Here is a 54,195-nt window from a genome sequence, read left to right as displayed (position 1 = left end):
TGAATTGTAATCCATTAAAATATAAGTTTGGGCGTTAATCTGTGGGGGTGTCATACCAAAATCGACATCTGCGACACTGGCAAATGATAATGACAATAAACCCGCCGTTAAGGCAATTTTGGTGTTTCTAAATGAATGTTGCAACATTTCAATAATCCTTTAAATGCTTAATTATGAACAAGATGGAGTTTTTCGACTTTCACATCGGCAATGCCTGCAGTGATGATCCCCAATTTTGAGGCGGCCGAGGTCGATAAATCAATAATTTTGGTTTTACTAAATGGCCCACGATCATTGATTTTGACGATCACCTGACGGTTATTGCGTAAATTGGTCACTAACACATGGGTGCCAAACGGCAAAGTGCGGTGGGCGGCCGTCAATTTTGCCCCACTATAAATTTCACCACTTGCCGTGTGACGGCCATTAAATTTTTTATGGTAATAACTGGCTTTTCCCCTTTGTACAGCAGCTTTTTCGACCACGGCATATTGCTTACCATTATGCGTGTAAACTGGCGTTTTATTCGTTGTCGTTGGTTGTGCCTTAGGCGCAGATGTTGCCGCCACCGTATGTTGACTTTTGCTTGCTTGCGCCGAGGAGGTACAGGCGGTTAAAAAAGCCGCTAAGAAAATGGCTAATAAGAGTTTTAATTTCATCATAACGTTCCCAAATGGATTATTCCCAATTTATATAGAGTATTAACATGGTCATTTAGTTCCCTTGCCCATACAGACTTTTTGTTTTATGGGTGTGAATGGACATCACCAAACCAAACCCCGCCATTAATGTCACAAAGGAGGTGCCGCCGTAACTCACGAGCGGTAATGGCACACCAACCACCGGCAAAATACCACTCACCATACCGATATTGACAAAAATATACACAAAGAAAATTAAAAACGTGGCGCCCGTTAAAATCCGCCCAAAGGCATTTTTCGCTTGCGCCCCAATGATTAATCCACGGCTAATAATAAAAAAATAAATCGCCAATAAAATTAACACGCCAATTAAACCATGTTCTTCGCTTAATACCGCAAAAATAAAGTCGGTATGAGGTTCGGGTAAAAATTCGAGCTGAGATTGAGTACCCTCCATCCAACCTTTACCCCACATACCGCCAGAACCAATGGCAATTTTTGATTGCAAAATATGGTAGCCCGCCCCTAAAGGATCTTTTTCAGGGTCGAGCAAGGTCAATACCCTTGTGCGTTGATAATCGTGCATTAAATACAGCCACATAATCGGAATAAAAGCGGCTAATCCTAACACGGCGGCCAGAATGATCCACCAACTCATGCCCGCTAAGAATACCACAAAAATGCCCGACGCACTGACTAAAATCGAGGTGCCTAAATCAGGCTGAATGGCCACCAATAAGGTCGGGAAAATAATCATCACAAAGGCAATCAGGGTTTCTTTCCAATTAATCGGTTGTTGTCGATTGCCTAAATACACCGCCACCATTAATGGCACCGCTAATTTCACGATCTCCGAGGGTTGAAAACGGACAATGCCCAAATCGAGCCAACGTTGTGCGCCTTTACTGGTGGTGCCGATTAAATCCACCAATACCAATAAAATCACCCCCGCAATATACAAAATAGGCGCAATTTGTTGGTAAAACCTTGGCGGTAATTGTGCCATAATGAACATCACCGCAAAGCCTAAAATCACTTGAATCGCCCGACTACGGAACATGGTTTCACTGCCACCCGAGGCACTATAAAGCACAAGCAAACCATAACCTGAAATCACAATCAAGCCAATGAGTAGCCAAAAATCGAGGTGTAGTTTGCCCCATAAATTGGGGATCAACGCCGGTTTTTCATTCATTCTGTTATCTCTGTTTCTTCACTTTTTTGCACCGCACTTTCAGGGGCAAGCGCATTATCAACGTTGTCAGTTGGAGCAATATTACGTTTTGGTAATCGTTGCAATAAATAATAATCCATAATTTGGCGTACAATCGGCGCAGAATTACTGGATCCCCCACCGGCATTTTCAAGAATCATGGCCACCACCACTTTGGGCTCGTTATAAGGCGCATAGGCCATAAACCAAGCGTGGTCGTGCAAGAATTTTTTCAAATTATGAGCATCATATTTTTGCCCCTCTTTCAAGCTAAACACCTGTGCGGTACCGGATTTTCCTGCGGCGTCATAAGCAGCGCCCGCAAAGGCTTTGCGCCCCGTGCCAGAGGCACTATGAATAACCCCATACATGCCTCGTTTGGCGGCCGCCCAAGCGCCCTCCGTGGGTTCGCTAATGTCTTCATACAACAATGGATCTTTATAGGGTTCCACCAAAGAGCCATGAATTTCTTGCATTAAGTGCGGGGTATTCACACGCCCATTATTGATTAACACCGCCAAGGCTTTGGCTAATTGTAACGGCGTGGCCGTCCAATAACCTTGACCAATGCCCACGGGAATGGTATCGCCCATCACCCAAGGTTTTTTATAGCGTTTTTGTTTCCATTCCCGATCGGGCATAATGGCAGCGGTTTCTTCTTTAATATCCACGCCTGTTGGCATGCCAAAACCGAACTTTTTCATCCATTCCGATAAGCGATCAATGCCTAATTTATAAGCCACTTGATAGAAATAGGTATCAGAAGATTCAGTAATCGCTTTTTGTAAATCGGTGTTGCCGTGACCCGATTTTTTCCAGTCACGAAAGCGCTTGGTGGTATTCGGCAACACCCAATAACCGGGGTCAGACACGGTGGTACTGGTGGTGATCACATTCTCCGTTAATGCCGCCACGGCCACAAAGGGTTTCACGGTGGAAGCGGGCGGATAAGCGCCCTGTGTCGCACGACTATACAACGGACGATCTTCATCCTCTAATAAACGTTTATAATCCGCCCCTGAAATGCCGCCAACAAATAAATTATTGTCGTAACTCGGGCTGGATACCATGGCTAAAATACTGCTGTCTTTCGGATCCAACACCACCACGGAGCCTTTTTGTTTGCCTAAACGTTCCATAATAAATTGCTGTAACGGCAAATCAATGGTGAGATGAATACTTTTCCCCGCTACCGGTTGTTGTTCGCTGAGTTTGCGAATCACCTTACCACGGCTATTAATTTCCACCTGTTCATAACCGGGTTTGCCGTGTAATTCATCTTCATAATAACGTTCAATCCCCAATTTTCCAATGTCCGTAGTCCCCGCATACATGGCGTCTTTTTCTTCTTTTTTCAGGCGTTCGGCGTCTTTATCGTTAATTTTTGACACATAGCCTAGAATATGGGTCATGGCCTCGCCGTATAAATAATTGCGTTTAAAATACGGACGAATGTCGGCACTCGGATAGTTATATTGATTGACGGCAAAACGGGCAATTTGTTCTTCGTTTAAATTGGGTTTTAATAAAATCGGCGTGTAACGGGTCGAACGGCGACGTTCTTTTTTAAATTGGGCGATATCGTCGTCGGTCAACCCCACAATCATGCGTAATTCTTCAAAAGTGCGGTCTAAATCTTCCACTTTTTCTGGCACAATATACAACCCAAAAAAGGTTAAATTTTCCGCTAACAAGGTGCCATTACGGTCATAAATCAAGCCTCTTGTGGGGGCGACAGGTAATAATTTAATCCGATTACCATTAGAGCGGGTTTGATATTTATCAAAATCCACCACCTGCAAATGGTATAGATTGGTCAGCAACACCACCGCCAACACCAAAGTACCGATAAATGCCACCAAGGCACGGCGTACAAATAGATTCCGCTCCGCACGATTATCACGGATCGGTTCATGCCGAGGTTTGGCAAATAAGGTGGCAAATAATTGAGTTAACCAACGCATAATCATTTATTCACGGTGATAAGGGTGATTGGTACTCAGCGACCACGCCCGATACAGGCTTTCGGCCACCACCACTCGCACCAACGGATGAGGCAGGGTTAAGGGCGATAAGGACCAACTTTGTTCCGCTGCGGCTTTACATTCTGGCGACAGCCCCTCTGGCCCACCAATTAACAAGCACAGATCACGCCCATCATTTTTCCAACTCTCTAACTGCTGCGCCAATTCTGCCGTGGTCCAAGGTTTGCCCGGAATATCCAAGGTCACAATCTTACCTTTCCCACAAGCATTGAGCATGGCTTTGCCCTCTTGTTCCAAAATGCGTTTAATATCGGCATTCTTACCCCGTTTACCGGCAGCAATTTCCACCAATTCAAAGGGCATATCTTTCGGAAAACGGCGTTGATATTCTTCAAACCCGGTTTTTACCCAGTCAGGCATTTTGGTTCCCACGGCAATGAGCTGTATTTTCATAAAAGTGCGGTCAATTTTCGGTTAATTTTTACGCCCAAAGTTTTTCAAGCTGATAAAGTTCACGGCTATCGGCTTGCATAATATGCACCATGGCTTGGCCAAAATCCACCACCACCCAATCAGCCGTGGCTTTGCCCTCTTCGCCAAAGGTTTCAAAGCCAGCTTGTTTGCTTTCATCAATCAGTTTTTGAGCGAGTGAAGCTACATGGCGACTAGATGTTCCGGTGCAAATAATCATATCATCGGTAATAGATGATTTCTTTCTCACATCAATGGCTTGAATATCCGTGGCTTTCAGGTCATCTAACTTATGAATTAAAAAATCGGTTAAGTTCATATTGTATTTTCTATATGCTATTTAAAAGAGAGCAATTTTAACACAGGATTGAAAGGATAGGAAATGTTTGGTGCCCGCTAATAGGACTTGGATCATTAGGTTAAATTATCGTATGACTTGACGACCATTATTGCCTAGTATAGATTATCTCTATACTCCTTTTCTTCTAATAAGGCATTTTTATATTAACTAACTGGCTTTCTCTCATTTTTACATTTCTTTTTTCATATTTATGCACAGGAAAAAACAACTCAGCAAGTTGAACAATAGAATGCGACATCGGCCAGTAGTAAAATAAGAAAGGGAAGTATCTGAATATATGTATACTAAGGTGGCATGTAATGAGAAATAGGTGGTTGTTCGTTTTCTTGATCTTTTTTAGTGGTTTTATGTTTTGCTGTCTACCTATATTTTGGGTTTATAAGATTATTTTTTATTTCCGAAATGACATTAGCTTTTCCGACATTGATTTCAGGATTCCACTAGACCACTTTATATGGTCTATTAAGATGTCTTTATTTCAGAGTATAAATTTTGTATTCTTTTTCTGGTTTTTTAACAGAGATAAAAATTCTTATACAGAAAAACCTAGGAATTTATTTTCTTATAAGAAGAAAAACAAAGATCGTTATCGTTAGATAAATAGCTTTAGTCGATCTCTACATTGTGAATATAAAACAAGAATTACAAGAAAGAAATTCTCAATGTAAGTATGGCAACGAATGTCTAGATTTCGTAATCTGGTGCCCCCAACAGGACTTGAACCTGTGACCAATCGATTATGAGTCGACTGCTCTAACCGACTGAGCTATGGGGGCGGTTGAGAAGTGCGGTGATTATATGCAAAACTTTGATGTAAGTCTAGTTTTTCAAAAATATTCTGGCGGATTTGCAGAATTTTTTAGCATATTGCCAAATGATTGTAGTATTATTTCACCATGCACTGTTCAAGTGCGGTGAAAAAATGATTATTTTATCTCATTAAGGAGAATTGTTATGTTTACGGGTTGTTTAACCAATGCTGATTATGCTCGTGGTTTACCAAAAGTGATTGTAGATGTCTGCGAACATTTAAAAACCTTGGATTTGGCGAGTTTAGAAAATGGTCGTCACGATTTGACCGCAGACATTTATATGAACGTGATGTCACCTGAAACGGGTGCGTCAGAAAGCAAAAAAGCGGAATTACATCATGACTATATTGATGTGCAACTGTTAATCGAGGGTGCTGAAAATATTGAATATGGTATTGCTAGCCCCGATTTATCCCAATACGAACCCTACAATGCAGAAGATGATTACCAAGTTACCGCCAGCGAATTTGCGGATAAAAATACCATTTTAATGCGCCCGAATATGTTTGTGGTCTTTTTACCTTACGAACCGCATAAACCTTGTGTCAATGTGGACGGCAAAGTGGCAAAATTGAAAAAATTAGTGGTGAAAGTGCCAGTCAAATTGTTATAAGGTTCAGATGAAAGGCCTCTTCCTACGTATTGTTGCGAGCCTTGCATTGTTACTGTGGGCCATTGATATGGTGTTCCCATGGCAACAAATCATGCGCTCAGAATCCAATCATTACGCAGAAATTATTCAGCGCAAAACCCTTGTGGTGGGCACCATCAATAATCCGGTGTCCTATTTTATTGATGCCAATGGTGAAACGGGTTTAGAGTATGAACTGAGCAAAGCCTTTGCGGACTATCTCGGTGTGCAATTAGAAATTCGCACCTTAGAGAACAGCGAGGCGCTGTTTGAGGCCTTAAATCAACATGAAATTGATGTTGCGGCAGCCAATTTGCTGTATCAACCGCAAAAAAACGAACACTTCCAAATTGGCCCTGCCTATCATTCTGCCTCGTGGCAATTAGTTTATCGCCAAGGTCAACCTCGACCAAGCGGGTTAGATAAACTGCAACAGGAAGTAGTGATCGCTGGCGGTAATGAATTAGACAGTTTGTTGCAAAGCAAAAAAGACCGCTTTCCCGCCTTGCGTTGGTCCATTGATCACAAACAAAATCAAGAGGCGTTGTTGTTGCAAGTAGCGGATGGCAAAATTGCTTACACCATTGCCAACTCCCTTGATGTGTCAGCCATACAACAAGTGAAACCACAAATTGCGGTGGCCTTTGATGTGGCGGATGAAGCCACGGTGCATTGGTATTTGCCCAACAGTTCCTATAATGAATTGCAAGCCGCATTGTTGGATTTTATGCACAATGCCATTGAAAACGGCTTAATTGCACACATTGAGGAAAAATATTTCAATCATTTCCGCAAATTTAATTATGTGGATATGCGTTCTTACACCAACGCCATAGAAACAATTTTGCCCAAATACAGCGCACTTTTTGAGAAATATCAAGGGGAACTAGATTGGCGGTTAATCGCTGCGGTGGCTTATCAAGAATCCCATTGGGATAAAGACGCCACTTCACCTACCGGGGTTCGTGGTATGATGATGCTCACCAAAGACACCGCCGCTTACTGGAAAATTACCGACCGCACCGATCCAGAACAAAGTATTAAAGCCGGTTCCGCTTATTTAAACTGGCTGATTAACCAAATGCCAGAAAGCATTCCTCAAAACGACCGCATTTGGTATGCCCTTGCGGGATATAATATGGGATTAGGGCATTTGCTTGATGTACGCCGTTTAACCAAAGATCTTGGTGGCGATCCCGATAACTGGTTTGAGGTGAAAAAAAATCTACCCTTATTAGCCGAAAAACGCTATTATACTCGTCTAAAATACGGTTATGCACGGGGTTATGAAGCGTTTCAATATGTGGAAAATGTCCGGCGTTACATGAATAGCCTGATCAATTATCACCGTGTCAAAGAAAACCAAGCCAACGAACAGGCAATCCAACCGACAACAGAAGGGGAAGAATAATGGCAATCAAACACAAATCACACCTAAAAAGAAGCCGAAAATCCTTTGCCGAGCAAACTCGCCGTACGGAACGAATTAGACGCTTAAAACAAGCGAAACACCGCATTGCAATGCGTCATGCGTTGGTTTTCCATTCACAACAAGAAGAATAAAAAAAGGGGAAAATAACACCGCACTTTAGTACAAAAACGATCTCACGGAATGTAAAAATTTCGCTAGAAAATTGTACAGGCTAACGATATAATTCAGAAAATTTCTCTTGACATCTCACTCATTAGGATACAAAAATGAACAAACAAACAAACAAACAAACAAACAAACAAACAAACAAACAAACAAACAAACAAACAAACAAACAAACAAACAAACAAACATAGCTAACCTTTCGCTAAAATTCTCTCCTTTATTTTTAAGTCTTTTTGCTACGCCTGCTTTTTCTGCTCTGCAAGTTGAATGTAATCCTGCTGACGCTTGTGAAGAAAGTACTTATGTGTATCCACATGTTAAGGATACCGCTCCAACGGGGACAATTGTCACTATTTCGCAAAATTCTCAATCCCCAAGCAAGTTTCCTGAAGTAGAATCATACTCTAATAATGATGTGAATATGCTGATCTCTTCTCATAACAAGTATGATACTTTTGTGATGATTAAAAATCTTGGAAGTGGTACAGTGAATATCACAGGCACCCCAAGTGGAGAGAGTATTAGGGGGGCTGTAAACTTGAGAACTGGACGACTTCATATCCACGATACTAATTTTGGAAATTTTGACACCCCAGGTGACGTAACCTATCCAGCCAGTTTAGATCTTGATGTTCAGTACAAAAACATAGATACCAATATAACAGCAGATAATATTAACATTATTCGTGATGAAAATAATGCGATTGGATTGTCTATTTCATCTGCGAGATCATTTCTTGAGGCTACATTGAATAATCTGACAGTTAATCTTACCGGAGAAAATAGTTGGATCGCACACGATTGGGTAACGGAGCAAGATGAAGGCAAAAACGTTATTATTAAAGATAGCTCCTTATCTGCTGAAAACGGTTTTGCAGTGACGGATTACGATGCAAGAACTTCGAATGCAACAAGAGAAATAACCCTTGAAAATACCACGGTAAAAACCAACGGTTATTTAATTTATGTAGAACCAAGCACGGATCAAAATAAATATACCCTAAATGCCATAGGAAGCACTTTGTCTGGTCGGACACAACTCACTTCAGCAGAAACGGGATATCCACTTGGTTTTGACTATACGCAGCTAGGAAATAACTATCAATCTCGTGATGTGTTACCATTGGGTACTGAAGTTTATCCAATGATCTTCAACTTTGACAATACTACTTGGAATGTGACTGACAACAGCGGTTTAAGCGAATTAAATATGCAAGGCAATTCTAACGTAATTTTTGATGACAGTGATGACGAGTACAACACCTTATGGGTTCAGGATCAGTTATCTGGCTCTGGCACCTTTGAAGTGAGTACTGATTTAATTAATCGTAAGAGCGATAAAATTATTTTAAACGACAAATCGGAAGGACATTTCAATGTGGTGATTAATAACACGGACGCTGTACCAGATGATCCAAATCATCATGTTCCTTTCTTAGTCATCAACGGACCAAGCACAGCCACTTTTGGGCTTAGTCTGAAATACGAGGATTTAGGCGCCTATCGTTACCGTGTCTATCAAAAAGGTAACGAGTGGGTTTTCGGCAACCGCTACGGCGAGTTGAGCGAATATTCCAATGCCTTAGCCTCTATCCGTCAAGCGGAATTATTACACTTTGAACAAAGTTTAGTGGGTATTCACGACCGTTTAGGCGAATTAAAACAAGGTAAACAAAGCAATGTTTGGGTTCGCAACTACGATTCGCGTTTAGAATTTGATAGCACCGCCGTCGACAGCGAAAGTCGCACATCAGGCTTTACTCAAAATTATTACAGCTTACAAATCGGTGCGGATACGGCGATTAATGATTTAGTCCAAGTGGGTGGATTTATTGGTACCGCACGTTCTAAAGTGGATTATAACGGCGATTACGGCGAAGGCACATTGAACAGCCAAATGCTCGGACTTTACGCCACTTTACACACCGACAATGATTTATATTGGGATAACATTGCCAAATATGAACGTGTCAGAGTGAAAAGTGACGGTGTGGACAGCCATCATTTAAACGGCTACCAACTTTCTACCGAACTTGGCAAAGGCTTTAAATTTGACAGCTGGACAGTGACACCAAACGCGCAATTAGTTTGGTTAAAAACCCAAGCCACCCAAGGACAATCTGCGACTTCTTCACTTTACACCCGCGCAGGTTTGCGTGTGGCGAAAGCCTTTGATTTTGGCAGTTTCAACTTACAGCCTTACGCTGAAGTGAACACAATCCACGTGAAAAACAGCAACAGCGATTTCCAAATCGGTAAACGCACCTATGATATTGCCTCTAGTGGCAACCGTGTTGAAACCGCCCTCGGCCTAAACGCCCAAACCGGCAACCACCGTTTTGGTCTAGAAATAAAACGCGCCAACGGTAACCGAGTAGATGAAAAATTAGCGCTACAAGCAGTGTATCGTTATAGTTGGTAAGCACACAATCAACCTCCAAATCAAACGAAGATGGGGAAACCTGTCTTCGTTTTTTTGTGAATGCCACCTCTCCCATCTTGCACAAAAAGCAGAAATCCCCTAAAAAAGCGAAAACTGCGGTGTTTTTTCCACAATTTTCACTTGAATATTCCCAATAAATCGGTATAATCCTCGCCTTACAGTCACATCCTATTTTCGTTCCTTGCTTCCGCAAGATTGGTGACTGGTCTTACCGTCGGAGGCTGATTAACCCGTAAGGAGCAGTAATGCGTCACTACGAAATCGTTTTTATGGTTCATCCGGACCAAAGCGAACAAGTACCAGGTATGATTGAACGCTACACAGGTTCTGTCACAGAAGCTGGCGGTCAAGTACATCGCCTAGAAGATTGGGGTCGTCGCCAATTGGCTTACCCAATTAACAAATTACACAAAGCACATTATGTGCTGATGAATGTAGAAGCGCCTCAACACGTCATCGACGAGCTAGAAACAACATTCCGTTACAACGACGCTATTCTTCGTAACGTAGTTATTCGTACTAAGCACGCCGTAACAGAAGCGTCCCCAATGGTTAAAGCCAAAGACGATCGTCGTCCAGCTTTAGCTGAAGTTGAAACCAACGATTTTGAGGATGCTGAGGAGTAAGTTGAACATTGATAATCGTTTATCGTTAATCGGCACCGTTGCGGATTTACCCAAACGATCAAAAAGCCCAAATGGAATTGAACATTGCCGCTTTTATTTAGAACACCGTTCTGAACAAAAAGAAGCTGGACTACCACGTCAAGCATGGTGCAAAATGCCAATCCAAATCAGTGGCAATCAATTAATGCAACATACTCAAAGCATTACGGTCGGTAGCAAATTATTGGTGGTGGGGTTTATTAGCTCACACAAACAAGCCAACGGCTTAAGCCAATTAGTTTTGCATGCCGAGCAAATCGAATTTATAGATTAGGAGAGTAGCCAAATGGCACGTTATTTCCGTCGTCGTAAGTTCTGCCGTTTCACAGCGGAAAATGTCGTAGAAATCGATTATAAAGATATCGCAACATTAAAGAACTATATCACAGAGAGCGGCAAAATTGTCCCAAGCCGTATTACCGGTACTCGTGCGAAGTATCAACGTCAACTAGCTCGTGCAATCAAACGCGCACGCTATTTAGCGTTACTTCCATACACTGACAATCATCAGTAATCAAGGAGAACAGGGTAATGCAAGTCATTCTTTTAGATAAAATTGCTCACTTAGGTAAAGTGGGTGATCAAGTCAATGTTAAATCAGGTTTTGCACGTAACTTCTTAATCCCACAAGGGAAAGCAGTGATGGCAACCGCCGCTAACATTGAACACTTTGAAGCACGTCGTGCTGAATTTGAAGCCAAAGCCGCTGCTGAACTAGCAGAAGCACAAGCTCGTGCAGCACAAATCACCGCATTAGAAAGCGTAACTATCGTTTCTAAAGCCGGTGACGGCGGTCGTTTATTCGGTTCTATCACCACACGTGATGTGGCTGAAGCCGTAACAGCAGCCGGCGTGAAAATTGAAAAATCAGAAGTTCGTTTATCAACAGGTCCATTACGTACCACTGGCGATCACGAAGTTCGTTTCCAACTTCACGGTGAAGTATTCGCAGCATTAAACGTTATCGTTGTTGCTGAATAATTAGCAAATTGCTTTAAAAAACCCGGCTTTGGCTGGGTTTTTTGTTACGCCAACGTTATCACCGCTGAACTGCGGTTTATTTTTCGTTATTTTTTTGTAAATTCTGGTAAAATACCGCCACGTTATTTTTTAACCCGAGAAATATAATGAGCTTATTAAACGTATTAATTTACCCCGACGAACAACTCCGCACCCTAGCCGAACCAGTGACAGAATTCAATGATGATCTACAAACCTTTATCGACAACATGTTTGAAACCATGTACGAACATGAAGGCATTGGCCTCGCTGCCACCCAAGTGAATGTTCATCAACGCGTCATTACCATTGATATTGAGGGCGATAAAGCCAATCAATTGGTCTTGATTAACCCTGAAATTCTGGAAAGCGCTGGCGAAACCGGTATTGAGGAAGGCTGTTTATCGATTCCGGGTTTTCGTGGCTTAGTTCCCCGTAAAGAAACAGTGAAAGTGAAAGCCTTTAATCGCCAAGGCGAAGCATTTACCCTTGAAGCCGACGGCTTATTAGCCATTTGTATTCAACACGAAATTGATCACTTAAATGGCATATTGTTTGTGGATTATCTTTCGCCTTTAAAACGTAACCGCATTAAAGAAAAACTGATCAAATTACAAAAACAAATTGCACGTGGCAATGGATAATGAAGAAAAACCCCGTATTGACATACGGGGTTTTCGGTTAGACATCTGGCGTATAATCATCGCCCGCACCGAGTTTAACATAGGCTTGCCGTTTTGGATCCACCAGTTTAGAGCGTTCAATCATTTTCTCAATGGTGACACCTTGTACCAAAATTGAAAAGGTCACCACGGCATAGGTCATTAACAAAATTAAATCTCGCACATCCACCACCACATCATCACCGGTCATTAATGCCACGTGGCTTGGAATACTCAGCGCCATAGCGAGGGCTAATCCACCGCGTAAACCGCCCCAAGTGAGGATTCTCAACGTGTAGGGATTATATTGACGGAAACGTTGCATGACTTTGAACGGCACCCAAACGCTGATATAACGAGCCAATAAGCACGCGGGAATAGCAATTAACATCATGATAGAACTGGCCCAAGTGAAGTCTACCAATAGCAAAGCCAAGCCGATTAACAAGAATAATAAGGAGTTTAACGAATGGTCGACCATTTCCCAAAAATGATCTAAATAACGTTGGCTTTGTTCTGAAAACCCATGACGGCGAGTCCAGTTTCCAATCAAAATGCCCGATACCACCATAGCAAGTGCACCCGATACGTGCATAAAGTTGGCGACCATAAAGCCCGTCGTGGGAATAGTGAGGGTGATTAAAATTTCTAAGCTCCCGTCATCAGTGGCAGAAATTAAATAATGGGACACTGCACCGGTGATTAACCCGAATAAAATCCCGCCCACTGCTTCGTGTAAAAACAGCGTAGCAATACCAGAGGCTGAGGCTTCTTGACCACCAAAGGCGACGGCAAACACCGTAGTAAAAATCACTAAGCCAACCCCGTCATTAAACAAGGATTCGCCCTCGACTTGCATGGAAAGACGTTTAGGCGCACGCAAATTTTTGATGATCGCCAACACCGCAATCGGGTCGGTTGGTGAAATTAACGAACCAAACACGACACAATAAATAAAATCAATCTGCCAACCTAATAAACTCGCCGCATAATAAATGAGCGCGCCAATCATCAGGGTAGAAAATAAGGTGGAGAATAAGGCGAAAGTGGCAATTTCCCAACGTTGATCTTTCATTAAAGGCAATTTAATCCCTAACGCCCCTGCAAACAGCAAAAAGCCAAGCATACCGTTCAGCAAGAAGTTTTTAAAATCCAGTTCTTCCATAATATGGGTAGCCACGTTATCTAAGCGCAACCAGCCTAAAAAGCCTAACAGCAATAACACCAACGATCCCACCATGGCAGAGGCCGTAATGGCAATGGTAGATTGCACTCGGTCGCTAATTTTATGGGTGATGAACGCCAATAAAATCGAAATGCCAAACAAAAAACAGATATAAGCGTAAATACCCATATACTATCCTTAATATTAAAGTAAAATTATTTTTTCCAGCCTTTCAACGCATCTGCAAAGGCATTGTTGCTAAAGCTAGACTGACGTTCTTGGCGTTTGGGTGCTGAAGTGCGGTCATTTTTCGGATCTTTTTTGTTTTTTTGCACCGCACTTTCTTCTAACCGCATGGTTAACGCAATACGTTTACGTGCCACGTCCACGTCTAACACTTTGACTTTCACCACATCACCGGTTTTCACCACTTGATGGGGATCTTCCACAAATTTGTCCGACAACGAGGAAATATGCACCAATCCGTCCTGATGTACGCCAATATCCACAAAAGCACCAAAATTAGTCACGTTGGTAATGGTTCCCTCTAAAATCATGCCCGCTTTTAAATCGGTGATGTCCTCCACACCCTCCATAAAGGTGGCGGTTTTGAATTCACCCCGTGGGTCACGGCCCGGTTTTTCTAATTCTTTGAAAATATCTTTCACCGTTGGCAAACCAAATTGTTCATCCGTAAATTGTTTCGGATCGAGCTGACGAATCGCACTGGCATTGCCCATTAATTCTTGAATTGATTGTTCCGTGGCTTGCAAGATTTTTTCTACCACCGCATAGGTTTCAGGGTGAACCCCCGAGGCGTCAAGCGGATTTTTACCGTTATTAATGCGCATAAAACCCGCACATTGTTCAAAGGCTTTTGGCCCGAGACGTGGTACTTTTTTCAATGCTGAACGGCTGTCAAAACGGCCATGTTCATCACGATAATCCACGATATTTTGTGCCAAGGTTTTACTCATACCTGCAACACGAGCCAACAATGCAGAAGACGCCGTGTTTAAATCCACGCCCACGGCATTTACACAATCTTCCACCACCGCATCCAATTTGCGAGCTAACTGCACTTGGTTCACATCATGCTGATACTGCCCCACGCCAATGGCTTTGGGTTCAATTTTCACCAATTCCGCCAAAGGATCTTGCAAGCGACGAGCGATAGACACCGCTCCACGTAAAGACACATCTAATTGTGGAAACTCTTGTGCCGCCAACTCCGAGGCCGAATACACCGACGCCCCCGCCTCGCTCACCACCACAATTTGCGGTGCCTGCGGTATTTGTTTAATCACTTCCTTAGCAAAACGTTCCGTTTCTCGTGAGGCGGTACCGTTACCAATGGCAATCAATTCTACATGATGGGTTTTGATTAATTTAAACAAGGTCACTAATGCGTTATCCATCTGACCGGTATGTGGATAAATCGTCGCCGTATCTAACAATTTACCGGTGTTATCCACCACAGCAACTTTCACGCCCGTACGCAACCCGGGGTCTAAGCCCATGGTATTTTTCGCTCCCGCCGGTGCGGCCATTAAAAGTGCGGTTAAATTTCGGGCAAAAACATCAATGGCCTCGTCCTCCGCTTTTTCACGCAAGGCGCCCATTAATTCGGTTTCTAAATGTAACGCCACTTTGATTTTCCATGTCCATGCAATCACTTGCTCACGCCATTTGTCGGCGGGTTGTGCATTGAAACGCACGCCTAAATGCTCACGGATAATTTCCTCACAATAGCTTGAACGACTACCCTCCTCGGCATCAGGATCGGCATTTAAACTGAGTTGCAAAATCCCCTCATTACGGCCACGCAACATAGCCAATGCGCGGTGTGATGGCACATTTTTCAGTAGCTCTTGATGATCAAAATAATCTTGGAATTTGGCGCCCTCGCTTTCTTTTCCCTCAAAAACCTTGGAAATTAACACCGCACTTTGTTGTAAATATTGACGTACTTTCGCCAATAATTGGGCATCTTCCGCAAAGCGTTCCATTAAAATATATTTTGCGCCATCTAATGCAGTTTTGCTGTCCGCAATGCCTTTCTCCGCATTAACAAACTGGCTCGCCGTACTTTCAGGCTCATGATTCGGTTCTGTCCATAATAACTCTGCCAACGGCTCAAGCCCCGCCTCAATGGCTATTTGGCCTTTGGTGCGACGTTTGGGTTTATAAGGGAGGTAAAGATCTTCTAGCTCGGTTTTGCTTTGGGTTTGCTGAATTTGTTGTTGTAGCTCGTCAGTGAGTTTACCTTGTTCATCAATGGATTTTAAAATGGTTTGGCGACGATCTTCCAGTTCCCGCAGGTAAATCAAGCGAGTTTCAAAATGGCGTAATTGAGTATCGTCTAACCCACCCGTAACTTCTTTGCGATAACGAGCAATAAAGGGAATCGTATTGCCATCATCCACGAGTTGAATAGCAGCCAAAATTTGGGCCGGACGAACGTTTAATTCGTCAGCAATCAGTTGGGAAATTTGTTGGTTTAACATTTGTTACATCTTTGTTATAAATCAATTCAAAACTGTGCATAGCATACTGGTTTTAGGGCGAAAAATAAAGCCTTTAATTCACTTGGAGCTTATCTAGATTGGCGTTGTTGAGTGAGTTAAAAGAGGTGGTGCCAGTTTTGGCGAAATAGAAAAGGTTTTGTACAAACGTTCTCTCTCACGCCCCAATTTTTCAGCGAGTTCAGACATGCCTTTCGTGCTAGATAGCACACTCAATCCTGTTCTTCTTGTGGTTAAAATATAGACAAACAAACAATCGCCAATTGTGCAAAAAAAACAATGTTAGTATAAAAAAGAATCCACTAAAACTCACTCATCTAAGGAGAAAAAATGTGTGAAAACAAAAATCAACCTAACCAAAATCTAGCTACATTAAAAGATATTGGCTATTGGGTTTGGATTGCGGTCGTAGCATTATCATTTCTGATCTCATACAATTACATTTACGCTGACGATACTGTAAATATAGAAAGAATTCCATATGGGATAGGATTTACGATTGCAACAATGTGTGGTTATTTTCAATATGTGCTTAGAAACCCGACGCAAACAGGAGCAAGCATTGTGTTTAACTTCCTCAGTATTAAAGAAAAAATAATCCTATTAATCGGCCCTATTGTGATGTTGTGCATCATCATTTTTTTAGGCAAACAAAGCAGTTACTGGCGAGCCGAGGCCGACAAAGAAGAAATGTTAAAACGTCAATGGCAAAGCCAATATTTGCACATCACCGAAATGATAGATGAATTTAACCAACAAACGCAACGCTTGACCCTTGCCGTGCAAGCCATGCAACAGACCCAACAACAGCAAACCAAGGAACTGAATAATGTCCTACAAAATAATCAAAGTTGGAGTGATAGCCCTGTGCCTGATGATGTTAGTCGGCTGTTCAAGCAACGTGGAAATCGTACCAATCCAAGCAAAAATTCTGTGTCCAACCACAAATCATTGCCAAGCGGTCACGCTCAAGGACATCAAAACCAACCGTGATTTAGCCTTAGCGTTAGACCACGCTTTAAACCAAACAGATTTATGCGTAACGGAACTTCAAGCCTTAACACAGTGCATTGACACATTTAACCAAATACAGGGAAACAGCCCATGACGGATGCCATAGATAATGCCCAACAAGCCGAGCAATTACAGCGTGATATTGCCTTACGTAATCAACTCAGCGTACAACGAAATATCAGCCTAACCCATTGCATAGATTGTGCTGACCCCATTCCCGAAAAACGCCGTCAAATGGTGATCGGCTGTAAACGTTGCATTGATTGCCAACAGGCATTCGAACTGCGTCAAAAAGGATTTCGCCCATGAAAAAGCCCAACCAACTTCGCAAAGTGTTAGAACAAGCCAACCCCTTTTTTGTGGCGAACCCTGATAAGCTACAATTATTTATTGATGACGGCAAAATCATTCGCACTGGCACAGATAACCTCAGCTTTGAAATGCAATACAGCTTAAATATTATCGTCACCGACTACCCCGATGACATCGCACGGCTCACCGTGCCATTGTTGGCGTATTTGCAAATCAACCAACCTGAACTCTTTGCTAACCCAGATTTGCGTGATAAAGCCATTCGCTTTTTGCCTGATTTTAACAATAACAACACCGCGGATATTCATTTTGAAATCAGCCCCATCACAGAACGGGTCGTGGTGAAACAATCGCAAGCGGACAGCGTGGTTTTAGACTACAAACCCGAACCTGTTTGGGGCAATGAACGGATCAAGGTGTATTTTGAAGATGAAGATAACTTAATTTTTGCGAGTAACAACAATGTCGACGGTTGATGAAATTCAAGCCAAATTCACCGCACTGTTAGCCAATATCAGCCCACAACAACGGCGAAAATTAGCCAGGGATATAGGCTTTAAACTGCGAAAAAGCCAAGCGGACAGAATCGCTAAACAGCAAAATCCAGATGGCACGGCGTATGAGCCACGCAAACCGCAACGAGTGAGCAAAAAAGCCAAGAATGCCAAAGGGCGAGTAAAACGCAAAGCCATGTTTGCCAAATTACGCACGGCCAGATTTTTTAAAGTGCGGTCAAATCAAGCAGAGGTTTCCGTCGGTTTTAGTGGCAGTGGTAGCACGATTGCCAATGTGCATCAATACGGTTTATCAAGCCGAGTGCAGCGAAAAAGTGAACGTAAAGTGAAATATGCCCAGCGTGAGTTACTGGGCTTTACCAAAAACGATGAAGAATTAATTGAAGACTTAGTAATTACACATTTAGGAATGAGTTAGCGATTTCTTTTGAAAAAAAATTTGCCATAAGGCAACGAAAATAACACCTAATGCCCAGATTAATTTGGCGATAAAAGCAAGAACACTAAAAAGAAACTCTAAAGCAACCACGGCAAATTCTAGTAACAAACCAATACAGGCAATTAAGATGAAAGGCAAAGCAAGTATCAAAAGAGCATCTAGCATAATTAACCCCCTAATATGTAAAGATTACCCTTAGCTTACACCGAACAATGAATAAAGGCAATTATCAGGAGAAAAAATGAGCGGAAAAAACCTTGTTCTCAATTTGACATTGAATGCGTTAGACAACGTTACAAAACCCTTTCGGAATATCAGAAGTCAAACGGTCGCTTTATCTCGAGCGTTAGGTGACAATAAAACCAAATTAAAACAATTAAAGGCAGCTCAAGATAGAGTGAAAAATTCAGGCATTGCCAATGTTCAAGAACGCTTTAAAAATCGCATTCATGAAACTAACCGTGCTATTGAACAACAAAAATTAAAATTACAAGAACTAAACCGAATTGCTCAAAGACAGCGAAACTATGCTAACCAAGTCAATACTCTTAAAACCGCATCCGACAATGTGAAAAACTTTGGACGGCAAACAATAACCATGGGAATGGCTGGTGCAGGTGTTGGCACGTTATTAATTAAACCAGCGGTAGAGTTTGAACAAGCCATGTCCAAAGTAGAAGCATTGACAAGGCTGGATAAAAATAATCCAGAGCAGGCTGAAAAGCTAAAAAAACTGGCAGAACAGGCTCAACACCTAGGAGCTACCACCGCCCTCACTTCTAAACAAGTTGCGGAGGGACAGGGATATTTTGCTATGGCAGGTTTTACTCCAGAGCAAATTTTATCAGCTATGCCCGCAGCCTTAGACATGTCCTTAGCATTTGATATGGATTTAGGTAGAGTATCTGACATTATATCTGACACATTATCAGCTTTTAAAATTTCTGCTGATGAAACAGAAAGAGTGGTTGATGTTTTAACTCTCACAGCAACAACTTCAAACACTACCCCTGAAACCATATATGAAACCATCAAAAAATCCGCTCCAATTCTAACCGCAGCAGGGCAATCTTTTGAAACAGCCGCAGGATTGACGGGGTTACAAGGAAATGTGGGAATTAAAGGCAGTGAAGCAGGTACAACTTTAAAAAATATGACTGCCAACCTTGCCGCACCATCAAAGGGAGCAAGTAAAATGTTGTCTTCCCTAAATGTAAAAACCTTAGACAAACACGGTAATTTACGTCAAGTTCCTGAGATTTTAAAAGACATTATGCAAGCCACAGAAAAAATGGGAACGGGGAAACGCATTAAAGTATTTGATGAAATTTTCGGTAAAATTGGGCTGGCTGGTGCAACAGAATTAGTCAGTCAAGCAGACGGTATAATCCAACAGTACGAAAAATCCTTGCATAATGCTCAAGGAACAGCAAAACAAGTTAGCAAAACCATGACTGATAATTTTATGGGGGATATTGCCAGTTTTCTTTCTGCTAAAGAAGACTTAGGAGTTGCTATTTATCAAACTGTTAACGAAGATTTACGAAAATTTGTTTCTCAAATCACTGAAGTTGTGCGTTCTATTTCAGCATGGATGCGTGCAAATCCCGAACTTACCGCAACGATTGCTAAATGGACAGGGATTTTATCGGTAGCGGCAGTGGCAATGGGTGGATTATCTGTGGCACTGGGTTTTATTGTTTATCCTATTGGGCGAGTAGTATTAAGCATATCCCGAGTGATCGGCTGTATTGGTCGTCTTAGTATGGCTTTCTTGCGAGCTGTGCCGTCTATTCTTTCTTTCAGTGCAGCCATGCTCACCAATCCGCTCGCATGGATTGTAGTAGGTATTACAGCAGTTATCGCCGCTATTGTGTTGCTTTGGAAAAACTGGGATAGCGTATGTAGTTGGGTGGCTGAAAAATGGGATTGGCTATGCGAAACCGTTGCCACCCTTTGGCAACCTATCGGGCAATTCTTTAGTGATATATGGCAACAAATAGATGAATTTTTTCATTCGGGCATTGGTAATATTACTAAAACGATTTTGGACTGGTCACCATTGGGATTATTTTATAAAGCCTTTGCTGGCGTGCTAAATTGGTTTGGTGTAGATCTGCCCAATTCCTTTACGCAATTTGGTTCTAATCTTATTGATAAATTCACTTCTGGTGCATTAAAAGCCCTTGATACCATGAAAAAAACAATGGGTAAAGCTGTTGATTGGATTAAGGAAAAATTGGGATTTAGCCAAGAGGCCGAAGTAAAAATCAACGAAACCAAACAGAAAACCGAACAAGTCAGTGTGGTAAATAATGCTCAAAATACCACTCCATTACAACAAAAATGGGTCGGCGGTTTAGTCGAAAAAGCAAAAGGCTTTGCCACCGGTGGCTACACTGGCAACGGCGGAAAATACCAACCTGCAGGCATTGTCCACGCTGGCGAATATGTGATGACCAAACAAGCCACAGCAAAATTAGGCGTACCCTTACTCAACGCCCTAAACTACGGCAAAAATGCCCTGATTGGCACAGGCTTAGGCTTAAGTGTGGCCATGGCTCAACCCATCCAGATTGACGACCGACCGCCATTAAAAGCCACAACAAGCCAAATGGTGACGCAACAGCCAATGCAAGTGAGCATTACGGTTAATGCCAACGCAGGGCAAGATCCGCAAGCTATCGCCCGAGAAGTGGCACGCCAGTTACAACAAATCCAAAGCCAACAACAAGCCCAACGGCGGAGTAGTTTGCGGGATAGGGATTAACATAATTTTTGTTGAAAAAGGGCTAATTTGCCAATAAAAAAGGCAAATTTGCCTTTTTTTCACTTTTTTTATAAAAATGCTTGCAATGTTCGCAAGTGCGAACTACAATACACCCTATAAGCAGAACGCAAGGGGCGTATGCAATCCTAAGGGGAAAAATCATGAAAGGCTACAATTTAGTAAAATCTGCAAGTGAAACATTTACATTAGTTGACGGTGAATTATGCGAAAGACACATCAGCGTTTATCAAAGTCAACGCAGTGAAAATGCGTTTAAAGTCGTCACCACCGATATTATTAACGGCGAACCCACAGAAAGCATTGAAAAAGGCAACCGTGCTTTTATCAAATGTTGCTTAATCTCTGCTTTAGGTGATGACTGGAATAAAAATTGGGGCGTACAAATACATTAAAAAAACAAAGCCGTAAGCGAAAAGACTTACGGCTTTTCATCTATCAAGGAAAATAAAAAATGAATGGCTTAAAACTCAAAATGATACGTGAATTATTGGGCTTGTCTATTGCGGAAGCCGCTGAATATATTGGGGGCGTAAGCAAACGCAGTTGGGAATATTGGGAAAAAGATGACCGCACTTTAAAGCCCGATGTGATCGAAAAAATGAATAGCCTGTTGCAACAATATAATGACAAATTATTCACCGCCGTTGAAGAAATCAAAAAAGGAAAACCACTCACCTTGCACTACCCTACAACCCCGAATACAGATATTATCGAATGGCGTTTAACCCAGTCACTAATGAGGGTTTTAGTCTGTTGTTATGGGGCAGAATTGGCTAAATAGCATTTTGATTTTCCTTGACAAAATACAAGGGAATTTTTACCATTTGCCAACAAAGAAAATGAGAATTTATTATGGCATTAAAATATCAACCTAAAGAAAAATCTGTTGTAATGTGTGACTTTTCGCAATTTAATTCACCTGAAATGACCAAAGTCAGGCCCGTGATTATTATTGCTAAGCATAAGAAAAACAAAGAGCTTGTCACCGTTGTTCCAATTAGTACAACCGAGCCTGTTCCATTAGCTCAATATCATTATGCCATGCCAACTAATCCTTTACCGAATAAGGCTCATATTCAATGTTGGGTAAAAGCGGATATAATTTATACGGTTTCCCTTGCGAGATTAGACCGCTATAAATTGGGGAAACGAGATTATATTGTTCCCGTAATTAGTGATGAAGATTTTCAACAAGTGAAAAATTGTATTGCATACGCATTAGGCTTGTGTTAAATTAACCCTGTACCCGAAAGGGGCTTGTAAAACCAATTTGCAAAATAATTGGTCGGTTTAACAAAGGCGATAACAAGTCAGTTAAACCGTGAATAGGACACTTTTTAGTGTCCTTTTGTTTTTCAGTTATTCAAGATTTGCTTTTCATTGTATCTCTAAACCAAAAGTGCTAGGATCGTTTTAAATCCACAAAGGGGGAAATATGATAACGAAAGAACAAGGTTATGATGAATTTTTAGCAAAAAGCATCGCCCTAGGTGAAGCCGATAGCCAAGCTGGGCGAGTTCATTCAGGTGAAGAAGTCAGAAAAGAAATATTTGATAAATATATTTTACCAAGAACCGCCGATGACAAAATTGGAACTGGATTTATCTTTAATTCAGATATGACATTTGAAGAATTTAAACAAGAAATGTTAGACTAACTCCACCCAAACCCTATTAACCCAACCCCAAATAGCAAGGTTTCCCCCTTGCTTTTTTTGTTATCACCCATTCTACATTCGCAATCTATCGCCCTATTCTCCCCTATCCGCCAAAATGCCTTTTATTTACCACGCACTTTAGGCAAAAATGACCGCAGAACTGAACCGCCGTATTGATAACATTATCCGCTTTGGCACCATTGCCGACGTCAATCACGCTGAACGCCGTGTGAAAGTGTTATCGGGTGGGATTAAAACCGATTGGCTACCGTGGTTGGAATGGCGTGCGGGGACAACAAGAAGCTGGTCACCACCAACGGTCAATGAGCAATGTGTCATTTTAGCGGCGAGCGGTGAATTGACAATGGCAGTGGTACTCACAGGGATTTACACCCTTAATCACAACAACCCCAGTCAATCCACCGATGAGCATGTGATTGAATTTGCGGACGGAGCGAGAATGGTTTACAACCAAGCCAATTCTGATTTGACCGTGACAGGCATTAGCACCGCCGCCATTCAAGCATCAAGCCAAATTGTGTTAGATACGCCCACCGTGAAATGCACGGGCAATGTTAACGTTTCAGGGCAAATCACATCAGGGGGCGACCAAATCGCAGGGGGAATTTCTACCATGAATCACACCCACATGGGCGACAGTGGCGGTGTGACAGGGCAACCGCAATAAGGCAATAACATAATGAATAGATATACAGGCGATAAAATCGAAGACGAGCAGGAACATATCAAGCAATCGGTCGCCGATATTCTCACTACCCAAATCGGTACAAGGATTCAACGGCGTGATTATGGCTCCAATATTCCCAAACTGATTGACCGCCCTATTGACCGAGTATTGATATTGCAAATTGCCAGTTGTGCGGTCGTGGCGTTAAACAAATGGGAAAAACGGCTCAATATCAGCCAATTTAAACCCGAATTTAAAGACGGCAAAGTAACGGCAAAAATTGTGGGGTCTCTGGCGAATACCAACAAACAAATAAATTATGACGACATGTTATTAGGTGGCTAATGAACAACAGCATTATTGATTTAAACAATCTGCCCTATCCGCAAGTTATTGATGAACTGGATTTTGAAACCTTGTTGGCGAACCGAAAAACCGCCTTTATTAGTCGCTTTGATACCGAAAGCGAACAAGCCTATTGGACGGAACGGCTACAATATGAAAGCGAACCTGTGGTAAAACTGCTGGAAGAAAACGCCTATTTAGAATTATTGCTCCGCAGTCAAATTAATGAAAAAGCCAAAGCCGTGATGTTAGCCTTTGCCACAGGGTCGGATTTGGACAATCTTGCAGCGTTATTTGGCGTGGAACGGCTGTTGATTCAAGCGGAAGATTTAACCACTAACCCGATCACCGAGGCGATTTATGAAGATGACGAACGACTCCGCTATCGGGTGCAAATGTCGCTAGAAAAAATCACTACCGCAGGCAGTCGGGGCAGTTATGAATATCACGCGTTGAGTAGTTCCGCTTTAGTGAAAGATGTGAATGTAGATAGCCCTACCGCTGGCACGGTGCAAGTGACAATCTTGTCTACCCAAGGCAACGGCATAGCGGAAAATGAATTAATTCAGCAGGTCAATGAAACACTGAATGCGGAAAATGTCCGCCCTTTGTGCGATACCGTAGTTGTGCAATCCGCTCAAATTGTGGATTATCAAATTCAAGCCACCTTAACGCTTTATCCGTCCGTATTGGAATCGGTGGTATTTGAAAACGTACAAAGTGCGGTGAAAAAATTTGTCGAAAAACAACACGCACTGGGGATTGATATTACCCTATCGGGAATTTATGCCGCTTTACATCAAGAGGGCGTGCAAAATGTGGTTTTGACTAAACCAACCCAAAATCTTGTGATTCAACCAACACAAGCAGGCTATTGCACAAGCATTAATATTACGGTGGGCGGTAGAGATGAATAACAGTTTATTGCCCATCGGTTCTACGCCCTTAGAGAAAAAGCTGTCGCAGACGTTTTCAGCGATTAGCGACATTCCTGTGCCGATTCATTTACTTTGGCAAGCCAAACATTGCCCGACTAATCTATTGCCGTGGTTGGCTTGGTCGGTATCCGTGGATGAATGGGATAGTGAGTGGTCGGATGAACAACAACGCAATAGCATTTTAGCTAGTTTTCCGGTTCACCAAATCAAAGGCACGATTAGCAGTATTCGCCGAGTATTGGCATCTGCCGGATATGGGGATGTGCAGATTTTAGAAAATATGTCTGCCATACAATATGACGAAACAAAAAGCTACAACGGCGATTATGTGCATGGATCAACAGAAAGCCACTGGGCAACTTATTGGATTTATCTTAACCGTCCAATGACCATTGAACAAGGCGAACAAGTCAGGCGATTGCTTGCCAACACCGCCCCTGTGCGTTGTCATTTAGTCGGTTTGCATTTTGAGCAAGCGAATAATCTTTACAATCAAAAAATCACCTATAACGGTGAGTATTCTTATGGAGTCGCATAATGGCGAATTTAACTGAAAAAAACGAATGGACGGACGGGATTTATCAGATTGAGAAAACTGATCCGGTGGTTGGTGGTGCGGATGGGATTTCCAACAAACAAGCTCAACAGTTGGCAAATCGTACTAAGTATTTAAAAGGGCAAGTGGAAAGCCTAAATCACGACAAGGCGGCAAGTAGTCATACCCATACTATTGCACAGGTTACGAATTTACAAAACACGTTAAACAGCAAAGCAACTAACACCGATTTAACCAACGCCAAAAACGCCTTAACCACAGAAATTAACAAAAAAGCGACCCAAGATGCTTTTTCTGCATTGCACGATTTAATGGTGGGCATTCCGTTTCCTTATCCATTATCTGCCGTGCCAAGCGGTTGTTTGGCAATGAATGGACAAAAATTTAACACATCCACTTACCCAATTTTAGCGAAAAAATACCCAACAGGTGTATTGCCAGATTTACGGGGTGAATTTTTGCGTGGTGCAGATATGGGGCGTGGGGTGGATAGTGGACGTGCATTGTTGAGTTCGCAAGGTGATGCGGTTCGGAATATTACGGGTGCATTCAAGATTACCGACGTTTATGCGAATGACTTTTGTAGTGGTGTTTTTTATGGTTTGAGTAAACCTAAAAACGAACGAGTTAGAACCGACGAAAACTATCATATAAATACTTTAAATGAACCATTAGTTGATTATCCCTATGCTGAAAAAATAGGGATAGATGCGAGTAGAATTGTACCAACAGCGGAAGAAAACCGCCCACGCAACATCGCTTTCCACTACATCTGCCTAGCCGCATAAGCCAAATAAAGGAGTTAAAAAATGATTCAATTTGACCAACAGGGCTTTGCCCTAGAAAGCGGTGAAATCACCGTTTACCAAACCGACAGCAATAATGAATTTTCGGGAGCCACCACGGAATTTATCAGTATTGGTGGTGGCTTGTCTGCCAATAGTTATTTAGATGCACCACCGAAAGTGAAAAACGGCTTTGCGATTATTCGTGAAAATAACAGCTGGCAATATGTGGAAGACCACAGAGGCGAAACAGTCTATTCCACCCTTGACCGTTCAAGTCTTGAAATGAAAGAACTAGGCAAAATTCCCGAAAATTACACCGCAGTTGCGCCTTTTTCGGATTCTTGTGAATGGAGCGGCAAAAAATGGACAATCTCCAAAGCCAAACAAGCGGAAATCAAAGCCAACCAACAGCAACAAATGCGTGAAAAAATCAACGCTAAACGAGATGAAAGTTGCTACGGGGGGATCTACATTGAAAACCTGAAAAAATGGTTTGACAGTGACGAAACCAGTTTTGTCAAAATGATTGGGGCGAAAGCCGTCATGGATGATGATCTGGCTAACGGCAAAGAAAGCACGCCTGAATTGTGGATTTGTGCGGATAATTCTGTCACCCAGTTAAACCGTGATGAATTTGCTTTGATTATTCGCACCATTAAAGAGCAAGTATCAGCCATGCACGCTTTAGCGGTGCAACACAAAACCCAAATGGAACAAGCGGATGAGCCGTTAGAATATAATTATTCGCAAGGTTGGGCGGTGACCTATCAGCAATCTTTAGCGGAGCAGAGCAATGCCGATTAAAGAATGGTTAAAGCAGATTTTAATTGCGGTAGATCAGTTTTTTAATGCGATGGCGTTTGGCTATGCGGATGAAACCATTTCTTGCCGTTGTTATCGCAATTTTGTGTTAGAACAAGATAAACGGCTCCGTTGGCGTTTGATGTATCATCTCGTGAATGGCTTGTTTTTTGACCGCAATCATTGCCGTGATGCCTATTTTAGCGAAATTGAACGCAAGCAATATCCGAGCCATTTTAGAAACTAACCCTCACCCTAGCCCTCTCCCAAAGGGAGAGGGGATTTTTTGCTTATTAGTTTCCTAAAAGTGCGGTGAATTGTTATGCCATTATTCACACTTTCCCCTTGTGGCACGCTCCCCCGTTTCCCCACACAATAGCCCTATCTTTTCACCAACCCATAGGGCTTTTATTATGTCTGATGAATTTTTGCACGGCGTGCGAGTGACGGAAATCACCGAAACACTCCGCACTTTAACGGTGTCTTCGACTTCTGTGATCGGCTTAGTGGCGACCGCAGACGATGCCGATGAAACCACCTTTCCTTTAAATAAACCTACCCTACTCACGGGCATTACATCCGCCGTTATTGCCAAAGCTGGCACCAAAGGCACGCTTGCCCGAGCGTTGGACGGCATTTTAGATATTACCAACACCAAAGTCATTGTGATTCGTGTGGCTGAGAGCGAAGATGACAGCCAAATGAAAGCGAACGTGATCGGCGGTGTAGATGAAAACGGTAATTACACCGGCTTAAAAGCGTTCTTAGTGGCACAAGCCTTAACAGGCGTGAAACCACGGATTTTTGCTATTCCTAAATATGACAGCCAAGATGTCACGGCGGAACTGTTGACCGTGGCGAAAAAGCTCAACGGCTTTGTGTATGCGTCTTGTTATGGTTGCCAAACCAAAGAACAAGCGGTGAACTATCGCCGCCAATTCTCACAACGTGAATTAATGCTGATTTTTGGCGATTTCTTATCGTTCAACAGCACCACCAAACAAACCGAAACCGACTACGCCGTCGTGCGTGCGGTGGCAATGCGTGCTTATCAAGACCAAGTACAAGGCTGGCATACTGCCATTTCTAATAAGGAATTAACAGGCGTGACAGGTGTCACCAATCCGCTTTCCTTTGATATTAACGATGCGGCAACGGATGTGAACTATCTCAATGAACAAGGCATTACTTGCTGTATCAATTACAACGGCTACAAATTCTGGGGCGTTCGCACTTGTTCCACCGATAAAACGTTCTTGTATGAAAACCAAACTCGCACCGCTCAAGTATTGAAAGATACCATTGCACAAAGTTTTGACTGGGCAATGGATAAAAATATCAGCGTGCCGTTGGTGAAAGAAATCGTAGAAGCGATTAATGCCAAATGGCGTTATTGGACGGCGGAAGGCAAATTAGTCGGCGGTAAAGCGTTCGTTAAAGCGGAATTTAACACCGCAGAAACCTTAAAAGATGCCAAATTGTTAATTGGTTATGATTATTGTGCTGCCCCATTATTGGAGCAATTAGAGTTTAATCAATATGTCAGCGACGAATATTTGGTTGAATTGGCAGATGAAATTACCAAAGTTGGCAGCTAATCATAGGGAGCATAAAAATGGGATTACCACGCAAATTAAAATTAATGAATGTCTTTGCAGACGGCAACAGCTACAAAGGGCAAATCACCGAACTTGAACAGCCCAAACTGGCGTTAAAACTGGAAGAATACCGTGCAGGCGGAATGATTGGCTCAGTGAAAGTGAATCTAGGCTTAGAAACCCTAGAAACCACGCTCAAAATGGGCGGTTATATGACCGAATTTTTACGCCAATTTGGCACCACCATTGACGGCACACCGCTCCGCTTTTTAGGGGCGTATGAACAGGACGACACAGGCGAAGTAACCAGTATTGAAATCGTGATGCGTGGACGTTTTGGCGAAATTGATGCAGGGTCATCTAAAGTTGGCGATGACACCGAACACAGTTTCACCGTACCACTCACTTATTACAAAGTGATTGAAAATGGCTCCGATGTAGTCGAGATCGATATGATTAACAGCGTTTTCATGGTGGACGGAACAGACCGACTCGCCGAACACCGCTCCGCCGTAGGACTGTAAATCCAATCGGGCAAACGCCCGATTTATTTCACCCATTTTAAAGGAATATTCAAATGACAAAACCCACTTCAAACACCGTCACATTAAGCACCCCGATTGTGCGTGGTGATAAAACATTCAACGAAATTCAAATCAACAAACCCACCGTGATTGCCTTAAAAGGCTTGAAACTGTTGGAATTATTGCAATCGGATGTCAATGCCTTAATGGTGCTATTGCCGAGAGTTAGCCAACCGATGTTACACAAAGCCGATTTTGACACAATGGACGTGGGCGACTTCACCGATCTTAGTACGGCGGTGATTAATTTTTTAGTGCCGACTTCAGCTCAAGCGGAACAGACGGAAAAAGTGGAATAGATGAACCGCTGAGAATTGCCGACTGTGTAGAAAATGCCATTGCCGACATTGCCATGGTGTTTCACTGGCGACCTGATGACTTCGACCAAATGAGCTTACTGGAACTCATGGAATGGCGAGAAAAAGCACGGGTGAGATATGAGCAACAACAACCCTCACCCTAGCCCTCTCCCAAAGGGAGAGGGAATAGTTGTCAAAATTTCACCGCACTTTTCAATCCCCCCAATGTCCCCTCTCCCTTTGGGAGAGGGCTAGGGTGAGGGTAAAAGGGTAAATAAGGAAAATTATGTTACAAAATTCAATCCTTGCCATTTTGGGCGTATTCCCCTTTATGCAACGCACCATCCCCTTTCAAACCTTAAGCCGTGAAACCAGTTGGCGACACCCGACTAACTCCGTTGTGGGGGCATTGCCGAAAAGCCAATTTGTGGGCAAAGAAAGCGAAAGTATCAATCTTTCTTGTCGCCTAATCCCCGAAATCACGGGCGGTGATTTTAGCATTGCGGCATTACGCTTAATGGCAGACAGTGGCGGAGCATTTCCCTTAATTGACGGCTCAAACTTCTTTTTATTGGGCTTTTTTGTGATTGAAAATATCCACGAAGAACGCAGTGAGTTATTTGGTGACGGCAAGGCAAGAGCGATTGATTTTTCTATGCAATTAAAACGCACCGATGATCCGACTTTGATTAGTTTAGCAAGTCAGGTGATGGGGAATTTGATTTAATGCTAGAACATAACGGACGACTCAAAGCCAAGCAATTTGCCGAATACATCACGGGCGAGCCATTGCGTCAGTATGTGGCGGAAACCATTGAGCGTTATTTAGGCAAAGGGATTAGCGTGTTTGATGGTGCTTGTGGGAGCGGTCAATTAGAGCAGTTTGTTAAGCCTTGCCGTTTTCGTGGGGTGGATATTCAGCCTGAAGCGGTGACAATGGCACGGCATAATTACCCCGACCCCGTAGGCGAAATTGATTGCACCAGTTTTTTCTTGTTCGATGAAGCAATTCAATATGATTGTGTGCTGATGAATCCGCCATTTTCCATTAAGTTTAAGGATTTGAGCATAGAAGAACAACAAGCCATTCAAGCGGAATTTCCGTGGAAAAAATCGGGCGTAGTGGATGATATTTTTATTCTCAAAGGCATGAAATATAGCAAACGCTTAGGCTTTTTTATTGCGTTCCCTGGTATTGGTTATCGCAATACGGAACGCCAAATGCGTGAGTTAATTGGACATCAATTAGCCCATTTGATTGTTGTTGAAAATGGCTTTGAAGATACCAGTATCAATGTGTTGTTTTTGGTGATTGATAAACAGAAAACCAGTTCGATTTATTCCCGTACATTGTGGGATGCCAAAACGCAAAAAGCGAAATGCAGTGATGAACACAATATGACGGAGATTGGCGAGCCGTGGGAAACGATTCGAGATGAAAGTCAACACCCAAAGGAAACACTAGATATTCGGGAATTAACACGGCAATACAAGGAATTAAGACGAAAAAACAGGGAAACAGATAAAAAAATTGATGAATTGATTGATTGGCTTGAACGTGAATTTGATTAAAAAGCCTATTAGAAAATAGGCTTTAAGGATTATTTGGTGAGATAGGTTGCAGTGAGTGCAAACACTAAGCCGACAAGGGCAAAGACGGCTAGACCGAATGTGAGTTCCATTATTTATTCTCCGCAGGTTAAGCGGTTGCCAGTCCATAGACTTTATCTGCCGCAACACGGCTTAGAAAGCTGCTACGGTTTTTGTAGTCTTTATGGGTTGCCACAAAGTCATCAATGCTTTTAATTAAATGGGCAGGCAAGGTGATATTAATGCGTTCTGCTTTGCCGAGTAAATGGGTAATATCCACATCAACCACCCCGAAAAACATATCGTAATCGGTAAAATCTGGATTATGACGGTGATTTTCAATAGATGTTGGTTTGGGAATCTCTTCCCCCATTTCAACAAGCAATGCAAGATGACCTGAAATGGCTTCTTTTACGTTTTCGTAGGCTTCATCTAAGGTGTCACCTGCAGAAAAACAGCCGGGAATATCAGGCACAATAACGCCGTAGGCGTGGGTTTCATCCCCTGGTTCAATAGCAATTGGATATAACATAAAATTTCCTTTTGTGTTGATAGCAGGGCTATTTTAGCCCTGCTTGTTTTAATACTGAATGTTCTGTTCCCTTTTTAACATCCTTTCTAGGATGTGGGATGGTAACAATCCCTTTTTTAGTTGAGTGTGTGAAGTGGTGATGACTACCTGTTGCGTGGTGAAATTTCCATCCGTCCGCCTCAATCAATTTTATTAAGGTTTTACTATCCACATTGCTATGCTCCTGTATTGTTTTTTTCAGTGTGTGTAGTATAAGTATAAAATAAATCATTGTCAACTATTTTATGGCGATAGTGTGTATTTTATAAAATAATTTGAGTAAAATAAAATGCTAGAAAAACTCCTAGAAACCAACCACCGCACTTGCCGTTTTAACGTGCGAGTGACCACCAAAGATAAGCAGGAAAAAGACATCACGCAGATTGTCAATGACCGCTTAATTAGTCTAACCATTAATGACAATCGGGGCTTTGAGGCGGATACCTTAGAGCTAGAACTCAGCGACCACGACAGCCAACTGGCACTGCCGCCACGCAATGCGACAATCAGTGTCGCGATTGGTTGGGCGGGTCTGCCGTTAGTGGATAAAGGCAAGTATTTAGTGGACGAAGTACAATTCAGCGGTTCGCCTGATAAGGTTTATATTCGTGCCAGAAGTGCGGATTTAAAAGGGAGTTTGAGCGAGAAAAAAGAACGGTCTTTTGACAAAATTAAGCTCACCGCCCTTGTGGAACAAATCGCCAAAGAAAATCAGCTCAAAGCGTTGATTTCGGACGACTACAAAGCGGAAACCGTGGCACATATTGACCAGACCAGCGAAAGCGATATTAATTTGCTTACAAGGTTGAGTCAACAATATGACGCTATCGCCACGGTGAAAAATGGCTGTTTGCTGTTTATGAAAACAGGCAAAGGCAAAACCGCCACAGGTAAAGCGATTCCACCTTTTACGATTATTCGCCAACTGGGCGACAATTATCAATTTTCTATTGCCGAAAGTGAGAATTTTAAAGCGGTGCGTGCTTATTGGCACGACCAAAACACAGGCAAGCGTGGTGAGATTGTGATTGATGAAAATAGCAAAGTCACCAAAAAAGCCAAAATGACCAAAGGTCGGACGCTGAAAAATGGCACGGTGAAAGGGCGACATTTAAGCAAACGCAAATACAATGTGTTGGAACAAAAAGAACCGATCACCAGTGACAGCTCACAAATCAAAACGCTACGCCATACCTATGCCAGTGAGCAATCCGCCATTACGGGAGCAAAATCCGCCTTTGACAAGCTCAAACGTGGTGTAGCGACCTTCTCCCTTAACCTTGCCTTTGGTGAACCTGATTTAATGCCCGAAATGCCCGTGACTCTAAGTGGTTTTAAAACAATGATTGATGGGGCGGGTTGGATTATCAGCAAAGTGACGCATAGCATTAATGATAATGGGTTTACGACGCAGGTTGAGTGTGAATTACAGGTGGAAACGGATGTGGAAGTGAAGAAGAAATAAAGGGGAAAATTCCCCTTTTTTTAGCGTTAGAAAAAATGGCGAAATAATTTATTAATAAAGGAGACCTTAATTAATTTATTTTCGCTGATACCTTGTGCTCTCACTTCTGCATTATAACAAAGCTGATTGAGCGTTGTTATAATTGGCGGTTCGTTAGCTTCAATAGATAATTTTTCATCGGTGATGTGTTTGATTAATTCATCGGATAAAGATTCACGGCGTAGCTTACGTTCTAGGTTAATATATTGTTTGGTGAAATCTAAATGATCTCTTGCCTTGCTTGAAAAGCCAATTACCAGTGAAAAGGCAGACGCAATGGAAACCAACGCCCCAGAATATAACGCAATTCTTTCACTGCCTGTTTGTAGTACCCCATAAATTGTTGTAGAACTAAACAAGAGCGAAAGCACATTGGTCATTTTATCACAGAAATCATAAAATCTTCGGCGTGCGGTGTGGTAACGAATGGAACGCCCCAAATTAAATAATAAAGCAAATTCCTGTTCTAACAATACATCATTTTCTGTTGGGTTGTTCGTTGTTGCGGTCTGCCCGAGTTGGTGTGGGTTCAGTTTCCCTGACGTAGTCATTACGTTGTTCTCCGTTTTGTTGGTCGTTTTTTCCATTATTCGGATTTGTATGAGTTAGAGAATCGTTTTTGTCTGTCATAAAGCCTATTACCTTTTACATAAAATCGTGATTAATAATTTATTTCTTTTTCCCTTTCCCACAAAGACTTTCACAAGGCACGCCGTCATTGTCACGGTCAAGTTTGCCCATTCCGCATTGTTCAAGGTGATAACGAGCATCGGCACAGCTATCCATATCTTTACAAGTTCGCTTGCCGTCATCACAGCTAGATTCAGCGTGGGCGATTAGGGGGAGAAAAAGTGCGGTGAGAAAGAGAAGCGTTTTTTTCATTTTACAAATCCCGCATATCAATCGACATCACCTGTATAAACTTGCCGACAATTAATGCCGTGTCAAACAGTTCTTCGGTGATTTCAAAGGGTTGATAGTTTTTGTTGTCAGAAGTGGCTTGAATGACGCCGGTTGGCAACATTTGTAGGCGTTTGATATAGAGGCGGTCGTTGAGCAGAAAGACGTAAATGCCGTCGGTGCTGAATGTTTTAATTCTGGTGTCAATAAATACCAAGTCTTTTGGGTAGATTGTCGGGACCATGCTGTCGGTGGGGACTTGGATAATACTTATGCCCTGCGTATTATGGCGGTTGAGCATTTTCCGCACGCCGTCATCAGAAAACCAAATCGAACGGATAATATCGGGGAAATCAGGGTTAATCATGCCGTCTAAATTGGCAGCTGCTCGCACGTCTAACTGGTCTATGCGGTAGGTGTGGTTTTCGTCTGGCTCACTGGAAACAGGGCTAATCGGTTCAGGTTCGTAGTTGCCTTGCCCTGTTTTTAGCCATTCTACATCAACGTCTAAAGCGTTAGCCATTTCATAAATTTTCTTAGGCTCACGAGTTTTTCCATTTAAAACATAATTAATTGCCTGTTGTGACACATTCACTTTTTTAGCAAATTCATCTTCAGTTAAACCATTGATATTTAATAAATATCTTAATCTTTCGGCTAGTGTTTTCATAGTTTTTCTCCAGTTTGTTAAATGATACAAGTTTAATTGTACCAATTCCAACAAGAAAAATTGTTGTATCTTTACAAAAAAAATTGTAATATGATTACAACTTAACAAGTAAAGGGATAAAAATGGCTGAAATTAACAAGTATATTGAGAAAGCTGTTGCGGTTGTAGGGTCGCAAAAATTACTGGCTGATCTCTGCAACGTTAAACAGCAAACGGTTTCACTGTGGTTAAAGGGTGTGGCGTATTCTGCCAAGCATGCCTACCGCATTGAAAAAGCCACAAATGGCTTGGTGACATCTAGCGAACTTTGTCAGGCGTTAGATGAATTGGATAGAAAGTAAGGGGGCAAAATGGCTCAACAAAAAGATTTCCACAAAGAACTGGCTGAAGTACAAGCCCTTGAGTGGGGGCAAGAATTTATGCAAGTGCGAGCATTACGGGGAAAGATGAATGTGCTGATTAAAGCAGAACATTTGTTGGAGATCGCCGAAAATCAAGGATTTGAAATCGCCAGAGCGGCATTAAATGTGGAGTTTGCCAAATATAGTTGGATGATCACCCGTGCTTGGGCTGAAGCCTATAAGGAATCACTACAAGAACACGAGGCCGACTGGCAAGCCAAAGTGGAGGCTTTTAATGCGTTGGTAAAAACGGCTGCTATTTGTCCACAAGATACCGACAATCAAAGTGTTGAGGTGAAATGATATGGCGCAAGTAGATATTCGTTGTTCGAAATGTGGTTCTAAAAATTTGGGGGTGCGGACATCGGAACGGATGACCATGCACTCCACTAGCACAATTTTATATTGCCATAATTGCCATGCGTGCAAAATGCACGTGATGACGGAGATTGTGGCGGTGGAGATTGCCAGTTATGAGCGTTCAGATCAGGCTATGCGGATTAATAAGCCGTTAGATGAAACGGACCCGAATCAGTTAGAAATCCCCACATAACCTTTTAATTTAAACACTGTTTAAACGTTCACAGCTTAACGTAAAAAATTAAGCTGTGGGATTTTTGCAACCTTTTTTTAGGCTTTCGCTTAAAAAACAACCACAACAGGGAGAGAAACACAATGATTAGACGAAAAAACACGAAAATTTCACCGCACTTTAGCAAACAACACATTGACCTTTGGGCGTTGAAAAAACAGGTGGAAGAACAGCAAAAGGAGGATGCGTACCTACTTAGACGCATTGAGCAATTAGACAATTTGTTTGATGTGTTAGATGAAGAAATTATGGACTTGCGGACGGTGGTGACTGAACCGAAACCCACCATTCGGCAACGGTTATGTCGTTGGGTGAAAGGTTAGCCATTAAGGGGGCGTTATGGGTGATTTGGCACAAGATTTGCAACGTTTGCAAGATTTGCGAGAGATGGTGACGGGCAGTCGCTATCGGTTGGAATATTTTTACAACCAACTTCACCCGAAAGAAAAGCAATGGTGGTGCGGGCAAATGAATATTGATTATTGCCATGACAACGGAAAGCCCAAGCAGTGGCACGAATTAAGCAAAGAGGATAGGGAAGATTTAAGGCGGTTTTATCGTTGGTTAGAAAGGTTTTTTGGGCGCATGCCTAAAGGGTTAAGAAATGCAGAATTTCAATGGGTAACAGAACATGAAACAGAATACTAATGCAGAGTATATACAGTATTTAAAAAATGCGGTGCGGATGTTGAGCAAAGCCAATGGCGTGTTGGCAAGAGATTATGAGGCGAAGGTAGCGGATTTTCAGCGTTTTATTCGCCAAGGAAAATATGATGATGCCCTTGTGGCTTGGCATGAGGGTTACAGCTTACTGGAGTTGAAACTCTACCCAGTGGCAAGAAGTTTGAAAATTAATATTCAGAAATTAAAGAGGATAAACCAATGGGGCTAGCGTTATTTTCTGTGGTGTTTTTCTGCCTGATGGCGTGGGCATTAATTGGTTTATTGATTTTATTAACAAGTATATTCGAGAGAGGAAACAAAAAATGAAAATTTTTACAGATGATGGTAGCTGTTACCAAATTGAGAAAGACCAGAATGGGCTTTTCCAAACCTATTATGCGGACGAGAAAAACAAAATTTTAGTGGCATTTTGTCGTCCACGACATACCTTTGCGGGGGCGTTGAATGAATTAATGCACCGCACGTTAAGTGATGGCGAATTTCGTTCGCTGTCACAAATTCAAGCTGAAATTAGTCGCTTTATCCGTCAAGTAGAGGGCTATTTTCAAGAACACAACGAATATTTAGCAGGACTGTAAGCACATGAGTTGGCAAGCGGAACGGGACGAGAATGAGCGGTTAAAGGCGGAACGTGGCATGGTTCGCCAACAGTCGCCTTATGTGGTGTGCCACACACCGCCTGAATCGGCTCGTACCGAAAGCCAGTTAGAGCTTTTTGCCTCGGTGCCTTATAGCTATGGCTATGTGGAGCGTTGGTTAGACAGTTTGCCGAGAAAACGCTTACGTGAACATTTTCGCAAGCTGTATTTAAAGAAATACCGTTCTGTTGAGATAGGCGGTGAGCGGTTGGCGAATACTTGGATTCGTGAAGTGGTCGGTAAGCGTTTAAAAAAGGTGTTCCGACAATACAAGGTGGATTTGTCTTGGCTGTTGAGCTTTGAGCAGAAGTCGCCCGATTTTCGGGACTTTCTAAAAGAAAACGGCCAAGCGATCTTTGAAAATTTTAACCGCACTTTTAACGCTGATGCCCCCGTTGAGCAATGGACGGCAGATGAACACTGTTGGCAAGCGGTGAACAATCGCTTTAATCGCTATGTACATCGGGAAATAGCAAAAGGCAGTTTGCCGTTTTATCTGTTGACCGAAAACAAAATGGCGTTAATGAGCTATGAGTTGTCGCTCACCTTTGCCAAATTGCAACAGGCCTTTATTGATGACCAGTTGGCAAAACAGCAAGCCTTTAGCCCCAGTGAAATTGACAGCCTCATGCTAGAAATTTATGCCGAATGTGGGCGTGCTTGTGCGTCTATTGGCTTTCCGTTGAAACATTGGGACAGCTTTCAACGTCGTGGCACAGTGAAACAGGAAAGCATTGAAGTCATTCTGGCGAAGATTTGCGATGAAAGACATTGGCTACGGCTGATGAAACGCAAACAACGTCAGATGATTGAGCATATTGCGATTGCCTGTGGTGAAGTGCGTAAACAATTTAGTAGTTATATCTCCAAACAGGGATTAAGTGAGTGGAAAATGCAACAAAAGAAAAATTATGACTTTTTGAAAGCCATGATATTAGAAAACGTGGAGGACCCCGCAGAGCAACAAGAACTGTTGGCTATTGTGATGAAATCCGACAGCAACCCGACCAATCGACGTCATTTGATGATGACCATGTTAAACGGCGTGGAACAGTGGGCGGAAGAAAGCGGACATGAGGCGTTATTTTTAACCTTGACGGCGCCGAGTGGTTATCACGCTACCTTATTCAACGGGCAAGATAATCCGAAATGGTACGGCACCAGTCCGAAACAGACCAACGCTTATTTAAATGGCGTGTGGGCGAAAGTGCGTGCCTTGTTGGCAAAGCGTGGCATTGGCTTTTATGGCATGCGTGTGGCCGAACCGCACCATGACGCTACGCCCCATTGGCATTTGTTGATGTATGTGCAAGCCAAAGATAAGGCGGACGTGATTGAAATTTTCCGCACCAAAGCCTTAGAAGTGGACGGTACGGAACGAGGGGCAAAAGAACACCGTTTTAAAGTGGAAGAAATCGACCGTGAAAAAGGCTCCGCTACGGCGTATGTGGCGAAATATATTGCTAAAAACGTGGACGGCTTTGCGGATGATGACGAGGTGTCGGATGAAGATCCGAATATGAAATTAAAAGACAATGCCAAACGGGCGAGAGCTTGGGCGAGTCTTTGGGGGATACGTCAGTTTCAGTTTTACGGCGTGTCCAGTGTGGGTGTGTGGCGTGAATTACGTCGTTTGACAAAGGGAGATTTAAACGATGATGAATTAGAAGAATTGCGTGTGTGTGCGGACGTGGGCTGTTATGCGTCCTATTTGAAACGACAAGGGGGTGCGATGGTGAAACGCAAAGATCAGGCGGTACGCTTGCATTATCAGGAAACCGAGCCGAATAAATTTGGGGAAACTCGTCAAAAAATTGACGGGGTGCGGTTAAGCCGTTGTTTGGATTGGGTCAAAACCCGATTGAAACAATGGGCGATAAAACGTAAAGCCAAAACCCAAACAGAAAGCGAGCCAACGCCTGAGATGATTGGGCGGAGTGACCCTAACAAGGGCGATTTTATCGCCCCTAGGACTTGTGTCAGTAACTGTAACCGACCGCAAGGGCGAGAGAAAGTTAGGGACGTGGTGCAATTTATGAATGAACACCGTAACGAAGTGGAATTGATTCAATTCTGGCTAAAATTAAAGCAAATTTCGTCACGGTGGATTACGGACTACCGAATTTGTCGCCTGATTTTGGGCGAGAAATTGGGGATTTATGGCGGGATGTCTATTTATTGGAATGGGCAGGAAGTGGTGTTGGTGTGAATAAAATGGAAACTCAATCAGACAAAGCCCTTTCTATTCAAGAAGTGGCGGACTTGCTTAATGTGAGTTATATCACGGTGTATGCACACCGTTTAAAATGGGGCTTTTTCCAGATGGAAGGGTCAAGAATGTGGCGTGTTTTTCGTTCAGATCTTGAAAATAATCGGAAAAAGCAAAATAATAGTAGCCGTCTATGTGTTCAGATCGGCGATTCACCTATGGAGAATAAACTATGTCGATCCGAAAAAACAAATACGGTATTTGGCAAATTGACCTTACCACACCATTCGGCGAACGACTTCGATGTTCTAGTAAAACGGCTGACAAAAAGTTAGCCCAAGAATTGCACGATAAGTTAAAGCACGAGGCGTGGCAAGTGGCTAAGCTGAATAAAAAGCCCGAGAGAACGGTTGAACAAGCGTTAATCCGATTTTTGGAGGCTGCTGAAAATCAGAAAGATCTTGAAACCAAAATCCAGCACGCTAAATATTGGCGTGCTGCCCTCGGGCAGAGATTAATTAGCTCTTTAACAAGCGATGATATTTATAACAAAATTCCTACCCACAATGCAAGCACAGGGCGGAAGTTATCGCCCGCTACACAAAATCGTTATCGCACGTCTATTATGCGTGCGTTGAATTTGGCACGGCAAGCGGGTTGGATTGATGCCATTCCTTATGTGCGGAAAAATAGCGAACCGAAAAAGCGGGTACGTTGGATTACGCAGGAGGAGGCGAATCGGCTGTTGGATTGTTTGAGCTTGCCTTGGATGCGTGAAGTTTGCACCTTTGCGTTGTGGACAGGGGCGAGAATGACGGAAATTTTAACCATGACGTGGGATAAAATTGATTTTTCTCGCCAACTTGCCATTGTAACCAGTGATATTGCGAAATCTGGGCGTGCAAGGGCGTTGCCGTTAAATCGGGAAGTAATTAATTTTTTACGTCAGAAAGAAACCAAACGCATTTCCGCTTATGTGTTTCACCGTGGCAAAGGGAAATTAATTACAGACATTGACCGTGAAGATTTTAAACGTGCGTTGGCATTGGCGGAAATTACCGATTTTCGTTTTCACGACTTACGCCACACTTGGGCAAGTTGGCACGTGCAAAACGGCACGCCGTTAATGGTGTTGAAAGAGTTAGGCGGTTGGGAAACTATTGAAATGGTGCAGAAATACGCTCATCTCAATGCTGAGCATTTACTCACCTACGCTAACCACGTCAAACTTTCGTCAAAGTCCCCTTTTGACACGGTAAATTTGTTAGCGAAGAATGATGAATTGCCCGAAAACAAAAAAGCCGTAAGCTATTGATTTAACTTACGACTTTACATGAATAAAGTGGCGGAGGAAGTGAGATTCGAACTCACGGAGGGCGTAAACCCTCGCCGGTTTTCAAGACCGGTGCCTTCAACCGCTCGACCATTCCTCCGCAGTTGTGGGGCGTATAATACGGGCTATTTAATTAGCTGTCAAGAATCAAAACTCAATTTTTGGTTTGTTTGCTGTTTTTTAAAACAATCTCAATTTTCACCGCACTTTTTGTATTGCTTTTCCACAGATTTTGGTGAATAAAAAAGCGTCCAACTTGGACGCTCTCACATCAATTTATCAAAAATTAACGACGTAAACCTAAACGTGCGATAGTATCTTGATATTTTGCTAAATCTGTACGTTTTAAGTAGTCTAATAATTTACGACGACGAGAAACCATACCTAATAAGCCACGACGACCGTGGTGGTCTTTTTTGTGTTCAGCAAAGTGAGCTTGTAAGTGGTTGATCTGTGCAGTTAATAAGGCAATTTGCACTTCAGATGAACCCGTATCTTTGGCATCACGACCAAATTCTGCCACGATAGCGGCTTTTTTTTCTACGCTTAGAGACATTTTTTACTCCTAAAGAGAATGTTAATCATACATCATTCGCCGATCTCTAATTCAGCGATGACAAGGAAGTGCTTATTCTAACCGCAAAATCAAAAAATGCAATCAATTAATAACCTAATTCGTGCATATTCGGTAAAAATTCCGCTTGTTGAATTCGGTGAACTTGCGTTTTAATCCCACCATTTGGCAACAGTGTAATTTCTCGCCAACCGGGTTGCAAAGTATCTAAGGTGAACGCATTATTATCTGGCTGAAATTGCACACTGGTGGCCGGCGTACACATTAATTGATAGCCGTTCCATACATCATCCACTTGTTGATGAATATGGCCATGCAAAATCGCTCGTACATTTTCGTATTTTGTCAAAATTTGCAATAATTGGTGGGCATTACGCAAATTATGCTGATCTAACCATGCCGAACGTGTGGATAATAAATGGTGATGTAGCACCACCAAAGAATAACGTTCTTGATATTCTTGCAATTTTTCATCAAGCCAATCTAATTGGTACTGACTTAATTCGCCATGAGGTACGCCATACACCTGACTGTCTAATAATAAAATCTGCCATTTTTCCCCTAATAACAAATGCTTATCCGCATGAATATGAGGTTGTTGGCTAAACACTTTTTCCAATACGGGCTGAAAATCATGATTACCGGGGATCCAATACACGGGCTTATTCAGCGCCTCTACCGCTTGGCTAAAAGTCAAATACCCCGCCTCACTGGCGTCTTGCACAAGATCGCCCGTGGCTAAGACAAATTGATAATCCGTGTTAGTTTGTTGAATTTCGGTTAATACCTGCTGAAAACTACGATAAGTATTAATACCGAGCAACTCCCCCGTTTTCTCTTTAAACAGATGAGGATCCGTTATTTGAATGAACCGAATTAGCTCATCCTTGTTTTGATTAATACTTTCTACCATGGTGACCATCCTCTTGCTTGAACTATCGCCATTGTTGTTGTAAACGGAGGTAATTGAGTTGTAGCCATTGCAATCCCATGACGGCAATACCGTTATCAATTTTGCCCTGTTGCAACCATTGATAGGCCATCTCACGGCTCACCACATGAACTTTGATGTCCTCATTTTCCTCGGCCAATCCATGTAACCCTTTCGCTTGGCGACTATCCACTTTGCCCGCAAATAAATGAATACGCTCAATCACGCCACCGGGGCTGTCCCAAACGCTCAACGCATGTTGTAAATGGGTGACTGCTACGCCCGCCTCTTCCTCGCTTTCTCGCAACGCCACCGATTCAGGCGTTTCGCCCTCCTCCACCATGCCCGCAATCAGTTCCAATAACCAAGGGGAATTCGGCAACGCTGGATTATAAGCACCGATACGTACTTGCTCCACCAATACCACCGAATCTCGTTCGGGATCATAAGCAATCACCGCAGAGGCTGCGCCTTTGACCAATAACTCTCGGGTGACAATGCCACTGGTACCGCCGGCGAATAATTTATGTCGAAACTGAATTTTCTTTAACTTGAAAAACCCTTTATATAATAAGGTTTCATCTACGATTTCAATATCTTTTTGGCTAAATTGCGTAATGTTAGGCATCATACATCTTCCTAATTCTTAAAAAATAAACTCGCATTAGGATACTAAAAAAAGGAAATAAAGTTTCAAAAATTTTTTAATAATTTGAAGTTGGTCACAAAATTTTTTTTATTTTGATGAATTAACAGCATAATTCAGACAATTTTGTAACAGTTTGGGCTGTAATTTATCTTCGTGCCAATAAAAATATTGCGCATTTTGCACCGCACTTTGTTCGGCAAACACGGCAAGATAGAAAGGTAATTCGGCAGTAAAGGTTAATTGACCTTGTGGACAATAAGCAGAATGTAAGGTTTGTGCCACAGGATCATGTTGCACTTCGTTCAATTTCACAATGCCAACGCCTTGTGATTTCAAGATAGCCTCACGCAAACACCAAATACGATAAAACGCCTTTTCGGGATGGGATTGTTGAGCGAACCATTGTTGTTCGAAAGGTGAGGCAAAATGGCTTAAAAGTGCGGGGTAATCTCGTTGTTTTTGAGGAAATTCGATATCAATTCCCACCGCACTTTTTTCATTTTCTGCCACATTTAATATCACCGCCACCCAATCCCCTGAATGGCTAATATTAAAATCAATATTGTCTACGGGAAATTGCGGGCGACCGCTTGCAGTACGGTAAATTTGCCCTAAAAGTGCGGTGTTAATTTGGGCTTTTTTGCAAAGTTCGGTTAATAGAAATTGCGCCAGTTGTCGGCAATGATAGCGTTGTTGAACCCGAGGATTGAGTTTGTTTTGCCCACAACCTAACGCCAAATCCATTGGAAATGGTTGATGAATATTGGCATAAGCAATTAACGTTGACATAACTTTCCCTAAAAATCCCTAAATAATCCCCTCTCCCACTGGGAGAGGGCTAGGATGAGGGTAATAATAGAATTATTTCAACAACCCATTCATGCGCTTAATAAACGCGGTTGGATTTTCCAATGTACCCCGTTCCGCAAACATCGCTTGTTCGAGCAATAATTCCACCCAGTTAGCAAATTCGCTTTCATCTGCCAAATCAGCGACTTTTTTCACTAAAGCGTGATCAGGATTGAGCTCAAAGGTGTATTTCACTTCAGGCACTGGCTGACCGCTCATGGCAAAGAGTTTTGCCATTTGGGTGGTCATTTGATCGTTATCGGTAGAGACCACTGCTGGTGTATCGGTCAGACGATGAGTTAAACGCACGTCTTTAACACGTTCGCCCAATAAGGTTTTGACACGCGCCACAAACGAACCTAGCTCTTTTTCCGCTTCTTTTTGGCTGTCATCTTCTTTGTCTGCCAAATCGCCTAAATCCAAATCGGCTTTAGTGATTGGTTGTAATGGTTTGCCGTCAAATTCGGTTAAATAGCTTAACATCCATTCATCAATACGGTCGGAAAGCAACAACACTTCAATATCTTTTTTGTTGAACAATTCCAAATGCGGACTGTTTTTCGCTGCGGTGTAGCTGTCTGCAGTGATGTAGTAAATGGCTTTTTGTCCGTCTTTCATGCGAGCAATATAGTCGTCAAAAGACACATTTTGCTCAGAACTGTCATTTTTACTGGACGCAAAACGATACAGTTTCGCAATCTGCTCTTTGTTAGCAAAGTCTTCTGCCACACCCTCTTTTAACACTAAGCCAAATTCTTTCCAGAACGCTAAATATTTTTCGCTGTCATCTTTGGCTAATTTTTCCAACATTTGCAACGCCCGTTTAGTCAAGGCTTTACGCAATGCCGCCGTGGTTTTGTTATCTTGCAAAATCTCACGAGAAACGTTTAATGGCAAGTCGTTGCTGTCTAACAAGCCTTTCATAAAACGCAAGTAATTCGGCATAAACACTTCTGCGTCGTCCATAATAAACACACGCTGTACATAAAGTTTCAACCCGTGTTTTTGCTCACGATTAAATAAATCCCATGGGGCTTTGCTTGGCACATACAACAGGCTGGTATATTCTTGATTGCCCTCGACTTTATTATGTTGCCACAACAATGGATCGGCAAAATCGTGGCTTAAATGTTTGTAAAATTCCTTGTATTCTTCATCGGAAATTTCGCCTTTGGATCTTGTCCACAAGGCTTGGGCTTTATTGATTTTTTCCCATTTTACGCCGGTTTCTTTGCCCTCATCATCATATTCTTTGGCTAAAATCTCCACTGGCAAGCCGATATGATCGGAATATTTGCCGATAATTTCACGCAATCGCCAATCGTTTAAAAATTCTTTTTCATCGTCACGTAAGAATAACGTAATTTCCGTACCCCGTTGTTTTTTCTCAATATCTTCAACGGTGTATTCTCCCTCACCGGCAGAAATCCAAAGCACGCCATTTTCGGTTGGTTCACCTGCGACACGGCTACGCACTTCAACTTTGTCTGCTACGATAAAAGCAGAATAGAAACCCACCCCAAATTGACCAATTAATTGACTATTTTTCGCCTGATCTTGCCCCAATGCGGTTAAAAATTCTTTGGTGCCTGATTTTGCCACGGTGCCGAGATTATCAATAATCTGCTCACGGTTCATCCCAATCCCATTATCACTAATGGTCAAGGTGCCTTTGCTTTCATCAAATTGAATCCGAACATGCAAATCGCCATCGCCTTCGTATAATTCGGGGGCTGACAAGGCTTTAAAGCGTAATTTATCTGCGGCATCGGACGCATTGGAAATTAACTCACGTAAAAAGATTTCTTTATTTGAATAAAGTGAGTGAATCATCAGGTGTAAAAGTTGTTTCATTTCCGATTGAAAGCCACGAGTTTCTTGATTTTTGCTCATTTTATTTTCCTTATATTGAATTAGTTAAATAAAGTATGCTTAGATAGATTAGGTTGAAAATGGAAATTTCAAGTTTTAAGACAAGAAAAAAGAGAAAAACCAAACTAAGCTGCGAAGCATCAAAAAACCCCGCACTGACGTACGGGGCTAAGCATATCACGCCACTACCGTGGCTAAATAAAATTAAAAACTATAACGAATACCGACTTTGGCGCCGTAGTTATTCACATTTGTATCTTCATAAGAACCTAAACGGTTATACTCAATCCCACCGTTCACTGCCCAATTTGTATCTAATTTATATTGCGCCCCAACGATTGCACCATAACCCAATTTAGCCTCCGTTGAACTCACCAAAACGCCATTTTTGCCCTGATCATATTTCACTATATTACTGGCTACACGAACGCCTACATAAGGTTTAATATCATTGTTTAGGTTAATGTCATAGAAAGCAGAAACACCCACTCCATAAATTTTAGCTGACGCTGGCACTGAACCATTAGCGCTATTTACATTTCCTGAAAATTTACCATGATGTGTATAATCCGCTGCTAAACGAAAATCACCAAAATCATAACCTAAGCTAAATCCAGGCTCAAATTTACTGTCATTTAAAGAAGAATAAGACGTAAATTTGGTTTTAGAATACCCCAAATCCCCTTGCACATACCAGTTACTCGCACTGGCAGAGGTCGCAAAAGCGAATGCACCGATCATAATAGCTAATGTTGTTTTTTTCATAATAAAATCCTCTCTAATTAAGCATAACTGCTTGTTTAGTATAACCTTATATACAAGAGAAATCACTAATTCTATGCAAAAATGTGATCTTCATCACAAAATTCTAATTTCCCGCCACAAATTCGACATAAATACACCGCACTTTCCCTCACAATTTTGTTATGCCGGCGTTTACTAAGTTGATGAATTTGGCAACCACATTGATACGCATAGGTTTTACCTTGCACCGATTGCACATCAAATTGATGACAGGTATCGGCGGGCAGTTGAAAGAGATGTTGCATAATCGCTTGCCATTCTTTGCCATGCGGTTTCACTCGTCCAAAAACTTGATAAACTAGCAAATGAGCCAATTCATGAGGAGCAACTTGCTGGATAAACTCAGTAGGGTTTTCAAGTAATAAAGTGCGGTTAAATTTAATGAGGTTTTGTTGCAAATAAGCCACACCTGCTTTTGTGCCACGCAAATCATAATTTAAGGTTGGCATGGGAAATTGCCGTTGGAAATGGGTTTCGGCTAATTGTAAACAAGCTGAAATACGGCGTTGGATTTGCATTTTGAGTGGGCGAAAATCGGCGGTTTGCATGATGGCTAACCCTCACCCTAGCCCTCTCCCAAAGGGAGAGGGAATAATTTGATGAAGTTATTCATTTAATGTTCCTTATTCCACTCTCCCCTTAGGAAGATAGTAATATTTTTTCTGCCCTAAACCGTCCCCTATCCCTTTGGGAGAGGGAATAATTTGATGAAGTTATTCATTTAATGTTCCTTATTCCACTCTCCCCTTAGGAAGATAGCAATATTTTTTTCTACCCTAAACCGTTCCCTCTCCCTTTGGGAGAGGGTTAGGGTGAGGGTAAATAAGCATTAAAAATCCATCAACTCTTTTTCTTTATCCGCCAACACTTCATCCACTTTCTTAATAAAACTGTCGGTCAGTTTTTGGATTTCTTCTTCCGCTTTACGTTGATCGTTCTCGCTGATTTCTTTGTCTTTTAACAAGGCTTTGATCTTATCATTGGCATCACGACGCACATTACGCACCGCCACTTTACCTTGCTCGCCCTCGCCTTTGACCAATTTAATCAAATCACGGCGACGTTCTTCAGTTAATGGAGGCAATGGCACACGAATGGTGGTCCCCGCAGAAGAGGGATTTAAGCCTAAATCAGAGGTTAAAATCGCTTTTTCTACTGCCTGAATCAATGAACGGTCAAAAACCGTTACCGCTAAGGTACGTGCATCTTCTGCCACCACGTTAGCCAGTTGACGTAATGGCGTAGCCGAGCCATAATATTCAACTTGAATCGCATCTAATAAAGACGGTTGTGCACGCCCAGTACGAATTTTTGCGATATGTCCTTTTAACGCCTCAAGGCTTTTTTCCATACGATCTTGTGCGTCTTTTTTAATCTCGTTAATCATTGTTTTTCCTTATGTAATTTAAATCTTAATCTGAAATACTAACCCGAAATGGTCGTGCCTTCGCTTTCGCCCAAAATCACTTGACGTAATGCTCCAGGTTTACCCATATTAAATACCCGAATTGGAATACCGTGATCACGTGCAAGGGTAAAGGCGGCTAAATCCATGACTTGCAATTCTTTCTCAATGACTTCCGCAAAAGTGAGTTTTTGGAATAAATGAGCGTCAGGGTTTTTGGCAGGATCGCTATCGTAAACACCATCCACTTTGGTGGCTTTTAACACCACATCCGCCTCAATTTCAATGCCACGCAAGCACGCTGCGGAATCCGTCGTAAAGAATGGGCTGCCCGTTCCCGCAGAGAAAATCACCACCCGTTTTTCACGTAACATTTTAATGGCTTCTGACCAGTTATAAGTATCGCAAATACCGTTTAATTGAAACGCTGACATCAATTTCGCATTGACATCTGCACGGTGCAACGCATCACGCATGGCCAAGCCGTTCATCACGGTGGCTAACATGCCCATGTGGTCGCCAACTACACGGTTCATCCCCGCTTTGGCTAATTTCGCCCCACGAAACAAATTACCACCGCCCAGTACCACACCGACTTCTACGCCCATTTCCACGAGTTCTTTAATCTCAATGGCCATTCTATCCAAAATAGACGGATCGATACCAAAGCCTTCCGCACCTTGCAAGGCCTCACCGCTTAATTTTAACAACACACGTTTGTAAATTGGTTTGCTCATTTTTTCTATCCCTTATACTCGACATAAAATGCTTGCTATTATAAAGCAACATTGCGCATCAGGAAATAGGCATAGCAGATCTATTTAAAATTCGCTAAAATAGCACCGCACTTTTTCATTCTCTCAACAAGGAAATATTGTGTTAAAACAACTCACTGCGATGATTTTCGCTCTCATTTTGTTATTTTTTGCCAGCTCTCTTTTGTTACACGGCACAGGCTTTTTCCCTGAACTAAACCTGTGGGATATTTGTTTATTAGCAGGATTAATTCTCTTATTGCAAGCCTCCAAAAAGATTTTTTGGTATGTGGCATTCCCCGTGATTATTCTGCATGCCTTATATGCTCCGATCGGATTAAATTTCGGACCACCATCTTACGAATATATCGCTTCGGTCTTCGCCACAGATTTAGAAGAGGGAAAAGAGTTTTTTGCTCAAATTCCGTGGACAAGTTATGCTTATTCCCTGCTGATTATTGGCTTATTTGCATTTTCCGCTTATCTTTCACAACGCTTTAAATTGGAAGTTTATCGTAATAAGTTATTGCTCACATTGATTGTGCTTCCGCTGGCATGGCATAGTGAGGCATTAAAATTTCTGCGAGAAACCTATGTCGCCACGGTGAGAGTACATAATGAATTGGATGAATTAAATCATTTTGCCATTGAAAGCCACTGGGGAACATCCCAATTGTCGGCGAAATACGATGATTATGTATTGATTATCGGCGAAAGTGCCAGAAGAGATTATCATCATGCCTATGGTTATCCAGTGCCAAATACGCCGTTTATGTCCAGTGCAAAAGGTGTGTTAATTGACGGATTAACCTCTGGCGGGCCGAACACTATTTCTTCACTGAAACTCATGCTGACTGAACCCAATCGAGATAAATGGGAGGGCAATTATAATTTAAATCTGATCGATTTAGTGAAATCCGCAGGCATCCCAACCTATTGGCTGTCTAATCAAGGTTCAGTGGGCGAATTTGATACCCAAATTTCTGCCATTGCCAATCGTAGCGATGAACGTTTTTTCTTGAAAAAAGGACATAGTTTTGGCATCAATAGTAGTGATTTTGCCTTATTACCCGTCTTCAAACAGCTCATCGAAAAACCAAGTACCATGCCTCGCTTTATTGTGTTACATCTTTACGGTTCTCATCCCAATACTTGTGATCGTGTCGCCGACTACCCAACGATTTACAAGCAAGAAAAAATTGACAGCCGATATAGCAATATTAACTGCTATATTTCCAGCATCAAAAAAACCGATGAGCTGTTAAAGCAAGTCTATGAAAGTTTGCAACAAAACGAACAAAAAAATCACCGCACTTTCTCCATGGTTTATTTTTCCGACCACGGCTTATTTCATCAAATGAATCGCGATAAAATTATTATCAACAATTCATTTAAAAGCAAACGCCATTATGACATTCCATTATTTAAAATCTCAAGTGATGATGAGGTTCGCCATGAATACAAAGCGAAAAAATCAGGTTTAAATTTTGTGAATGGACTGGCTAACTGGATCGGGATTCACAATGACCACCTTGATCCGAATCTGGATTTATTTTCCCCAAAAGATGATCTCAATGATTACGGCTTGAAGAAAATCATTGAACAAATTCGCTGGGATGATGATCCTGCCGTTATTATTCCTGAATAATGCGCAACAAAAAAGCAGGCAAAATGCCTGCTTTTTTAACTCTGTAGAAAACCGAATTACGCGTTTCCGCCAGTGATTTTCGCCACTTCTGCTGCGAAATCTTCTTCTTTTTTCTCAATGCCTTCGCCCACTTCAAAACGAATGAAGCCAGACACTGACGTTTTGTTCGCTTTTAAGAAATCGCCTACAGATTGTGACGGATCCATAACAAATGGTTGACCTGTTAAAGACACTTCGCCAGTGAATTTTTTCATGCGGCCTTCAACCATTTTCTCCGCAATTTCACGTGGTTTGCCAGATTGCATTGCAATGTCAACTTGAATTTCACGCTCGTGAGCTACGACTGCAGCAGGAACATCTTCAGGGTTAACAAAGTCAGGACGGCTTGCTGCAACGTGCATTGCGACTTTTTTGAAGATATCTTCATCACAAGCACATTCTGCACCACAGCCTGAAGCCACTAATACACCAATTTTCGCCCCATGTAAGTAAGAGGCTTTTACGTTATCTAAGAATTGCACACGGCGAATTGTCATGTTTTCACCGATTTTCGCCACTAACGCTGCACGTTTTTCTTCAAAGTGTTTAGCTAAATCTTCGATTGAAATACCTTTGTTAGCCACGGCATAGTCAGCCACTTCATTAGCTAAACCTAAGAAACCTGCATCTTTTGCAACGAAGTCAGTTTCGCAGTTCATTTCCACTAACACACCGAAACCATTGGCAACACGTGCAATGATCACGCCTTCAGCAGCCACACGACCCGCTTTTTTAGCGGCTTTCGCTTGACCTGATTTACGCATGTTGTCGATGGCTAATTCGATATCACCATTCGCTTCAACCAATGCTTTTTTACATTCCATCATACCTGCACCAGTACGATCACGAAGTTCTTTTACTAATGATGCTGTAATTTCAGCCATTTTTATTGTCCTCTAATGATTCTTGAATGGAAAGACGATGTTCAAAAAAAGAGATTAAAAAACACCGCACTTTTGGGAATTTGTTAAAACAGGGAACTATTGCCCCCTGTTTTTATAGGGCTTACGCCTTATTTATCCAGATTACTCTGCTGCTACTTCTTCAGCAAATTTTTCTTCAACCACAGTTTCTGCTTGACGACCTTCTTTAATCGCAGTGGCAGCCGCAGTTAAATATAATTGGATTGCACGTGTTGCATCATCATTACCAGGGATAATGAAATCAACGCCGTCTGGTGTTGCATTGGTATCAACGATAGCAAAAACAGGAATACCAAGGTTGTTGGCTTCTTTTACAGCAATATGTTCATAGTCTGCACCGATAACGAAAACCGCATCTGGAAGACCAGCCATATCTTTGATACCGCCAAGGCTTAATTCCAATTTTTGCATTTCACGCGTACGATCTAATGCTTCTTTTTTGGTTAATTTATCAAATGTACCGTCTTGAGATTGGGTTTCAAAATCTTTTAAACGTTTGATTGATTGACGAACTGTTTTCCAGTTAGTCAACATACCACCTAACCAACGGTGATTAACATAATATTGTTGACAGTCTAATGCTGCAGCTTGAACGGCTTCGCTTGCGGCACGTTTGGTACCCACGAATAAGATTTTACCGTTGTTGCTTGCGATGCGTGTTAATTCAGCTAATGCTTCATTGAATAACGGAAGGGTTTTTTCAAGATTTACGATATGAACGCCGTTACGAGCACCGAAAATGAATGGTTTCATTTTTGGATTCCAGTAACGAGTTTGGTGACCGAAATGTACGCCTGCGTCAATCATTTCACGCATTGAAACTTGTGCCATAATATTTTTTCCTTTTAATTGGGGTTGAGCCTCCACATATTCAGCAAACCGACCGTTTGGCACCCCGATTTACCTGTGCAATATGTGTGTGTATTGTTAATAAAAAATAATGCTACTTTGTTTCCTACAGATTAGGGAAAAAATAGCGGTGCAATTTATACCACAAACTGCGGTAAAAAACTAGGAATATTTGTAAAACTTTTGCTCTTATTCTCGGTTTTACCCTCAAAACAACACCCAAAAATTTTATTTTTGTGATCTCGATTCCAGAATTGAATTGAAAATCTTGCCTATTTCTCACCGCACTTGATAATGCTCCCATTCACTCAACACATGGAGCAAGCAATGAAACAACCCTCACGTTATATCGATCTCACCACCGACTACGGCTTTAAACGTATTTTTGGCACTGAAGTGAACAAAGACTTACTGATGGATTTTCTCAATGAATTATTTCAAGGGAAGAAAATCATCAAAGACTTGGTTTACAACAAAAATGAACACGTAGGCGACACCACTGAACAAGGCAACGTTATCTTTGATCTCACTTGCACCACGGATGACGATTCGCAATTTATTATTGAAGTGCAACGGAGCAAGCAAACCTATTTCAAAGAACGCACCATTTACTACGGTAGCAAACTGATCAGCGATCAAGCGCCACAAGGGGGAATCAGCGGTTGGAATTATGCGATTTCCGAAGTTTATGTGATCGCCCTGATGGACGGTTTTCATTTTTCCGATACTGATGAATATTTACACGATATTTGCCTGTTCAACAAAAAGACAGGCGAAATTTTTTATGATAAACTTGGGTTCATCTATATTGAATTACTGAATTTTCACAAAGCTGAATATGCGTTGGAAAGCGATTTGGACAAGTGGTTATACGTATTGAAAAATATGGCGAACTTAAAAAAATTGCCTGCTTTCTTAAAAAAACCGGTTTTCCAAAAATTGTTTAAAATCGCCGAATACACCAATTTAAGCAAGGGAGAAAAAGAAATGTATGATGTGAGCTTAAAACGCAAATGGGATGAATTTTCTGCGTTAGAATATGCCACCGAGAAAGGGATTTTGCAGGGGATACAGCAAGGTATGCTACAGGGAATGCAACAAGGCATACAAAAAGGAATGCAACAAGGATTACAGCAAGGCATACAAAAGGGAATGCAACAAGGAATGCAACAAGGGATACAGCAAGGCATGCAGCAAGGAATTAAACAGGGATTAAGAGAAAGTGCTAAGAATATGCTTTCTCTTGGGCTTGATGTGGATCTTGTGGCGAAATACCTTAATTTGCCTGTTGATGAAATCAAAAAATTAGGACATTGATGTTGCTCCAAAGCAAGGGAGAAAAAGAAATGTATGATGTGAGCCTAAAACGTAAATGGGATGAATTTTCCGCGTTAGAAAATGCTACCGAGCAAGGGATTTTACAGGGGATACAGCAAGGCATGCTGCAGGGAATGCAACAAGGCATACAAAAAGGAATGCAACAAGGAATACAGCAAGGCATGCAACAAGGAATTAAACAGGGATTAAGAGAAAGTGCTAAAAATATGCTTTCTCTAGGTTTGGATTTAGAGATTATTTCTAAAGCGGTGGGCTTACCTGTTGATGAAATCAAAAAATTAGGACATTGATGTTGCTCCAAAGCAAGGGAGAAAAAGAAATGTATGATGTCAGCCTAAAACGTAAATGGGATGAATTTTCTGCGTTAGAATATGCCACTGAACAAGGGATTTTGCAGGGGATTCAACAAGGTATGCTGCAGGGAATGCAACAAGGCATACAAAAAGGAATGCAACAAGGAATACAACAAGGCGAATTAAACGGGTTACAGAAAAGTGCTAAAAATATGCTTTCTCTAGGGTTGGATTTAGAGATTATTTCTAAAGCGGTGGGTTTGCCTGTTGATGAAATCAAGAAATTGGGGCATTGATTAGGGTTTAATTATAGGGGCGTAAAAACTTTACCCTCACCCTAGCCCTCTCCCAGAGGGAGAGGGGATGAGTTTGGGGGAGTCAATATATTCTGTCCCCTTTTCCTTTGGATGAGGGGATTGTTTTTGGGATTTTGGGAAATGTTGTCCTCATTTTCGGTTGTACCCTCACCCTAGCCCTCTCCCATAGGGAGAGGGGATAATTTAGGGGGGGCATAAAAAACTAAACGTTTCCTCATTCCGTTCCCTCTCCCTTTGGGAGAGGGCTAGGGTGAGGGTAAAAAAAACGCGGTATTCCTGATCTGCACCCCAAAAGTTGGACTAATAACCAACTAAGTAAGGTGCAGATTTTTATGACTAAATACAACCAAGCATTTAAACAA

At 42.1% G+C, this 54,195-nt stretch carries 70 protein-coding genes and 2 tRNA genes (1 of these 72 only partly in view); 45 read left to right on the top strand and 27 right to left on the bottom strand.

The annotated features are described in order from the left end of the window. From ACTG7X_RS03480 to ACTG7X_RS03450, 7 genes are all read right to left on the bottom strand, one after another. Positions 1 to 147, bottom strand: partial view of a serine hydrolase gene (locus tag ACTG7X_RS03480; protein ID WP_439257159.1) — the beginning only. It extends 1,035 nt beyond the left edge of the window; only the first 147 of its 1,182 coding nucleotides appear in the window; the start codon lies at positions 145 to 147; the stop codon falls past the left edge of the window. Between the two features lie 20 nt (positions 148 to 167). Next, positions 168 to 659, bottom strand: coding sequence for a septal ring lytic transglycosylase RlpA family protein (locus ACTG7X_RS03475; RefSeq protein ID WP_439257158.1), 492 nt, complete (start codon positions 657 to 659; stop codon positions 168 to 170). 55 nt (positions 660 to 714) lie between these two features. Then, complete coding sequence (gene rodA, locus ACTG7X_RS03470; protein ID WP_439257157.1) at positions 715 to 1,836, bottom strand: rod shape-determining protein RodA; 1,122 nt, start codon at positions 1,834 to 1,836, stop codon at positions 715 to 717. Beyond that, the gene (gene mrdA, locus ACTG7X_RS03465) at positions 1,833 to 3,818 is read right to left on the bottom strand and encodes a penicillin-binding protein 2 (protein ID WP_439257156.1); all 1,986 of its coding nucleotides are present in this window, start codon (positions 3,816 to 3,818) and stop codon (positions 1,833 to 1,835) included. The genes rodA and mrdA overlap by 4 nt, the downstream gene beginning before the upstream one ends. A 6-nt stretch (positions 3,819 to 3,824) precedes the next feature. Further along, positions 3,825 to 4,292, bottom strand: coding sequence for a 23S rRNA (pseudouridine(1915)-N(3))-methyltransferase RlmH (gene rlmH, locus ACTG7X_RS03460; protein ID WP_439257155.1), 468 nt, complete (start codon positions 4,290 to 4,292; stop codon positions 3,825 to 3,827). A gap of 28 nt (positions 4,293 to 4,320) precedes the next feature. Further along, positions 4,321 to 4,629, bottom strand: a complete 309-nt coding sequence (gene rsfS / locus ACTG7X_RS03455; protein ID WP_439257154.1) for a ribosome silencing factor — start codon at positions 4,627 to 4,629, stop codon at positions 4,321 to 4,323. A gap of 741 nt (positions 4,630 to 5,370) precedes the next feature. Next, positions 5,371 to 5,447, bottom strand: a tRNA-Ile gene (locus tag ACTG7X_RS03450). A gap of 178 nt (positions 5,448 to 5,625) precedes the next feature. Here ACTG7X_RS03450 and nanQ point away from each other — a divergent pair. From nanQ to def, 9 genes are all read left to right on the top strand, one after another. Next, complete coding sequence (gene nanQ, locus ACTG7X_RS03445; protein ID WP_439257153.1) at positions 5,626 to 6,096, top strand: N-acetylneuraminate anomerase; 471 nt, start codon at positions 5,626 to 5,628, stop codon at positions 6,094 to 6,096. Positions 6,097 to 6,103: 7 nt separating this feature from the next. Beyond that, on the top strand, positions 6,104 to 7,525 hold the full coding sequence (mltF, locus tag ACTG7X_RS03440; protein WP_439257152.1) for a membrane-bound lytic murein transglycosylase MltF: 1,422 nt from the start codon (positions 6,104 to 6,106) through the stop codon (positions 7,523 to 7,525). Next, on the top strand, positions 7,525 to 7,677 hold the full coding sequence (locus ACTG7X_RS03435) for a hypothetical protein (RefSeq protein WP_439257151.1): 153 nt from the start codon (positions 7,525 to 7,527) through the stop codon (positions 7,675 to 7,677). Before mltF ends, ACTG7X_RS03435 begins: the two co-directional genes overlap by 1 nt. Before the next feature lie 455 nt (positions 7,678 to 8,132). Beyond that, on the top strand, positions 8,133 to 10,133 hold the full coding sequence (locus tag ACTG7X_RS03430; protein ID WP_439257150.1) for an autotransporter outer membrane beta-barrel domain-containing protein: 2,001 nt from the start codon (positions 8,133 to 8,135) through the stop codon (positions 10,131 to 10,133). 266 nt (positions 10,134 to 10,399) lie between these two features. After that, the gene (gene rpsF, locus ACTG7X_RS03425; protein WP_439239846.1) at positions 10,400 to 10,780 is read left to right on the top strand and encodes a 30S ribosomal protein S6; all 381 of its coding nucleotides are present in this window, start codon (positions 10,400 to 10,402) and stop codon (positions 10,778 to 10,780) included. Beyond that, the gene (gene priB, locus ACTG7X_RS03420; protein ID WP_439257149.1) at positions 10,767 to 11,093 is read left to right on the top strand and encodes a primosomal replication protein N; all 327 of its coding nucleotides are present in this window, start codon (positions 10,767 to 10,769) and stop codon (positions 11,091 to 11,093) included. The genes rpsF and priB overlap by 14 nt, the downstream gene beginning before the upstream one ends. Before the next feature lie 12 nt (positions 11,094 to 11,105). After that, complete coding sequence (gene rpsR / locus ACTG7X_RS03415; protein WP_005759927.1) at positions 11,106 to 11,333, top strand: 30S ribosomal protein S18; 228 nt, start codon at positions 11,106 to 11,108, stop codon at positions 11,331 to 11,333. A gap of 17 nt (positions 11,334 to 11,350) precedes the next feature. Next, positions 11,351 to 11,800 (top strand): 50S ribosomal protein L9, encoded by a 450-nt coding sequence (rplI, locus tag ACTG7X_RS03410; RefSeq protein ID WP_439257148.1) that lies wholly within the window; start codon positions 11,351 to 11,353, stop codon positions 11,798 to 11,800. 146 nt (positions 11,801 to 11,946) lie between these two features. Continuing rightward, entirely contained in the window at positions 11,947 to 12,462 is a 516-nt protein-coding gene (gene def, locus ACTG7X_RS03405; protein WP_439257147.1) for a peptide deformylase, read from the top strand. Between the two features lie 37 nt (positions 12,463 to 12,499). Here the strand turns inward: def and ACTG7X_RS03400 are convergent, their stop codons facing one another. Further along, positions 12,500 to 13,834, bottom strand: coding sequence for a cation:proton antiporter (locus tag ACTG7X_RS03400; protein ID WP_439257146.1), 1,335 nt, complete (start codon positions 13,832 to 13,834; stop codon positions 12,500 to 12,502). Positions 13,835 to 13,860: 26 nt separating this feature from the next. After that, positions 13,861 to 16,152 (bottom strand): Tex family protein, encoded by a 2,292-nt coding sequence (locus tag ACTG7X_RS03395; protein WP_439257144.1) that lies wholly within the window; start codon positions 16,150 to 16,152, stop codon positions 13,861 to 13,863. Between the two features lie 847 nt (positions 16,153 to 16,999). Here ACTG7X_RS03395 and lysC point away from each other — a divergent pair. Genes lysC through ACTG7X_RS03375 form a run of 4 tightly spaced genes read left to right on the top strand, consistent with a single transcriptional unit; the run spans position 17,000 to position 18,429 of the window. Continuing rightward, positions 17,000 to 17,278, top strand: coding sequence for an Rz1-like lysis system protein LysC (lysC, locus tag ACTG7X_RS03390; protein WP_439257142.1), 279 nt, complete (start codon positions 17,000 to 17,002; stop codon positions 17,276 to 17,278). Next, on the top strand, positions 17,275 to 17,493 hold the full coding sequence (locus ACTG7X_RS03385) for a TraR/DksA family transcriptional regulator (RefSeq protein ID WP_439257141.1): 219 nt from the start codon (positions 17,275 to 17,277) through the stop codon (positions 17,491 to 17,493). The genes lysC and ACTG7X_RS03385 overlap by 4 nt, the downstream gene beginning before the upstream one ends. Then, on the top strand, positions 17,490 to 17,972 hold the full coding sequence (locus ACTG7X_RS03380; RefSeq protein ID WP_439257140.1) for a phage tail protein: 483 nt from the start codon (positions 17,490 to 17,492) through the stop codon (positions 17,970 to 17,972). The genes ACTG7X_RS03385 and ACTG7X_RS03380 overlap by 4 nt, the downstream gene beginning before the upstream one ends. After that, on the top strand, positions 17,959 to 18,429 hold the full coding sequence (locus ACTG7X_RS03375) for a phage virion morphogenesis protein (RefSeq protein WP_439257138.1): 471 nt from the start codon (positions 17,959 to 17,961) through the stop codon (positions 18,427 to 18,429). The genes ACTG7X_RS03380 and ACTG7X_RS03375 overlap by 14 nt, the downstream gene beginning before the upstream one ends. On the opposite strand, the gene ACTG7X_RS03370 is transcribed toward ACTG7X_RS03375, so the two are convergent. Continuing rightward, entirely contained in the window at positions 18,415 to 18,615 is a 201-nt protein-coding gene (locus ACTG7X_RS03370; protein ID WP_439257137.1) for a hypothetical protein, read from the bottom strand. The genes ACTG7X_RS03375 and ACTG7X_RS03370 overlap by 15 nt on opposite strands. Before the next feature lie 76 nt (positions 18,616 to 18,691). On the opposite strand from ACTG7X_RS03370, the gene ACTG7X_RS03365 reads away from it, so the two are divergent. The 18 genes from ACTG7X_RS03365 (at position 18,692) to ACTG7X_RS03280 (ending at position 31,067) form a co-directional block, all read left to right on the top strand. After that, positions 18,692 to 21,220, top strand: a complete 2,529-nt coding sequence (locus tag ACTG7X_RS03365) for a phage tail tape measure protein (protein WP_439257135.1) — start codon at positions 18,692 to 18,694, stop codon at positions 21,218 to 21,220. A 161-nt stretch (positions 21,221 to 21,381) separates the two neighbouring features. Beyond that, a complete protein-coding gene (locus ACTG7X_RS03360) occupies positions 21,382 to 21,633 on the top strand; it encodes a hypothetical protein (protein ID WP_439257133.1) in 252 nt (83 codons plus the stop codon). Positions 21,634 to 21,692: 59 nt separating this feature from the next. Further along, complete coding sequence (locus ACTG7X_RS03355) at positions 21,693 to 22,022, top strand: Aca2/YdiL-like domain-containing protein (RefSeq protein WP_439257132.1); 330 nt, start codon at positions 21,693 to 21,695, stop codon at positions 22,020 to 22,022. Between the two features lie 71 nt (positions 22,023 to 22,093). Next, the gene (locus ACTG7X_RS03350) at positions 22,094 to 22,474 is read left to right on the top strand and encodes a type II toxin-antitoxin system PemK/MazF family toxin (protein ID WP_439257131.1); all 381 of its coding nucleotides are present in this window, start codon (positions 22,094 to 22,096) and stop codon (positions 22,472 to 22,474) included. Between the two features lie 202 nt (positions 22,475 to 22,676). Further along, positions 22,677 to 22,898, top strand: a complete 222-nt coding sequence (locus ACTG7X_RS03345; protein WP_439257130.1) for a hypothetical protein — start codon at positions 22,677 to 22,679, stop codon at positions 22,896 to 22,898. A gap of 148 nt (positions 22,899 to 23,046) precedes the next feature. After that, positions 23,047 to 23,586: a phage baseplate assembly protein V gene (locus tag ACTG7X_RS03340; protein WP_439257128.1), complete on the top strand. Its 540-nt coding sequence runs from the start codon at positions 23,047 to 23,049 to the stop codon at positions 23,584 to 23,586. 12 nt (positions 23,587 to 23,598) lie between these two features. Beyond that, positions 23,599 to 23,931 carry a GPW/gp25 family protein gene (locus ACTG7X_RS03335; protein ID WP_439257126.1) on the top strand — a complete coding sequence of 111 codons (333 nt, stop codon included), beginning with the start codon at positions 23,599 to 23,601 and terminating at the stop codon, positions 23,929 to 23,931. Beyond that, on the top strand, positions 23,931 to 24,848 hold the full coding sequence (locus tag ACTG7X_RS03330; protein ID WP_439257125.1) for a baseplate assembly protein: 918 nt from the start codon (positions 23,931 to 23,933) through the stop codon (positions 24,846 to 24,848). Before ACTG7X_RS03335 ends, ACTG7X_RS03330 begins: the two co-directional genes overlap by 1 nt. Beyond that, entirely contained in the window at positions 24,841 to 25,407 is a 567-nt protein-coding gene (locus tag ACTG7X_RS03325) for a phage tail protein I (protein ID WP_439257124.1), read from the top strand. The genes ACTG7X_RS03330 and ACTG7X_RS03325 overlap by 8 nt, the downstream gene beginning before the upstream one ends. Beyond that, positions 25,407 to 26,213, top strand: coding sequence for a tail fiber protein (locus ACTG7X_RS03320; RefSeq protein ID WP_439257123.1), 807 nt, complete (start codon positions 25,407 to 25,409; stop codon positions 26,211 to 26,213). The genes ACTG7X_RS03325 and ACTG7X_RS03320 overlap by 1 nt, the downstream gene beginning before the upstream one ends. A 21-nt stretch (positions 26,214 to 26,234) precedes the next feature. Further along, on the top strand, positions 26,235 to 27,017 hold the full coding sequence (locus ACTG7X_RS03315) for a DUF4376 domain-containing protein (protein WP_439257122.1): 783 nt from the start codon (positions 26,235 to 26,237) through the stop codon (positions 27,015 to 27,017). Then, on the top strand, positions 27,007 to 27,261 hold the full coding sequence (locus tag ACTG7X_RS03310; protein ID WP_439257121.1) for a DNA helicase UvrD: 255 nt from the start codon (positions 27,007 to 27,009) through the stop codon (positions 27,259 to 27,261). Before ACTG7X_RS03315 ends, ACTG7X_RS03310 begins: the two co-directional genes overlap by 11 nt. 166 nt (positions 27,262 to 27,427) lie before the next feature. Next, a complete protein-coding gene (locus ACTG7X_RS03305; RefSeq protein WP_439257120.1) occupies positions 27,428 to 28,612 on the top strand; it encodes a phage tail sheath subtilisin-like domain-containing protein in 1,185 nt (394 codons plus the stop codon). A gap of 17 nt (positions 28,613 to 28,629) precedes the next feature. Next, on the top strand, positions 28,630 to 29,136 hold the full coding sequence (locus tag ACTG7X_RS03300) for a phage major tail tube protein (protein ID WP_439257119.1): 507 nt from the start codon (positions 28,630 to 28,632) through the stop codon (positions 29,134 to 29,136). A 53-nt stretch (positions 29,137 to 29,189) separates the two neighbouring features. After that, positions 29,190 to 29,495: a phage tail assembly protein gene (locus ACTG7X_RS03295; protein WP_439257117.1), complete on the top strand. Its 306-nt coding sequence runs from the start codon at positions 29,190 to 29,192 to the stop codon at positions 29,493 to 29,495. After that, positions 29,492 to 29,659 (top strand): GpE family phage tail protein, encoded by a 168-nt coding sequence (locus ACTG7X_RS03290; RefSeq protein WP_439257301.1) that lies wholly within the window; start codon positions 29,492 to 29,494, stop codon positions 29,657 to 29,659. Before ACTG7X_RS03295 ends, ACTG7X_RS03290 begins: the two co-directional genes overlap by 4 nt. Before the next feature lie 122 nt (positions 29,660 to 29,781). Continuing rightward, positions 29,782 to 30,222 (top strand): phage tail protein, encoded by a 441-nt coding sequence (locus tag ACTG7X_RS03285; RefSeq protein WP_439257116.1) that lies wholly within the window; start codon positions 29,782 to 29,784, stop codon positions 30,220 to 30,222. Further along, positions 30,222 to 31,067: an N-6 DNA methylase gene (locus ACTG7X_RS03280; protein ID WP_439257115.1), complete on the top strand. Its 846-nt coding sequence runs from the start codon at positions 30,222 to 30,224 to the stop codon at positions 31,065 to 31,067. Before ACTG7X_RS03285 ends, ACTG7X_RS03280 begins: the two co-directional genes overlap by 1 nt. 127 nt (positions 31,068 to 31,194) lie before the next feature. Here the strand turns inward: ACTG7X_RS03280 and ACTG7X_RS03275 are convergent, their stop codons facing one another. Both ACTG7X_RS03275 and ACTG7X_RS03270 read right to left on the bottom strand, forming a co-directional pair. Next, positions 31,195 to 31,617 (bottom strand): type II toxin-antitoxin system HicB family antitoxin, encoded by a 423-nt coding sequence (locus ACTG7X_RS03275; protein ID WP_439257113.1) that lies wholly within the window; start codon positions 31,615 to 31,617, stop codon positions 31,195 to 31,197. Between the two features lie 28 nt (positions 31,618 to 31,645). After that, positions 31,646 to 31,828: a type II toxin-antitoxin system HicA family toxin gene (locus tag ACTG7X_RS03270; RefSeq protein WP_439257111.1), complete on the bottom strand. Its 183-nt coding sequence runs from the start codon at positions 31,826 to 31,828 to the stop codon at positions 31,646 to 31,648. A gap of 117 nt (positions 31,829 to 31,945) precedes the next feature. On the opposite strand from ACTG7X_RS03270, the gene ACTG7X_RS03265 reads away from it, so the two are divergent. Further along, complete coding sequence (locus tag ACTG7X_RS03265; RefSeq protein WP_439257109.1) at positions 31,946 to 33,121, top strand: phage late control D family protein; 1,176 nt, start codon at positions 31,946 to 31,948, stop codon at positions 33,119 to 33,121. A gap of 26 nt (positions 33,122 to 33,147) precedes the next feature. Here ACTG7X_RS03265 and ACTG7X_RS03260 read toward each other — a convergent pair whose 3' ends face one another. The 3 genes from ACTG7X_RS03260 to ACTG7X_RS03250 form a co-directional block, all read right to left on the bottom strand. Next, a complete protein-coding gene (locus ACTG7X_RS03260) occupies positions 33,148 to 33,711 on the bottom strand; it encodes a hypothetical protein (RefSeq protein ID WP_439257107.1) in 564 nt (187 codons plus the stop codon). A gap of 118 nt (positions 33,712 to 33,829) precedes the next feature. Next, a complete protein-coding gene (locus tag ACTG7X_RS03255) occupies positions 33,830 to 34,042 on the bottom strand; it encodes an excalibur calcium-binding domain-containing protein (RefSeq protein WP_439257105.1) in 213 nt (70 codons plus the stop codon). Position 34,043: 1 nt separating this feature from the next. Beyond that, positions 34,044 to 34,730, bottom strand: coding sequence for a LexA family transcriptional regulator (locus ACTG7X_RS03250; RefSeq protein WP_439257103.1), 687 nt, complete (start codon positions 34,728 to 34,730; stop codon positions 34,044 to 34,046). 122 nt (positions 34,731 to 34,852) lie between these two features. Here ACTG7X_RS03250 and ACTG7X_RS03245 point away from each other — a divergent pair, with 122 nt between their 5' ends. The 9 genes from ACTG7X_RS03245 to ACTG7X_RS03205 all read left to right on the top strand — a co-directional run bounded on the left by ACTG7X_RS03245 (position 34,853) and on the right by ACTG7X_RS03205 (position 40,569). Then, complete coding sequence (locus tag ACTG7X_RS03245) at positions 34,853 to 35,071, top strand: transcriptional regulator (RefSeq protein WP_439239089.1); 219 nt, start codon at positions 34,853 to 34,855, stop codon at positions 35,069 to 35,071. 9 nt (positions 35,072 to 35,080) lie between these two features. After that, complete coding sequence (locus ACTG7X_RS03240; protein ID WP_439257102.1) at positions 35,081 to 35,434, top strand: hypothetical protein; 354 nt, start codon at positions 35,081 to 35,083, stop codon at positions 35,432 to 35,434. Between the two features lies 1 nt (position 35,435). Next, positions 35,436 to 35,684, top strand: a complete 249-nt coding sequence (locus ACTG7X_RS03235) for a hypothetical protein (protein ID WP_439257100.1) — start codon at positions 35,436 to 35,438, stop codon at positions 35,682 to 35,684. Positions 35,685 to 35,806: 122 nt separating this feature from the next. Further along, the gene (locus ACTG7X_RS03230; protein ID WP_439257098.1) at positions 35,807 to 36,046 is read left to right on the top strand and encodes a hypothetical protein; all 240 of its coding nucleotides are present in this window, start codon (positions 35,807 to 35,809) and stop codon (positions 36,044 to 36,046) included. 16 nt (positions 36,047 to 36,062) lie between these two features. Beyond that, a complete protein-coding gene (locus ACTG7X_RS03225) occupies positions 36,063 to 36,371 on the top strand; it encodes a hypothetical protein (protein ID WP_439257097.1) in 309 nt (102 codons plus the stop codon). Then, positions 36,355 to 36,615, top strand: coding sequence for a hypothetical protein (locus ACTG7X_RS03220; protein ID WP_439257095.1), 261 nt, complete (start codon positions 36,355 to 36,357; stop codon positions 36,613 to 36,615). The genes ACTG7X_RS03225 and ACTG7X_RS03220 overlap by 17 nt, the downstream gene beginning before the upstream one ends. Before the next feature lie 94 nt (positions 36,616 to 36,709). Next, positions 36,710 to 36,985 carry a hypothetical protein gene (locus tag ACTG7X_RS03215; RefSeq protein WP_439257094.1) on the top strand — a complete coding sequence of 92 codons (276 nt, stop codon included), beginning with the start codon at positions 36,710 to 36,712 and terminating at the stop codon, positions 36,983 to 36,985. Positions 36,986 to 36,989: 4 nt separating this feature from the next. Continuing rightward, complete coding sequence (locus ACTG7X_RS03210; protein ID WP_439257093.1) at positions 36,990 to 39,254, top strand: replication endonuclease; 2,265 nt, start codon at positions 36,990 to 36,992, stop codon at positions 39,252 to 39,254. 232 nt (positions 39,255 to 39,486) lie between these two features. Continuing rightward, positions 39,487 to 40,569 carry a tyrosine-type recombinase/integrase gene (locus tag ACTG7X_RS03205; RefSeq protein WP_439257092.1) on the top strand — a complete coding sequence of 361 codons (1,083 nt, stop codon included), beginning with the start codon at positions 39,487 to 39,489 and terminating at the stop codon, positions 40,567 to 40,569. Positions 40,570 to 40,597: 28 nt separating this feature from the next. Here the strand turns inward: ACTG7X_RS03205 and ACTG7X_RS03200 are convergent. The 10 genes from ACTG7X_RS03200 to pyrH form a co-directional block, all read right to left on the bottom strand. Continuing rightward, a tRNA-Ser gene (locus ACTG7X_RS03200) sits at positions 40,598 to 40,687 on the bottom strand. Positions 40,688 to 40,873: 186 nt separating this feature from the next. Beyond that, positions 40,874 to 41,143, bottom strand: coding sequence for a 30S ribosomal protein S15 (rpsO, locus tag ACTG7X_RS03195; RefSeq protein WP_439243305.1), 270 nt, complete (start codon positions 41,141 to 41,143; stop codon positions 40,874 to 40,876). A gap of 106 nt (positions 41,144 to 41,249) precedes the next feature. After that, on the bottom strand, positions 41,250 to 42,074 hold the full coding sequence (gene cpdA / locus ACTG7X_RS03190) for a 3',5'-cyclic-AMP phosphodiesterase (RefSeq protein ID WP_439257091.1): 825 nt from the start codon (positions 42,072 to 42,074) through the stop codon (positions 41,250 to 41,252). 22 nt (positions 42,075 to 42,096) lie between these two features. Then, positions 42,097 to 42,720, bottom strand: a complete 624-nt coding sequence (nudF, locus tag ACTG7X_RS03185) for an ADP-ribose diphosphatase (RefSeq protein ID WP_439257300.1) — start codon at positions 42,718 to 42,720, stop codon at positions 42,097 to 42,099. Between the two features lie 108 nt (positions 42,721 to 42,828). Further along, positions 42,829 to 43,530, bottom strand: coding sequence for a 4'-phosphopantetheinyl transferase family protein (locus ACTG7X_RS03180; protein WP_439257090.1), 702 nt, complete (start codon positions 43,528 to 43,530; stop codon positions 42,829 to 42,831). 72 nt (positions 43,531 to 43,602) lie between these two features. Beyond that, entirely contained in the window at positions 43,603 to 45,483 is a 1,881-nt protein-coding gene (htpG, locus tag ACTG7X_RS03175) for a molecular chaperone HtpG (RefSeq protein ID WP_439257089.1), read from the bottom strand. Between the two features lie 183 nt (positions 45,484 to 45,666). Beyond that, entirely contained in the window at positions 45,667 to 46,227 is a 561-nt protein-coding gene (locus ACTG7X_RS03170; protein ID WP_439257088.1) for an opacity family porin, read from the bottom strand. A 71-nt stretch (positions 46,228 to 46,298) separates the two neighbouring features. Beyond that, a complete protein-coding gene (locus tag ACTG7X_RS03165; protein ID WP_439257087.1) occupies positions 46,299 to 46,814 on the bottom strand; it encodes a SprT family zinc-dependent metalloprotease in 516 nt (171 codons plus the stop codon). A 281-nt stretch (positions 46,815 to 47,095) separates the two neighbouring features. Then, complete coding sequence (frr, locus tag ACTG7X_RS03160) at positions 47,096 to 47,653, bottom strand: ribosome recycling factor (protein ID WP_439257086.1); 558 nt, start codon at positions 47,651 to 47,653, stop codon at positions 47,096 to 47,098. Between the two features lie 38 nt (positions 47,654 to 47,691). Continuing rightward, entirely contained in the window at positions 47,692 to 48,408 is a 717-nt protein-coding gene (pyrH, locus tag ACTG7X_RS03155; protein WP_439257085.1) for a UMP kinase, read from the bottom strand. 160 nt (positions 48,409 to 48,568) lie between these two features. Between pyrH and ACTG7X_RS03150 the strand changes: the two genes are divergently transcribed. Further along, entirely contained in the window at positions 48,569 to 50,074 is a 1,506-nt protein-coding gene (locus ACTG7X_RS03150) for a phosphoethanolamine transferase (RefSeq protein WP_439257299.1), read from the top strand. A gap of 56 nt (positions 50,075 to 50,130) precedes the next feature. Here the strand turns inward: ACTG7X_RS03150 and tsf are convergent, their stop codons facing one another. Then, positions 50,131 to 50,997, bottom strand: coding sequence for a translation elongation factor Ts (gene tsf / locus ACTG7X_RS03145; RefSeq protein ID WP_439257084.1), 867 nt, complete (start codon positions 50,995 to 50,997; stop codon positions 50,131 to 50,133). 141 nt (positions 50,998 to 51,138) lie between these two features. Further along, entirely contained in the window at positions 51,139 to 51,867 is a 729-nt protein-coding gene (gene rpsB / locus ACTG7X_RS03140) for a 30S ribosomal protein S2 (RefSeq protein ID WP_439243323.1), read from the bottom strand. A gap of 345 nt (positions 51,868 to 52,212) precedes the next feature. On the opposite strand from rpsB, the gene ACTG7X_RS03135 reads away from it, so the two are divergent. The 3 genes from ACTG7X_RS03135 to ACTG7X_RS03125 are packed head-to-tail and all read left to right on the top strand — an operon-like array spanning position 52,213 to position 53,812. Continuing rightward, a complete protein-coding gene (locus ACTG7X_RS03135) occupies positions 52,213 to 53,202 on the top strand; it encodes an Rpn family recombination-promoting nuclease/putative transposase (protein ID WP_439257083.1) in 990 nt (329 codons plus the stop codon). Then, the gene (locus tag ACTG7X_RS03130) at positions 53,202 to 53,513 is read left to right on the top strand and encodes a hypothetical protein (RefSeq protein WP_439257082.1); all 312 of its coding nucleotides are present in this window, start codon (positions 53,202 to 53,204) and stop codon (positions 53,511 to 53,513) included. Before ACTG7X_RS03135 ends, ACTG7X_RS03130 begins: the two co-directional genes overlap by 1 nt. Then, complete coding sequence (locus ACTG7X_RS03125; RefSeq protein ID WP_439257081.1) at positions 53,513 to 53,812, top strand: hypothetical protein; 300 nt, start codon at positions 53,513 to 53,515, stop codon at positions 53,810 to 53,812. Before ACTG7X_RS03130 ends, ACTG7X_RS03125 begins: the two co-directional genes overlap by 1 nt. The last annotated feature ends 383 nt before the right edge of the window (positions 53,813 to 54,195 follow it).

Source organism: Lonepinella sp. BR2271 (assembly GCF_051851515.1).
Taxonomy (GTDB): Bacteria; Pseudomonadota; Gammaproteobacteria; order Enterobacterales; family Pasteurellaceae; genus Lonepinella.
This window is presented reverse-complemented; position numbering and strand designations above follow the sequence as displayed.

What these genes read in the sequence shown, in the direction of transcription:
- ACTG7X_RS03475 (WP_439257158.1), bottom strand. Translation starts at nt 659, where the DNA reads ATGAAATTAAAACTCTTATTAGCCATTTTCTTAGCGGCTTTTTTAACC.
- rodA (WP_439257157.1), bottom strand. Translation starts at nt 1,836, where the DNA reads ATGAATGAAAAACCGGCGTTGATCCCCAATTTATGGGGCAAACTACAC.
- mrdA (WP_439257156.1), bottom strand. Translation starts at nt 3,818, where the DNA reads ATGCGTTGGTTAACTCAATTATTTGCCACCTTATTTGCCAAACCTCGG.
- rlmH (WP_439257155.1), bottom strand. Translation starts at nt 4,292, where the DNA reads ATGAAAATACAGCTCATTGCCGTGGGAACCAAAATGCCTGACTGGGTA.
- rsfS (WP_439257154.1), bottom strand. Translation starts at nt 4,629, where the DNA reads ATGAACTTAACCGATTTTTTAATTCATAAGTTAGATGACCTGAAAGCC.
- nanQ (WP_439257153.1), top strand. Translation starts at nt 5,626, where the DNA reads ATGTTTACGGGTTGTTTAACCAATGCTGATTATGCTCGTGGTTTACCA.
- mltF (WP_439257152.1), top strand. Translation starts at nt 6,104, where the DNA reads ATGAAAGGCCTCTTCCTACGTATTGTTGCGAGCCTTGCATTGTTACTG.
- ACTG7X_RS03435 (WP_439257151.1), top strand. Translation starts at nt 7,525, where the DNA reads ATGGCAATCAAACACAAATCACACCTAAAAAGAAGCCGAAAATCCTTT.
- ACTG7X_RS03430 (WP_439257150.1), top strand. Translation starts at nt 8,133, where the DNA reads ATGCTGATCTCTTCTCATAACAAGTATGATACTTTTGTGATGATTAAA.
- rpsF (WP_439239846.1), top strand. Translation starts at nt 10,400, where the DNA reads ATGCGTCACTACGAAATCGTTTTTATGGTTCATCCGGACCAAAGCGAA.
- priB (WP_439257149.1), top strand. Translation starts at nt 10,767, where the DNA reads ATGCTGAGGAGTAAGTTGAACATTGATAATCGTTTATCGTTAATCGGC.
- rpsR (WP_005759927.1), top strand. Translation starts at nt 11,106, where the DNA reads ATGGCACGTTATTTCCGTCGTCGTAAGTTCTGCCGTTTCACAGCGGAA.
- rplI (WP_439257148.1), top strand. Translation starts at nt 11,351, where the DNA reads ATGCAAGTCATTCTTTTAGATAAAATTGCTCACTTAGGTAAAGTGGGT.
- def (WP_439257147.1), top strand. Translation starts at nt 11,947, where the DNA reads ATGAGCTTATTAAACGTATTAATTTACCCCGACGAACAACTCCGCACC.
- ACTG7X_RS03400 (WP_439257146.1), bottom strand. Translation starts at nt 13,834, where the DNA reads ATGGGTATTTACGCTTATATCTGTTTTTTGTTTGGCATTTCGATTTTA.
- ACTG7X_RS03395 (WP_439257144.1), bottom strand. Translation starts at nt 16,152, where the DNA reads ATGTTAAACCAACAAATTTCCCAACTGATTGCTGACGAATTAAACGTT.
- lysC (WP_439257142.1), top strand. Translation starts at nt 17,000, where the DNA reads ATGTCCTACAAAATAATCAAAGTTGGAGTGATAGCCCTGTGCCTGATG.
- ACTG7X_RS03385 (WP_439257141.1), top strand. Translation starts at nt 17,275, where the DNA reads ATGACGGATGCCATAGATAATGCCCAACAAGCCGAGCAATTACAGCGT.
- ACTG7X_RS03380 (WP_439257140.1), top strand. Translation starts at nt 17,490, where the DNA reads ATGAAAAAGCCCAACCAACTTCGCAAAGTGTTAGAACAAGCCAACCCC.
- ACTG7X_RS03375 (WP_439257138.1), top strand. Translation starts at nt 17,959, where the DNA reads ATGTCGACGGTTGATGAAATTCAAGCCAAATTCACCGCACTGTTAGCC.
- ACTG7X_RS03370 (WP_439257137.1), bottom strand. Translation starts at nt 18,615, where the DNA reads ATGCTAGATGCTCTTTTGATACTTGCTTTGCCTTTCATCTTAATTGCC.
- ACTG7X_RS03365 (WP_439257135.1), top strand. Translation starts at nt 18,692, where the DNA reads ATGAGCGGAAAAAACCTTGTTCTCAATTTGACATTGAATGCGTTAGAC.
- ACTG7X_RS03360 (WP_439257133.1), top strand. Translation starts at nt 21,382, where the DNA reads ATGAAAGGCTACAATTTAGTAAAATCTGCAAGTGAAACATTTACATTA.
- ACTG7X_RS03355 (WP_439257132.1), top strand. Translation starts at nt 21,693, where the DNA reads ATGAATGGCTTAAAACTCAAAATGATACGTGAATTATTGGGCTTGTCT.
- ACTG7X_RS03350 (WP_439257131.1), top strand. Translation starts at nt 22,094, where the DNA reads ATGGCATTAAAATATCAACCTAAAGAAAAATCTGTTGTAATGTGTGAC.
- ACTG7X_RS03345 (WP_439257130.1), top strand. Translation starts at nt 22,677, where the DNA reads ATGATAACGAAAGAACAAGGTTATGATGAATTTTTAGCAAAAAGCATC.
- ACTG7X_RS03340 (WP_439257128.1), top strand. Translation starts at nt 23,047, where the DNA reads ATGACCGCAGAACTGAACCGCCGTATTGATAACATTATCCGCTTTGGC.
- ACTG7X_RS03335 (WP_439257126.1), top strand. Translation starts at nt 23,599, where the DNA reads ATGAATAGATATACAGGCGATAAAATCGAAGACGAGCAGGAACATATC.
- ACTG7X_RS03330 (WP_439257125.1), top strand. Translation starts at nt 23,931, where the DNA reads ATGAACAACAGCATTATTGATTTAAACAATCTGCCCTATCCGCAAGTT.
- ACTG7X_RS03325 (WP_439257124.1), top strand. Translation starts at nt 24,841, where the DNA reads ATGAATAACAGTTTATTGCCCATCGGTTCTACGCCCTTAGAGAAAAAG.
- ACTG7X_RS03320 (WP_439257123.1), top strand. Translation starts at nt 25,407, where the DNA reads ATGGCGAATTTAACTGAAAAAAACGAATGGACGGACGGGATTTATCAG.
- ACTG7X_RS03315 (WP_439257122.1), top strand. Translation starts at nt 26,235, where the DNA reads ATGATTCAATTTGACCAACAGGGCTTTGCCCTAGAAAGCGGTGAAATC.
- ACTG7X_RS03310 (WP_439257121.1), top strand. Translation starts at nt 27,007, where the DNA reads ATGCCGATTAAAGAATGGTTAAAGCAGATTTTAATTGCGGTAGATCAG.
- ACTG7X_RS03305 (WP_439257120.1), top strand. Translation starts at nt 27,428, where the DNA reads ATGTCTGATGAATTTTTGCACGGCGTGCGAGTGACGGAAATCACCGAA.
- ACTG7X_RS03300 (WP_439257119.1), top strand. Translation starts at nt 28,630, where the DNA reads ATGGGATTACCACGCAAATTAAAATTAATGAATGTCTTTGCAGACGGC.
- ACTG7X_RS03295 (WP_439257117.1), top strand. Translation starts at nt 29,190, where the DNA reads ATGACAAAACCCACTTCAAACACCGTCACATTAAGCACCCCGATTGTG.
- ACTG7X_RS03285 (WP_439257116.1), top strand. Translation starts at nt 29,782, where the DNA reads ATGTTACAAAATTCAATCCTTGCCATTTTGGGCGTATTCCCCTTTATG.
- ACTG7X_RS03280 (WP_439257115.1), top strand. Translation starts at nt 30,222, where the DNA reads ATGCTAGAACATAACGGACGACTCAAAGCCAAGCAATTTGCCGAATAC.
- ACTG7X_RS03275 (WP_439257113.1), bottom strand. Translation starts at nt 31,617, where the DNA reads ATGTTATATCCAATTGCTATTGAACCAGGGGATGAAACCCACGCCTAC.
- ACTG7X_RS03265 (WP_439257109.1), top strand. Translation starts at nt 31,946, where the DNA reads ATGCTAGAAAAACTCCTAGAAACCAACCACCGCACTTGCCGTTTTAAC.
- ACTG7X_RS03260 (WP_439257107.1), bottom strand. Translation starts at nt 33,711, where the DNA reads ATGACTACGTCAGGGAAACTGAACCCACACCAACTCGGGCAGACCGCA.
- ACTG7X_RS03255 (WP_439257105.1), bottom strand. Translation starts at nt 34,042, where the DNA reads ATGAAAAAAACGCTTCTCTTTCTCACCGCACTTTTTCTCCCCCTAATC.
- ACTG7X_RS03250 (WP_439257103.1), bottom strand. Translation starts at nt 34,730, where the DNA reads ATGAAAACACTAGCCGAAAGATTAAGATATTTATTAAATATCAATGGT.
- ACTG7X_RS03245 (WP_439239089.1), top strand. Translation starts at nt 34,853, where the DNA reads ATGGCTGAAATTAACAAGTATATTGAGAAAGCTGTTGCGGTTGTAGGG.
- ACTG7X_RS03240 (WP_439257102.1), top strand. Translation starts at nt 35,081, where the DNA reads ATGGCTCAACAAAAAGATTTCCACAAAGAACTGGCTGAAGTACAAGCC.
- ACTG7X_RS03235 (WP_439257100.1), top strand. Translation starts at nt 35,436, where the DNA reads ATGGCGCAAGTAGATATTCGTTGTTCGAAATGTGGTTCTAAAAATTTG.
- ACTG7X_RS03230 (WP_439257098.1), top strand. Translation starts at nt 35,807, where the DNA reads ATGATTAGACGAAAAAACACGAAAATTTCACCGCACTTTAGCAAACAA.
- ACTG7X_RS03225 (WP_439257097.1), top strand. Translation starts at nt 36,063, where the DNA reads ATGGGTGATTTGGCACAAGATTTGCAACGTTTGCAAGATTTGCGAGAG.
- ACTG7X_RS03220 (WP_439257095.1), top strand. Translation starts at nt 36,355, where the DNA reads ATGAAACAGAATACTAATGCAGAGTATATACAGTATTTAAAAAATGCG.
- ACTG7X_RS03215 (WP_439257094.1), top strand. Translation starts at nt 36,710, where the DNA reads ATGAAAATTTTTACAGATGATGGTAGCTGTTACCAAATTGAGAAAGAC.
- ACTG7X_RS03210 (WP_439257093.1), top strand. Translation starts at nt 36,990, where the DNA reads ATGAGTTGGCAAGCGGAACGGGACGAGAATGAGCGGTTAAAGGCGGAA.
- ACTG7X_RS03205 (WP_439257092.1), top strand. Translation starts at nt 39,487, where the DNA reads ATGTCGATCCGAAAAAACAAATACGGTATTTGGCAAATTGACCTTACC.
- rpsO (WP_439243305.1), bottom strand. Translation starts at nt 41,143, where the DNA reads ATGTCTCTAAGCGTAGAAAAAAAAGCCGCTATCGTGGCAGAATTTGGT.
- cpdA (WP_439257091.1), bottom strand. Translation starts at nt 42,074, where the DNA reads ATGGTAGAAAGTATTAATCAAAACAAGGATGAGCTAATTCGGTTCATT.
- nudF (WP_439257300.1), bottom strand. Translation starts at nt 42,720, where the DNA reads ATGCCTAACATTACGCAATTTAGCCAAAAAGATATTGAAATCGTAGAT.
- ACTG7X_RS03180 (WP_439257090.1), bottom strand. Translation starts at nt 43,530, where the DNA reads ATGTCAACGTTAATTGCTTATGCCAATATTCATCAACCATTTCCAATG.
- htpG (WP_439257089.1), bottom strand. Translation starts at nt 45,483, where the DNA reads ATGAGCAAAAATCAAGAAACTCGTGGCTTTCAATCGGAAATGAAACAA.
- ACTG7X_RS03170 (WP_439257088.1), bottom strand. Translation starts at nt 46,227, where the DNA reads ATGAAAAAAACAACATTAGCTATTATGATCGGTGCATTCGCTTTTGCG.
- ACTG7X_RS03165 (WP_439257087.1), bottom strand. Translation starts at nt 46,814, where the DNA reads ATGCAAACCGCCGATTTTCGCCCACTCAAAATGCAAATCCAACGCCGT.
- frr (WP_439257086.1), bottom strand. Translation starts at nt 47,653, where the DNA reads ATGATTAACGAGATTAAAAAAGACGCACAAGATCGTATGGAAAAAAGC.
- pyrH (WP_439257085.1), bottom strand. Translation starts at nt 48,408, where the DNA reads ATGAGCAAACCAATTTACAAACGTGTGTTGTTAAAATTAAGCGGTGAG.
- ACTG7X_RS03150 (WP_439257299.1), top strand. Translation starts at nt 48,569, where the DNA reads ATGATTTTCGCTCTCATTTTGTTATTTTTTGCCAGCTCTCTTTTGTTA.
- tsf (WP_439257084.1), bottom strand. Translation starts at nt 50,997, where the DNA reads ATGGCTGAAATTACAGCATCATTAGTAAAAGAACTTCGTGATCGTACT.
- rpsB (WP_439243323.1), bottom strand. Translation starts at nt 51,867, where the DNA reads ATGGCACAAGTTTCAATGCGTGAAATGATTGACGCAGGCGTACATTTC.
- ACTG7X_RS03135 (WP_439257083.1), top strand. Translation starts at nt 52,213, where the DNA reads ATGAAACAACCCTCACGTTATATCGATCTCACCACCGACTACGGCTTT.
- ACTG7X_RS03130 (WP_439257082.1), top strand. Translation starts at nt 53,202, where the DNA reads ATGTTGCTCCAAAGCAAGGGAGAAAAAGAAATGTATGATGTGAGCCTA.
- ACTG7X_RS03125 (WP_439257081.1), top strand. Translation starts at nt 53,513, where the DNA reads ATGTTGCTCCAAAGCAAGGGAGAAAAAGAAATGTATGATGTCAGCCTA.